Annotated in this window: 52 protein-coding genes (2 of these 52 running past the window's edge); 14 read left to right on the top strand and 38 right to left on the bottom strand. The window is 40.3% G+C overall.

Going from position 1 to position 57,671, the window contains the following annotated elements:
* A protein-coding gene (locus AUO94_RS14060; protein ID WP_058384815.1) for a Cof-type HAD-IIB family hydrolase crosses the window boundary here: on the bottom strand, nucleotides 1-728 show its 5' portion. It extends 43 nt beyond the left edge of the window; only the first 728 of its 771 coding nucleotides appear in the window; the start codon lies at nucleotides 726-728; the stop codon falls past the left edge of the window.
* Nucleotides 729-1,014: 286 nt separating this feature from the next.
* Between AUO94_RS14060 and AUO94_RS14055 the strand changes: the two genes are divergently transcribed.
* A complete protein-coding gene (locus tag AUO94_RS14055) occupies nucleotides 1,015-1,227 on the top strand; it encodes a DNA-dependent RNA polymerase subunit epsilon (RefSeq protein WP_058386868.1) in 213 nt (70 codons plus the stop codon).
* 2 nt (nucleotides 1,228-1,229) lie between these two features.
* Entirely contained in the window at nucleotides 1,230-2,897 is a 1,668-nt protein-coding gene (gene rnjA, locus AUO94_RS14050; RefSeq protein ID WP_058384814.1) for a ribonuclease J1, read from the top strand.
* Between the two features lie 110 nt (nucleotides 2,898-3,007).
* On the opposite strand, the gene AUO94_RS14045 is transcribed toward rnjA, so the two are convergent.
* Nucleotides 3,008-3,667 (bottom strand): potassium channel family protein, encoded by a 660-nt coding sequence (locus tag AUO94_RS14045; RefSeq protein WP_058384813.1) that lies wholly within the window; start codon nucleotides 3,665-3,667, stop codon nucleotides 3,008-3,010.
* A gap of 160 nt (nucleotides 3,668-3,827) precedes the next feature.
* Nucleotides 3,828-4,124, bottom strand: coding sequence for a hypothetical protein (locus tag AUO94_RS14040; RefSeq protein WP_058384812.1), 297 nt, complete (start codon nucleotides 4,122-4,124; stop codon nucleotides 3,828-3,830).
* Nucleotides 4,125-4,526: 402 nt separating this feature from the next.
* Here AUO94_RS14040 and AUO94_RS14035 point away from each other — a divergent pair, with 402 nt between their 5' ends.
* The 6 genes from AUO94_RS14035 (at nucleotide 4,527) to AUO94_RS14010 (ending at nucleotide 10,162) form a co-directional block, all read left to right on the top strand.
* Nucleotides 4,527-5,066, top strand: a complete 540-nt coding sequence (locus AUO94_RS14035; protein ID WP_058384811.1) for a helix-turn-helix domain-containing protein — start codon at nucleotides 4,527-4,529, stop codon at nucleotides 5,064-5,066.
* Nucleotides 5,067-5,081: 15 nt separating this feature from the next.
* On the top strand, nucleotides 5,082-6,188 hold the full coding sequence (locus tag AUO94_RS14030; RefSeq protein ID WP_058384810.1) for an ABC transporter ATP-binding protein: 1,107 nt from the start codon (nucleotides 5,082-5,084) through the stop codon (nucleotides 6,186-6,188).
* On the top strand, nucleotides 6,178-7,002 hold the full coding sequence (locus tag AUO94_RS14025) for an ABC transporter permease (RefSeq protein ID WP_058384809.1): 825 nt from the start codon (nucleotides 6,178-6,180) through the stop codon (nucleotides 7,000-7,002). Before AUO94_RS14030 ends, AUO94_RS14025 begins: the two co-directional genes overlap by 11 nt.
* Nucleotides 6,986-7,792: an ABC transporter permease gene (locus AUO94_RS14020; RefSeq protein ID WP_058384808.1), complete on the top strand. Its 807-nt coding sequence runs from the start codon at nucleotides 6,986-6,988 to the stop codon at nucleotides 7,790-7,792. The genes AUO94_RS14025 and AUO94_RS14020 overlap by 17 nt, the downstream gene beginning before the upstream one ends.
* Nucleotides 7,789-8,865 carry an ABC transporter substrate-binding protein gene (locus AUO94_RS14015; protein WP_058384807.1) on the top strand — a complete coding sequence of 359 codons (1,077 nt, stop codon included), beginning with the start codon at nucleotides 7,789-7,791 and terminating at the stop codon, nucleotides 8,863-8,865. Before AUO94_RS14020 ends, AUO94_RS14015 begins: the two co-directional genes overlap by 4 nt.
* Nucleotides 8,866-8,971: 106 nt before the next feature.
* Nucleotides 8,972-10,162, top strand: a complete 1,191-nt coding sequence (locus AUO94_RS14010) for an MFS transporter (RefSeq protein WP_058384806.1) — start codon at nucleotides 8,972-8,974, stop codon at nucleotides 10,160-10,162.
* Nucleotides 10,163-10,225: 63 nt separating this feature from the next.
* On the opposite strand, the gene AUO94_RS14005 is transcribed toward AUO94_RS14010, so the two are convergent.
* The 14 genes from AUO94_RS14005 to fadH all read right to left on the bottom strand — a co-directional run bounded on the left by AUO94_RS14005 (nucleotide 10,226) and on the right by fadH (nucleotide 28,060).
* Entirely contained in the window at nucleotides 10,226-12,799 is a 2,574-nt protein-coding gene (locus tag AUO94_RS14005; protein WP_058384805.1) for a VWA domain-containing protein, read from the bottom strand.
* Entirely contained in the window at nucleotides 12,780-14,513 is a 1,734-nt protein-coding gene (locus AUO94_RS14000) for a vWA domain-containing protein (RefSeq protein ID WP_058384804.1), read from the bottom strand. Before AUO94_RS14000 ends, AUO94_RS14005 begins: the two co-directional genes overlap by 20 nt.
* Before the next feature lie 11 nt (nucleotides 14,514-14,524).
* Entirely contained in the window at nucleotides 14,525-15,385 is an 861-nt protein-coding gene (locus AUO94_RS13995) for a DUF58 domain-containing protein (protein ID WP_058384803.1), read from the bottom strand.
* Nucleotides 15,382-16,374, bottom strand: a complete 993-nt coding sequence (locus tag AUO94_RS13990) for an AAA family ATPase (protein WP_058384802.1) — start codon at nucleotides 16,372-16,374, stop codon at nucleotides 15,382-15,384. The genes AUO94_RS13995 and AUO94_RS13990 overlap by 4 nt, the downstream gene beginning before the upstream one ends.
* 15 nt (nucleotides 16,375-16,389) lie before the next feature.
* Nucleotides 16,390-17,814: a hypothetical protein gene (locus tag AUO94_RS13985; protein ID WP_058384801.1), complete on the bottom strand. Its 1,425-nt coding sequence runs from the start codon at nucleotides 17,812-17,814 to the stop codon at nucleotides 16,390-16,392.
* 12 nt (nucleotides 17,815-17,826) lie between these two features.
* Complete coding sequence (locus tag AUO94_RS13980; protein WP_058384800.1) at nucleotides 17,827-18,669, bottom strand: ABC transporter permease; 843 nt, start codon at nucleotides 18,667-18,669, stop codon at nucleotides 17,827-17,829.
* A complete protein-coding gene (locus AUO94_RS13975) occupies nucleotides 18,666-19,601 on the bottom strand; it encodes an ABC transporter ATP-binding protein (protein ID WP_058384799.1) in 936 nt (311 codons plus the stop codon). The genes AUO94_RS13980 and AUO94_RS13975 overlap by 4 nt, the downstream gene beginning before the upstream one ends.
* A complete protein-coding gene (locus tag AUO94_RS13970; RefSeq protein ID WP_058384798.1) occupies nucleotides 19,598-21,955 on the bottom strand; it encodes a hypothetical protein in 2,358 nt (785 codons plus the stop codon). Before AUO94_RS13970 ends, AUO94_RS13975 begins: the two co-directional genes overlap by 4 nt.
* Nucleotides 21,956-22,340: 385 nt before the next feature.
* Entirely contained in the window at nucleotides 22,341-23,456 is a 1,116-nt protein-coding gene (locus tag AUO94_RS13965) for an N-acetyldiaminopimelate deacetylase (protein ID WP_058384797.1), read from the bottom strand.
* 12 nt (nucleotides 23,457-23,468) lie between these two features.
* Nucleotides 23,469-24,182, bottom strand: coding sequence for a 2,3,4,5-tetrahydropyridine-2,6-dicarboxylate N-acetyltransferase (dapD, locus tag AUO94_RS13960; protein WP_058384796.1), 714 nt, complete (start codon nucleotides 24,180-24,182; stop codon nucleotides 23,469-23,471).
* Between the two features lie 67 nt (nucleotides 24,183-24,249).
* Nucleotides 24,250-25,077, bottom strand: a complete 828-nt coding sequence (locus tag AUO94_RS13955; protein ID WP_418055000.1) for a transcriptional regulator CcpC — start codon at nucleotides 25,075-25,077, stop codon at nucleotides 24,250-24,252.
* Between the two features lie 37 nt (nucleotides 25,078-25,114).
* Nucleotides 25,115-26,593 carry an MFS transporter gene (locus AUO94_RS13950; protein ID WP_058384794.1) on the bottom strand — a complete coding sequence of 493 codons (1,479 nt, stop codon included), beginning with the start codon at nucleotides 26,591-26,593 and terminating at the stop codon, nucleotides 25,115-25,117.
* A 153-nt stretch (nucleotides 26,594-26,746) separates the two neighbouring features.
* Nucleotides 26,747-27,190: a cyclic-di-AMP-binding protein CbpB gene (gene cbpB / locus AUO94_RS13945; RefSeq protein ID WP_058384793.1), complete on the bottom strand. Its 444-nt coding sequence runs from the start codon at nucleotides 27,188-27,190 to the stop codon at nucleotides 26,747-26,749.
* A gap of 102 nt (nucleotides 27,191-27,292) precedes the next feature.
* Nucleotides 27,293-28,060: a 2,4-dienoyl-CoA reductase gene (fadH, locus tag AUO94_RS13940; protein ID WP_058384792.1), complete on the bottom strand. Its 768-nt coding sequence runs from the start codon at nucleotides 28,058-28,060 to the stop codon at nucleotides 27,293-27,295.
* A gap of 225 nt (nucleotides 28,061-28,285) precedes the next feature.
* Here fadH and AUO94_RS13935 point away from each other — a divergent pair, with 225 nt between their 5' ends.
* A complete protein-coding gene (locus tag AUO94_RS13935; RefSeq protein WP_058384791.1) occupies nucleotides 28,286-28,747 on the top strand; it encodes a YkyB family protein in 462 nt (153 codons plus the stop codon).
* Between the two features lie 39 nt (nucleotides 28,748-28,786).
* Here the strand turns inward: AUO94_RS13935 and AUO94_RS13930 are convergent, their stop codons facing one another.
* The 5 genes from AUO94_RS13930 to AUO94_RS13910 all read right to left on the bottom strand — a co-directional run bounded on the left by AUO94_RS13930 (nucleotide 28,787) and on the right by AUO94_RS13910 (nucleotide 33,367).
* Complete coding sequence (locus AUO94_RS13930) at nucleotides 28,787-29,647, bottom strand: NAD(P)-dependent oxidoreductase (protein ID WP_058384790.1); 861 nt, start codon at nucleotides 29,645-29,647, stop codon at nucleotides 28,787-28,789.
* A gap of 193 nt (nucleotides 29,648-29,840) precedes the next feature.
* Nucleotides 29,841-31,061 carry a hypothetical protein gene (locus AUO94_RS13925; RefSeq protein ID WP_058384789.1) on the bottom strand — a complete coding sequence of 407 codons (1,221 nt, stop codon included), beginning with the start codon at nucleotides 31,059-31,061 and terminating at the stop codon, nucleotides 29,841-29,843.
* Nucleotides 31,058-32,212 (bottom strand): DUF58 domain-containing protein, encoded by a 1,155-nt coding sequence (locus AUO94_RS13920; RefSeq protein ID WP_058384788.1) that lies wholly within the window; start codon nucleotides 32,210-32,212, stop codon nucleotides 31,058-31,060. The genes AUO94_RS13925 and AUO94_RS13920 overlap by 4 nt, the downstream gene beginning before the upstream one ends.
* Nucleotides 32,213-33,148 carry an AAA family ATPase gene (locus AUO94_RS13915; RefSeq protein WP_058384787.1) on the bottom strand — a complete coding sequence of 312 codons (936 nt, stop codon included), beginning with the start codon at nucleotides 33,146-33,148 and terminating at the stop codon, nucleotides 32,213-32,215.
* Nucleotides 33,149-33,178: 30 nt separating this feature from the next.
* Nucleotides 33,179-33,367 (bottom strand): hypothetical protein, encoded by a 189-nt coding sequence (locus AUO94_RS13910; protein ID WP_058384786.1) that lies wholly within the window; start codon nucleotides 33,365-33,367, stop codon nucleotides 33,179-33,181.
* A 218-nt stretch (nucleotides 33,368-33,585) separates the two neighbouring features.
* On the opposite strand from AUO94_RS13910, the gene AUO94_RS13905 reads away from it, so the two are divergent.
* Complete coding sequence (locus AUO94_RS13905; RefSeq protein WP_058384785.1) at nucleotides 33,586-34,200, top strand: CPBP family intramembrane glutamic endopeptidase; 615 nt, start codon at nucleotides 33,586-33,588, stop codon at nucleotides 34,198-34,200.
* Nucleotides 34,201-34,260: 60 nt separating this feature from the next.
* Nucleotides 34,261-34,971: a hypothetical protein gene (locus AUO94_RS13900; RefSeq protein WP_058384784.1), complete on the top strand. Its 711-nt coding sequence runs from the start codon at nucleotides 34,261-34,263 to the stop codon at nucleotides 34,969-34,971.
* A gap of 69 nt (nucleotides 34,972-35,040) precedes the next feature.
* Here the strand turns inward: AUO94_RS13900 and AUO94_RS13895 are convergent, their stop codons facing one another.
* The 10 genes from AUO94_RS13895 to AUO94_RS13850 all read right to left on the bottom strand — a co-directional run bounded on the left by AUO94_RS13895 (nucleotide 35,041) and on the right by AUO94_RS13850 (nucleotide 49,117).
* Complete coding sequence (locus tag AUO94_RS13895) at nucleotides 35,041-35,484, bottom strand: MarR family winged helix-turn-helix transcriptional regulator (RefSeq protein WP_058384783.1); 444 nt, start codon at nucleotides 35,482-35,484, stop codon at nucleotides 35,041-35,043.
* 78 nt (nucleotides 35,485-35,562) lie between these two features.
* Nucleotides 35,563-36,912, bottom strand: coding sequence for a TrkH family potassium uptake protein (locus AUO94_RS13890; protein WP_058384782.1), 1,350 nt, complete (start codon nucleotides 36,910-36,912; stop codon nucleotides 35,563-35,565).
* Between the two features lie 171 nt (nucleotides 36,913-37,083).
* Nucleotides 37,084-38,280 (bottom strand): anti-sigma-I factor RsgI family protein, encoded by a 1,197-nt coding sequence (locus AUO94_RS13885; protein WP_058384781.1) that lies wholly within the window; start codon nucleotides 38,278-38,280, stop codon nucleotides 37,084-37,086.
* A complete protein-coding gene (gene sigI, locus AUO94_RS13880) occupies nucleotides 38,280-39,026 on the bottom strand; it encodes an RNA polymerase sigma-I factor (RefSeq protein WP_058384780.1) in 747 nt (248 codons plus the stop codon). Before sigI ends, AUO94_RS13885 begins: the two co-directional genes overlap by 1 nt.
* Before the next feature lie 448 nt (nucleotides 39,027-39,474).
* Entirely contained in the window at nucleotides 39,475-40,272 is a 798-nt protein-coding gene (locus AUO94_RS13875) for a TerC family protein (RefSeq protein WP_058384779.1), read from the bottom strand.
* Between the two features lie 221 nt (nucleotides 40,273-40,493).
* Nucleotides 40,494-41,573, bottom strand: coding sequence for an SDR family oxidoreductase (locus AUO94_RS13870; RefSeq protein WP_058384778.1), 1,080 nt, complete (start codon nucleotides 41,571-41,573; stop codon nucleotides 40,494-40,496).
* Between the two features lie 143 nt (nucleotides 41,574-41,716).
* Nucleotides 41,717-44,776 carry an efflux RND transporter permease subunit gene (locus tag AUO94_RS13865; RefSeq protein ID WP_058384777.1) on the bottom strand — a complete coding sequence of 1,020 codons (3,060 nt, stop codon included), beginning with the start codon at nucleotides 44,774-44,776 and terminating at the stop codon, nucleotides 41,717-41,719.
* 133 nt (nucleotides 44,777-44,909) lie between these two features.
* Nucleotides 44,910-46,478: a peptide chain release factor 3 gene (locus AUO94_RS13860; RefSeq protein ID WP_058384776.1), complete on the bottom strand. Its 1,569-nt coding sequence runs from the start codon at nucleotides 46,476-46,478 to the stop codon at nucleotides 44,910-44,912.
* Nucleotides 46,479-46,587: 109 nt separating this feature from the next.
* On the bottom strand, nucleotides 46,588-48,045 hold the full coding sequence (locus AUO94_RS13855) for a UDP-N-acetylmuramoyl-L-alanyl-D-glutamate--2,6-diaminopimelate ligase (protein WP_058384775.1): 1,458 nt from the start codon (nucleotides 48,043-48,045) through the stop codon (nucleotides 46,588-46,590).
* Between the two features lie 19 nt (nucleotides 48,046-48,064).
* Complete coding sequence (locus AUO94_RS13850) at nucleotides 48,065-49,117, bottom strand: M42 family metallopeptidase (protein ID WP_058384774.1); 1,053 nt, start codon at nucleotides 49,115-49,117, stop codon at nucleotides 48,065-48,067.
* 205 nt (nucleotides 49,118-49,322) lie between these two features.
* On the opposite strand from AUO94_RS13850, the gene AUO94_RS13845 reads away from it, so the two are divergent.
* Nucleotides 49,323-50,888, top strand: a complete 1,566-nt coding sequence (locus AUO94_RS13845; RefSeq protein WP_058384773.1) for an ATP-binding protein — start codon at nucleotides 49,323-49,325, stop codon at nucleotides 50,886-50,888.
* A 142-nt stretch (nucleotides 50,889-51,030) separates the two neighbouring features.
* Here the strand turns inward: AUO94_RS13845 and AUO94_RS13840 are convergent, their stop codons facing one another.
* The 6 genes from AUO94_RS13840 to AUO94_RS13815 all read right to left on the bottom strand — a co-directional run bounded on the left by AUO94_RS13840 (nucleotide 51,031) and on the right by AUO94_RS13815 (nucleotide 57,105).
* Entirely contained in the window at nucleotides 51,031-51,600 is a 570-nt protein-coding gene (locus tag AUO94_RS13840) for a PepSY domain-containing protein (RefSeq protein WP_058384772.1), read from the bottom strand.
* A gap of 109 nt (nucleotides 51,601-51,709) precedes the next feature.
* Nucleotides 51,710-52,402, bottom strand: coding sequence for a PepSY domain-containing protein (locus AUO94_RS13835; protein ID WP_058384771.1), 693 nt, complete (start codon nucleotides 52,400-52,402; stop codon nucleotides 51,710-51,712).
* Nucleotides 52,403-52,404: 2 nt separating this feature from the next.
* A complete protein-coding gene (locus AUO94_RS13830) occupies nucleotides 52,405-53,772 on the bottom strand; it encodes a HAMP domain-containing sensor histidine kinase (RefSeq protein WP_058384770.1) in 1,368 nt (455 codons plus the stop codon).
* Complete coding sequence (locus tag AUO94_RS13825) at nucleotides 53,756-54,454, bottom strand: response regulator transcription factor (protein WP_058384769.1); 699 nt, start codon at nucleotides 54,452-54,454, stop codon at nucleotides 53,756-53,758. The genes AUO94_RS13830 and AUO94_RS13825 overlap by 17 nt, the downstream gene beginning before the upstream one ends.
* A gap of 231 nt (nucleotides 54,455-54,685) precedes the next feature.
* Nucleotides 54,686-56,074 (bottom strand): aldehyde dehydrogenase, encoded by a 1,389-nt coding sequence (locus AUO94_RS13820; protein WP_058384768.1) that lies wholly within the window; start codon nucleotides 56,072-56,074, stop codon nucleotides 54,686-54,688.
* A gap of 107 nt (nucleotides 56,075-56,181) precedes the next feature.
* Nucleotides 56,182-57,105, bottom strand: a complete 924-nt coding sequence (locus AUO94_RS13815) for a Gfo/Idh/MocA family protein (RefSeq protein WP_058384767.1) — start codon at nucleotides 57,103-57,105, stop codon at nucleotides 56,182-56,184.
* A 115-nt stretch (nucleotides 57,106-57,220) separates the two neighbouring features.
* Here AUO94_RS13815 and AUO94_RS17470 point away from each other — a divergent pair, with 115 nt between their 5' ends.
* Complete coding sequence (locus AUO94_RS17470) at nucleotides 57,221-57,364, top strand: hypothetical protein (protein WP_169793183.1); 144 nt, start codon at nucleotides 57,221-57,223, stop codon at nucleotides 57,362-57,364.
* A gap of 188 nt (nucleotides 57,365-57,552) precedes the next feature.
* Nucleotides 57,553-57,671 carry the beginning of a thermonuclease family protein gene (locus tag AUO94_RS13810; protein ID WP_058384766.1) on the top strand. It continues 610 nt past the right edge of the window, so only the first 119 of its 729 coding nucleotides appear in the window; its start codon is at nucleotides 57,553-57,555; its stop codon lies off the right edge, out of view.

Raw genomic sequence — 57,671 nt, 5'->3', positions numbered from 1 at the left:
TTGTCTACGTGTTCCGTTACATAGGATGCGCGTTTTTTGGTTTCTTCGTGACCATTTGCCATTGCGACACTATATCCGGCGACATCCATCATGTCTAAATCGTTCAAACCATCACCAAATGCGATTGTGTCTTCAATAGAGTGACCTGTTGCGCGGATCAACTTTTTAATTCCGCTTGCCTTAGTACCACCTTTTGGTGAAATATCACAAGAGACGCGGTGCCAGCGGACAAAGTCTACTTCTTTAAATGCATCGTGGTATTGCTGTTCTTCTTCTTTTTCACAGAACACCAGTGCTTGGTAGACTTCGTGATTCAAATGAAAATCTTTCTCTGTTTCAGGATGCGGTATTTTCAGCGTCTGTATACTTTCTTCAATATCCGGATGGAAATCGATAGAAGATACCATTTTCTCTTCGTTCATAAAGACAATGGGATGATTGCGTTGCTCTGCATACGCAAGAATTTCATTTAGCATTTTAGCTTCGATTGCTTGCTTATGAACCACTTTGTTGTTATGTGAGATGTACTGTCCGTTGAACGTAATGTACGTATCGATTTTTAGTTCTTCTAGAATAGAAGTAATCATAAATGGTCCGCGTCCAGTGGCAATGGCTAAGTCATGTCCATTCAATCGTGCTTGTTGCAGTGCTTCTTTTGCAGAAGCCGGTAGTTTTTTGTGTGAATCCAACAAAGTTCCATCGATATCTAGCAATAATAATTTCGGCATTTTAGAATCTCCATTCTTAATATAATTAGGGTTGAATACACAGGTTCAGCTTCTTTACAATTGTCAGAAAACGCAGTATAATCGCGTTAAGGAGTGGTTAGCCATGCTGAAACGGTTGAAAAGAAAACTTCTCAGACAGCTCAATGGCATCATGAATAAAAAGAAAATCGCATAAACGTTTTAGCCCTTCTTTATAAATAAGGAGGGCTATTCTTTATTTTAGTCTAATGTCATGATAATATAAAGGAAGTGCATCTATTTGAGCGTGGAAAAAGGAGAGCAAACAATGATTTTTAAAGTATACTACCAAGAAAACCGTTTTGAAGTACCTGTTCGTGAAAATACACAAAGCCTTTATGTGGAAGCAGCATCCGAGCGCGAAGTCCGACACCATTTAAAAGATCGTGACTACAATATTGAACTTGTTCAACTACTTGAAGGCAATCACCTTGAGTATGAACAAGCTAGTCAAAATTACGAAGTTGAGAGCATCGAATAACGATGAAATTCGTTAAAAATGATCAAACAGCTGTTTTTGCACTCGGCGGACTGGGTGAAATCGGCAAAAATACGTATGGTGTTCAATTTCAGGATGAAATTATCCTAATTGATGCCGGCATTAAATTTCCGGAAGACGATTTGCTCGGAATCGATTACGTTATTCCGGATTACACGTACTTAGTAAAAAACGTCGATAAGATCAAAGGTCTTTTCATTACACACGGCCATGAAGATCATATCGGCGGTATTCCTTACTTACTTAAAAAGATAAATATTCCTGTATATGGCGGAAAACTAGCATTAGGCTTATTACGTAAAAAGCTAGAAGAACACGGTTTATTGCGTCAAACAAAAATGACTGAAATCGAAGAAGAAGATGTCATCAAGTTCCGGAAGACGGCCGTTAGCTTTTTCCGTACAACTCACAGTATTCCTGATGCATTTGGTGTAGTTGTAAAAACACCGCCCGGCAATATTGTCCATACAGGTGATTTTAAATTTGATTTCACGCCTGTAGGAGAGCCTGCCAATTTATTGAAAATGGCTCAAATCGGTAGCGAAGGTGTTCTTTGTCTTCTATCCGATAGTACCAACGCTGAAGTTCCTGACTTCACGATGTCTGAACGAAAAGTCGGCGAAACGATTAAAGACATTATGAGAAAAGTCGATGGTCGTTTGATTTTTGCTACTTTCGCTTCAAACATTTATCGTCTGCAACAAGTGACAGATGAAGCCGTGGCACAAGGACGCAAAATAGCTGTTTTCGGCCGTAGTATGGATAACGCTATGACGATTGGTCGCGAGCTTGGTTATATTAACGCGCCTGAAGATGCGTTTGTGGATACACAAACCTTGAACCGTCTACCTGCTAACGAAGTACTTATTTTATGTACCGGTTCACAAGGCGAACCAATGGCTGCTCTTTCAAGAATTGCCAACGGGACTCACCGTCAAATCCAAATTCAACCAAATGATACGGTTGTCTTCTCATCTTCGCCAATTCCGGGCAATACGAGTAGCGTCAACCGAACAATCAATTTATTGTTCCGTGCCGGCGCAGACGTTATTCACGGATCGCTTAACAACATCCATACGTCTGGTCACGGTTCAGAGCCTGAAAACAAATTAATGCTTCGTTTGATTAAACCAAAATACTTTATGCCAATTCATGGTGAATACCGTATGTTAAAAACACATGCCGGTTTAGCTGTTGAATGTGATGTTCCATTAGAAAACACATTCATTATGGAAAATGGTGAAGTTCTTGCTTTAGGTCAAGATGAAGCTTCTATTGCGGGGCGCGTTCCTTCCGGTGATGTTTATATCGACGGTAGTGGAATCGGCGACATTGGCAACATTGTGTTACGTGATCGTCGTGTTCTTTCTGAAGAAGGTTTAGTTATCGTTGTTGTAAGTGTGGATATGCAAAAGAACAAAATGGTTTCGGGTCCTGATATTATTTCACGTGGATTTGTTTACATGCGTGAGTCAGGTACAATGATTTACGAAGCTCAGCAAATGCTTAATCGTCACTTAAACAAAAAAATTCATAGCAAAAATACGGACTGGGCAGAATTGAAAAATGATATTTCTGATGTTCTTGGACCGTATTTGTATGAAAAAACAAAACGTCGTCCAATGATTTTGCCAGTAATTATGGAAGTTTAATAAGATGGCATTTAAAAGGTGTGTGGGAGTAACTTCCCACACACCTTTTTTATTCTTCCTAAACGCATGAAGACCCGTAAAAGAATCACTTTCTTTTACGGGTCTTTCTACTAATTCATCATTTTTTTCTCGAACCGATTAATATCTGCATCAGAACCGATGATGATTAAGATATCTTCTTGTTCAATTTCCATGTCTGCTTGCGGAGAAACGATAATATCGTCTCCTCTTTTAATGGCCACAATATTAATGCCATAACGCGCCCGAATATCGAGACCGATCAAGGTGTAGCCTGCAAGTTTATGATTTGCTTTGATCTCCATAATAGAATGTTCATCCGATAGCTCCAAGTAATCCAATACGTTGTTAGAAAGAATATTATGCGCAATCCGAATGCCCATGTCACGTTCGGGATGAACCACTTTATCCGCACCGATTTTATTCAATACTTTCGCGTGATAGTCATTTTGCGCCTTTACCGTAATTTTCTTTACACCAATTTCTTTTAACATCAATGTTGTTAAAATACTCGCCTGGATGTTTTCACCGATGGCCACAATAACATGTTCAAAATTCCGGATACCTAGCGATTTTAACACTGCCTCGTCTGTTGTGTCGGCCACAACAGCTTGCGTTGCGATCGAAGCGTATTCATCGACTCGCTCTGAGTCTTTATCAATTGCCATTACATCTGCGTCTTGTTCAATCAATTCTCTTACAATACTACCGCCAAAACGGCCAAGTCCAATGACTACAAATTCTTTTTTCATATCCATCCTCCAACTGTTCAAGTGGCTTTATTTTAACATAGATCATCCTAGCTACATCAATGCTTGTTAAATTTTTGCAAACTAATCGAAAAAGTTATCGCATTCGCTAGTACCGTGTACGTGAGTTGATAAACTTATTTCAATAAATAAAAAAACCCGCTTATCGGCGGGGATCTAATGGACGTTTTGGACGGTTTTCACAATACTCGCAACTAATATCTGTACATGGTTCTTCTCGCCATTCGTTGCAACTCGCGCAATAACTTGCATCAAATTCGTCATCAAAAGTCAAAGCTGCCAAACACGTATGACAATACGTATGGACATCCATCCAGTTGATAAATCGCTTGTCGGCTACAAGATACAATCCTTGCTGGTCTTGTTTGTAGTTCATAATTGAAGATTTTTGAATGACCCGGTTTTTAGGGTCAAGAAAGAAATTCATTTTTCCGTTCACATTGATCACTCCTAGAGTTTGGGTCGAACTGTTTGTATATTTTTATATGCATTCACTTGAAAATTCCACTTATAAATGTTTGCTTTAAGTTAATTGGCTTAGCGATTTCGTAACCATGCAGGAGCACCATGTATGTTAAAATTGGTTGCCAATAAAATCAGCTATCTCCCTACTATCTATCATATCATTATTATCTCGTTTATTTATTATTTCACACTTTCTCTATGATAGTAAAAGTTGCTAGTAAATTGCAATAGATAACAATCCTTTATTGAAAATAATTTTCGGCTTGAAAAAATAGTGTCATTCCGTATAATGAATATATGCTATTAGTAAACTAAAAGTATATTTTAACTAAACTTTCTGCAAATATTCATATACAAAGAATCGAGGAGAACTCTGGTGGATATCGGCACAAAAATCAAACGCCTTCGATTAAAAAACGGATTAACTCAAGAAGAGCTTGGAAAAAGGACTGATTTGAGTAAAGGTTTTATCTCCCAATTAGAACGGGACATGAATTCCCCTTCTATCGAAACGTTTTTTAGTTTACTCGAAGTGTTAGGAACCACGCCAAAAGAATTTTTTACGGAGGATCACGAAGTTAAAATCGTCTATTCGACCGCAGATCATATCGCACATGTTGATGAAGATGCGGGCTATGAAGTGGAATGGCTCATTCCTACATCCAACGAAAAAGAAATAGAACCTGTCTTTTTAACGCTTCAGGCAAACGGTCATTTTAAAGAGTTTGAGCCATCTTCAGCAGAAACCTTTATCTATGTTCTTGAAGGACAGGTGCTGCTTCAGATTGGCGATCATCAGTACGCTGCAGCTGCTGGAGATTCAATTTACTATGAAGCTTCTAATCATCATCAGCTTATCAATGATTGCGATGGTGTTTCAGAAATGATCATTGTCACAACACAATCTTATTTATAATTCAGGAGGGATCTTATGGCGGAAATACCCATCATTCGCTTTGAAAATGTGACGCAAACTTACGAAGGAGCCGGCAATGTTTTAAATAATGTTAGCTTCGAACTCGAAAAAGGAAAATTTTATACATTGCTTGGACCTTCTGGTTGTGGAAAAACAACCATCTTACGTTTAATTGCAGGATTTGCAACACCTACTAGCGGCAATATTTATATTGAAGACAAAAAAATGAACACGGTACCTGCTAATCAGCGTCAAGTGAATACGGTATTTCAAGACTACGCACTGTTTCCTCACTTGAATGTTTTTGAAAATATTGCGTTTGGCTTGCGGATTAAGAAAGTAAAAGGTCCTGAAGTTGAAAGACGTGTACGAGAAGCACTCGCTTTTGTTAACTTACAAGGCTATGAAAAAAGAGAAATTTCAGAGATGTCTGGTGGTCAGCGTCAACGTGTGGCAATTGCACGAGCTATCGTCAATGACCCCGAAGTTATTTTGCTAGATGAGCCACTGTCTGCTTTGGATTTGAAATTACGCACTGAGATGCAGTATGAATTGCGGGAACTGCAGCAGCGTTTAGGCAAAACCTTTGTCTTTGTCACACATGACCAAGAAGAAGCGCTCGCCATGTCGGATGAAATTTTCGTTATGAATGCAGGGAAAATTCAGCAAAGTGGCACCCCTATGGACATATACGATGAACCTATCAATCGTTTTGTTGCGGACTTTATTGGAGAATCGAATATCGTCAGTGGAGAAATGATTGCGGATTACCAAGTTCGATTTGCCAATAAAAATTTTGAATGTGTCGATGCTGGACTCAATCCGAATGAGCAAGTGGAAATCGTCATCCGTCCAGAAGATTTGGAAATCACGCCAAGTGGAAAAGGCAAAATGATGGTTACGGTTGATACGCAACTATTTAGAGGGGTTCATTTTGAAATTTCAACCATCGATGAAGTTGGCAATGAATGGCTTGTGCATTCTACGAAAAAAGTAGAAGTCGGTTCTCAAATCGGCTTAGATTTTTCACCAGAAGCTATTCACGTGATGCGTCTAAACGAATCGGAAGAAGCGTTTGATGCACGTCTGGAGTCCTACGGAGCGTCAGTCAATGAAAGATAACCCCTCACGTCCGCTTTACCTTATCCCTTATTATTTATGGATTGCCTTATTCGTCATAGCGCCAATTGCGTTAATCTTCTATTTTTCGTTTTTGGATTTGACTGGCGCTTTTACTTTGGAAAATTATCAGAATTTCTTTTCTTCTGTTTATCTGCGGATGACGCTGAGTTCTTTCTGGTATGCGTTTTTGATTACGTTAATCACTATTGTGATTGCTTATCCAACGGCTTACTGGCTAACAAAAACAAAGCACAAACAACTCTGGCTACTACTCATCATTATTCCTTCGTGGATTAATTTATTGCTAAAAGCTTATGCTTTTATCGGTATTTTCGGATTGTATGGACCTGCTAACAAGCTTCTTCAAACGCTCGGGGCAGGTCCTTGGCAAATCTTATTTACTGATTTCAGTTTTATCTTTGTTTCCGTTTATATTTTTATTCCGTTTATGGTGCTGCCAATTTTCAACTCGCTAGATAAAATAAACCCTGCATTGATTGATGCTTCCCGAGACTTAGGTGCTTCAGCTTTCACAACATTTAGACGTGTTATTTTTCCATTAGCCATCAACGGTGTAAAGTCAGGCATACAAGCCGTATTTATCCCCGCTCTGTCGCTTTTTGTTATTACTCGTCTTATTGCAGGAAACAAGGTCATTACGCTCGGAACAGCAATTGAACAGCAATTCCTCGTTACTCAAAACTGGGGAATGGGTTCAACTATTGCAGTGTTTTTAATCTTGTTTATGATCATCATTATGATGCTGACAGGTCAGAAAGAAAAAGGAGGCTCGTATAATGGCAAAACTAAGTAAAACAGCAAAAGTCTATTTGGTGCTGGTCTTTGCCATTCTCTATGCGCCTATTTTCTACTTGATCTTTTATTCTTTTAATAGTGGTGGCACAATGTCGAGTTTTGAAGGGTTTACTTGGGAGCATTATGGTGCGGTCTTTAATGACACAAGATTACTCATTATTTTGATGAATACGGTAATTATTGCCTTATTGTCTTCACTTATTTCAACAGCAATCGGTGTTTTAGGTGCTATTGGTATCGTATTTTTACGAAATCGCAAAACGCGCAAAGCTGTTTTGTCCTTAAACACCATTTTGATTGTTAGTCCAGACGTCATTATTGGCGCATCGTTTCTAATCTTGTTCACGTTGGTTGGTGTCAAACTCGGTTTTGCATCTGTCTTAATTTCACACATTGCTTTTAGTATTCCAATTGTGGTGATTATGGTTTTGCCAAAACTTCAGGAAATGAGCCGGTCATTGATCGATGCTGCAACAGATCTTGGCGCATCGAAACGTGATATTTTGACGCGCGTAATTATCCCTTATATTAAGCCGGGTATTTTCGCTGGATTTTTCCTAGCATTAACTTATTCGTTAGACGATTTTGCGGTAACTTTTTTCGTCACAGGAAACGGTTTCTCGACTTTATCCATCGAAATTTATTCAATGGCACGAGCGGGAATCACGTTAACCATCAATGCGCTTTCCGCATTAATATTTGTTGTAACACTTGGCTTGGTTCTCGGCTATTACTTCTTTAATCAACGTGCGGGACAATCTCCTGGGACTGGAGGCGCCAAACTATGAAAGAACTTGTGAGAGTTGCAATCGCGATTGTTGTCATTTCGACCATACTGTTGTATACCGTCAATGTATTGGAAAAAAGTTCAGCAACTTCAGGCGGTGGTACCATTTCTGTCTACAACTGGGGCGAATATATTGATCCTGAACTAATCAGGCAATTCGAAGAAGAAACCAATATCTCTGTAGTTTATGAAACATTCGATTCAAACGAATCAATGATGACAAAAATTGAGCAAGGCGGAACCACTTATGATGTCGCGATGCCTTCTGAATATGCGATTGAAAAAATGAAGGAAAACAAATTACTACAACCGATTGACCATGCGCTGATTCCAAACTTGAAAAATATTGATCCTTATTTTCTTGATTTGCCTTTTGATCCAGGCAATGAATATTCTATTCCTTATTTTTGGGGGACTGTCGGTATAGCCTTTAATCCTACCTTACTAGACGGACAGACGTTTGAAAGCTGGAACGACTTGTGGGATCCGTCACTTGAACAAGAAGTCATCCTAGTTGATAGCGCCCGTGAAGTGATTGGTTTGGGGTTAAACAGCCTCGGCTATTCGTTAAATTCAACCGATATGGATGAATTGCGAGCAGCGACAGACAAGTTGAAAACAATGGGTCCCAACGTTAAAGCCATTATTGGCGATGAAATTGTTGAAATGATGCGACGCGAGGAAGCAGCGGTAGCTGTTATTTGGTCTGGCCAAGCTGCAGACGTCATGTGGGTTAACGAAGACATTGATTACGTTGTTCCAGAAGAAGGCTCGAATTTATGGTTTGATAATATGATTATTCCTAAAACTGCGGATAACGTAGAAGGTGCTCATGCTTTTATCAACTTTATGTTAGATCCTGAAGTAGCTGCTCAAAACGCAGATTATGTCGGGTACTCTACACCGAACGAGCAAGCAATTGCTTTGATGGATCCCGAGGTTACAGAGGATAAACGGTTTTATCCTCCTGAAGAACTGCGAGAACGACTAGAAGTTTATGAGAATTTGGGTCTTGAAATGCTGGGAACTTATAACGAGTTGTTTTTGGAATTTAAAATGGATATGGAAAACTAACAGGCAGAACGTTTGCCTGTTTTTTTTTGACGTTTTGGGGTATAGTATGTAGATTCTACAGACTGAAATTTAGTAATACGAAATAATAACGAAAGAAGGTCTCTCTATGGCCGTACAATCAAATAAATCAGCGCTTTATGTGCTGATGTTCAATATGTTCATTGCGATGAGCGGTATTGGATTAATCATTCCGATTATGCCTGCCTATTTAGATACGTTTGGCGTCGCTGGTCAAGCACTCGGTACATTAATCGCCACTTTTGCTTTAGCGCAATTCTTATTTTCTCCTCTTTCCGGTCAACTTTCTGATAAATATGGTCGCAAAAAACTAATTATCTTTGGATTGATTGTTTTCGGGTTGTCTCAACTAGCATTCGGTATGTCTACCGAATTATGGATGCTTTATGTTGCCCGTTTCTTTAGTGGACTGGGAGCGGCATTCCTGATTCCTCCGATGATGGCATTTGTTGCAGATATCACGACATACGAAGAACGAGGTAAAGGCATGGGTCTGCTTGGTGCTTCTATGTCACTCGGCTTTATGATTGGTCCCGGTATTGGTGGTTTTTTGGCCGAAGTTAGTATTCAATTTCCGTTTTATATCGCTACTGCAGTTGCCTTAATTGCGGCGTTGATCTCCTTCGCTGTGCTACCCAATGTGGTTCCTACGATTCAAGCAACGGATAAAAAATCCGAAAACTTGCTGCAACAGATGAAGCGTTCTACTTATACGCCTTACTTCGTCATGTTATTGGTGATGTTCATCTTCGCTTTTGGTTTATCTAACTTTCAATCGACCATTGCATTATATGCCGATAAAAAATTTGGTTTCACACCGAAAGAAATTGCTGTGTTAATCACAGTTGGTGGGTTTGTCGGCGTTATTGTTCAGACATTTGTAATCGACAAACTCTTTAAGCGTTTCGGTGAGATGAAAGTTATTTTGGTTAACCTTCTCATATCTGCAGCTGGGATGATTGGTATTCTGTTCGTTAGTTCTTTCTGGGCTATTCTTTTAGTATCAGCGGTATTTTTCACTGCAGCATCTCTACTTCGACCTGCGATCAATACGTTGATTTCAAAATTAGCGGGTGATGAACAAGGCTTTGCCGCCGGTATGAACAATGCCTACATGAGTCTTGGCAATATGATTGGTCCGGCACTTGCAGGTATTCTTTTTGATATCGATATGAGCTATCCTTATATTTTAGGAACTGCCATTTTAATCACCTGTTTCTTTATCGCCAACACCTGGTCGATGCGAAAACAACAACTTTTGGCTACAAGCCGGAGTTAAACAACAGTAGCTCAGACCTTTTAGGTCTGAGCTACTGTTGTTTAATGGGAAAATACAAAAGTGTTATTTTTTACTTTTCGCTTTTATTAATTGATCAATTGCCATAGGCGAGGAATCTTTTTCTTTTGTAGCTTTTTTCTTAACTAGAGGTGCCGGTAGTCCGAAACGACGAAGCGTGATATCCGCAAAAAACAAGACCATTGCGATAAACAGGACAATCAGCTGAATCGACCGAATACTACCACTCTTGTACGACATATCTCGAAAAGCTACATCTAATGTCTCTAAAACCTGTCCACCTGTCCGTTTGGCCAATGTTGTTAGTAAAGACATGTTTGCCTCTGCCGGGTGGTATTCATCTCCATAAGGGATCGTCAGGCCTGTTTTATAGGCAGCTCCTGTTTCGTTACTCACGCTCAAAAATACTAATCCGGGTTCAGCATCGATTTTCACGTCTACTTTTCCAGGTGCTACCGGTTCCGTCTGCAGCGGAATCTCGTTGCCTTGCTCATCTACTGCCGCAATCGTTAAAATTGCCGAGCTATGAGTAGGATCCTCGACTGTGTAAACGCCTTGTTCTTTTCGTACCACTGAAAAAGGAATTTCTTCAAAACTAGGCTGTAATTCAGCTACAGTTTTATTCCAAAACTCTGGCCACTTCGACCAGCTCTGAAAATCACCGCTCCAGGCCCCGCTTCCGGATGTAAAAGCAACTGTTTTTCCAAGGCCATAATTCCAACTCGCGAGTACCGGATCTTGTTCTTCACTTTCGAGTGCCACCGTTGCTGTATTTTTCGCTGTCGTTGCAATATAGGTATTCAATTGCGGGACACCTTCTGCAAACAAATTATTCCATTTGCTGTCGTATACCACGGGATAAAATGGCTTATCCACAATGTATGTTCGTGACATCATGATCGTCTCACGGGATAAAATAGCGGGAATTGTCGTGGCATCCGTAACGTCGTAAAATCGCCCGCTACCTGTATTAGCTAGTTGCTCTAGTAAGTTTCGATCTGCATCTTGTCCAATGGAGACGGTCGATAAGGTAATATTATTGTCTTTTCCATTTTCGATTAACGCGTCATAATCATTGGATGTTGCCGATTGTCCATCTGTTAACAGGATAATGTGTTTACGCTGCAGTTTTAAATCTTCTAGTTCCATATAGGCTTGCTGCAACGAACGATAAATTTCAGTTCCGCCACCAGGTGTAATACTTAAAATTTTATCTACTGCATTTTCCGGATCTGCTACTTTAGCTGTCGGTAAGATTTCCCACGGTTTGTCATCAAATGCGATAACTCCTAATGTATCATCAGGACGCAACAATTCAACCGAACGAGCAGCTGCTTCTTTCGCTAGTTCCATTTTCATGCCCATCATACTTCCCGAACGGTCCATAACAATCATCAATCCCAGTGAAGGCAATTCATGCTTGCCTTTGACTTCCATTTCGACTGGCAATAACTGTTCAATTGGCGTTTTAAAATAGCCACCTAAGCCAAAGCTTTGATCGCCACCAACCATCATAAATCCAACACCAAATTGACGAACCGCTTGTTCAATAATCGTCATTTGTTGTTCTCCTACAGACGTTCCAGAGACATTATCAAAAATAATCGAATCGTAACGAAGGATGGCAGACAAACTACTCGGCAATTGATCCGCAGTTAGTTCCGTTACGCTTAAATTATTTGTATCCAATAAACGTGGAATTGGGCTTGGAACACCGCCATTGACGACTAACACTTCTGGGTTTCCAGAAACTTCTGTCATGCTAAACAATGAATTGTTTTCAAGGTACGCATCTTTCGCCGTTTCTAAACGGACTTCATACTTTTGAAGCCCTTCCGAATTGGCAGGATACGAATAGCTATAGACATTTTGACCTTCAACAACTTTGATTTCTTTCTTATCCAACTCTTTATCATTAGCAGAAAAAATAAGTTTAGCTGTTGATTCGGTACTTGAGTCAATGGCTACAGTAAACGTTTGCGATTCACCTAAAAATGCACGTGGAGGTGTTTCAAAGCGACTAATCGCCAGATCATTTTTAGCGATTTGTTCGACCGGCCAGATATCCACTTGAAGGCGCTCAGACTGAAGTCGATTTAAACTTTCAATAGCAGACGATTGTGTTTCATTGCCATCCGTTAAAATAACAAGTCGCGTCGCTAAGTTGGTATCTCCACTATTTGAAGCAAGTTCTAACGCTCGCGCGATATTGGTGTGGCTACTGTTTCCAACGGTTAGTTCTGCCGGTAAAGGTTGCGGATCGTTAGTCATTGGCAACAAGCTTTGGAAATCCTCTGCAAATGTATAGACCGCGATAGATTGATAATCTTTTTTGGCCTCTACTGCTTCTTCAATTGCCACGGTCATTGCTGTTTGCATTCCTTCAAGAGACGCAGAACGGTCCATAAGAAAAATAACTTGTTCTTCTTTTACAGGACTGAATAACGAAGGAGTTGCCAAAGCAACTATCAACAAGGTGACAGCCACGGTTCTTAAAACAAACACAGCCTTTATCACTTTAGAGCTAGCTGAAAAATGCTTGAGTGCAAACCAGCCAAAATAAAACAGTACCGGAATGAGTAACAACAGCCAGATGGGTTTATCGAGTTGTAATTCCACGACGATACACCTCCCATTCCAGAAGCACTAACAGTAAGACAATTCCTATAATAAATGGCACAAACGAAAAGCGGACGGTATCTTGTGCTGCTTTCGCCTGCCCCATTGCATAAGACGCCCCAGCAGAAAGCTCTTTTTCTTGAGAAGTTAACTGTACAATCATAGTCATGTCTTTTTCGTCACCCACCACTTGGTAAACACCCGGTTCATTAGGTGCCGCAAAAGGACCGTTCCCTTCAATATAGGAATGGCGATAAGCACCGTCTCGAAAAATTCCCCATTCTCCGGTTGGTGAAGCTAACGATACAGATCGGTGTTCGTTCGGTTGGAAAAAACCAAGAAATTCCGCATCGCCTGATAAACTTTCCATGGCGCTCCATAAAAACAAAGGGAAAGAAGGAGAAAGAGGCCAGTCGGTCAATTGAATATCTGTCAGCACGACAATATCTCCTTTTGGAGAAATTTGAATAAACGGATGGTCATCTATGGTGGCGATGGTTTCATAGTTTTCAAAAGATGGGTACAGTTGTGAAACATAAACTTCATCCAATGAGGCATATGTGAAAAGCGGATGCGGCTTTGTCTCAATTTGTCCGGTCACTTCAAACGGATTTTCATCATTTCGCCCAAACATTAAAATGGGTGTTGTTGCTTCTAGTAAGTCACGTTGATTCGTAACTATGGGTAATCCAGCGTCAGGCTGCAATTGAGTGGCTTCGGCTAAACTAACATCTAAAGCGAGTGAACGAAAACCACTTGCGATTAATTCATGCAAAGCCGAGTCAATGACAATTGCGTTAACTGGTGGGGCTAGATATGTTGCCATTGTGTTATCCGCCGCATAATCATCCGATACCTCTAGTTCTGCTTGCCATAGCTTATGATTTGGCAACGCTTCAAACGGAACGAGCAATTCTTCCGCCGCTTCGAGTTTTACTTCTACTGCTTTCTCGAAACTGCCAGACGATAAACGGACAGTAGCATTCATCGTTTTTTCGCTATTATTAACTACTTGAACTATACCTCTTATCCCATTGTCCGTTTCTGAAAGACCCAATTGGCGAATGGCTACATTAGTCAGTTTTTCTGAAAATCCATGAACTTGATAACTTTGTCCGGTTTTATTGGCAAGGATGGCACGGTCCAAGTAATCGGTAAAAATATGAATAATCGTTGAGTCATTAGTCGCGAGCGTATCCGCAAATAAAATCGTTTGCTCCATTTCGGCATTTTCGTAACTTACCGCTAATTCGTCAATTGCTTTTTCGACTCGCTCAACATTTTGCTCATTGCGAATGACCACTTCCGGGCTAACACCCGTCGTAACAATTGTCACAGGCTTACCTCCTGCTTGTGACGCCAATTTCTTCATTTGGACCTGCTGCTTTTCAAAATGCGTTGGAGAACCAGCTAGCATCGTTGCTGACGTATCGACAATAAATATAAAATCATTACCAGCTAATGTTTCCGATTCGCTGAAAGGCTCGATTAACGCCACTACACAAAAAATAAGAGCTACTAATTGAAGATAAAACAATAAATGATGCTGCAATTTTTTTAAATAAGGCGATGCTTGCAGCTCTTTCATTCGTTCTTGCCAAAATAACGTTGAAGAAACGCGCTGGTCTTTGTACTTTTTTCTAAAGAAATAATAGAGAATGACGGCTAGCGGCATAATTGCCGTCCAAATCATTCCCCAATTTGCTACTCCCATACCGCTTCACCTCACCCAATCCAATTTTTTCGTATCATTTGATGAAATAACACTTGCTCGATTCCGTCTTCTACGTGTACCGGCAAATAAGCAATACCATATGTGCGACAAAGAGATTCCAAGCCTTGACTGTGCAAGTCACTTTGCTTTTGGTAGGCACGAAGTGCTTCTTCTGTCACCGTCACACTCGTTACCTGCTGCGTCTCATCGTCGATAAAACGCAAATCACCTTTGTAAGACGGCAGCCGTTCATCTTGTGTAGTCAAATGAATAAATCGAATATCGTGCGCAAAAGCCGGAGCCTGTCTGAAAAACACCTGCCAATCCGTAAGTGGTTCTAGTCCATCGGATACAATGAATAATACCGTAGAATCTTTAGCAGCGTGAAAACTTGCCTGACTCGCAAATGACACGTTTTCAGGATTGGGCATAGTAGATACGAAATGTTCAAACAGCTTTTTTGCCGATTTCCCTTTTTTACGAAAAGGAATCAGTTGTTTTTGTCCAGCAGACACCGTCAAGCGGTCATCTCTTCCTAACACCATTAAACCGAGTGAAAACGCTAATTGCTTCGCAAACAGCCATTTATTGTCCATTGATTTTGAACTATCAAGTAAGATATGGATACGCATTTCTTGTTCATCTAGAAAACGTTTAATATAGATACGTTCAGTTCTTGCGTAAACGTTCCAGTCAATATGGCGTACATCATCTCCTGGATGGTATTCGCGAAAATCGGAAAAATCCAATGAACTACCAAAACGCATTGACCGGTGAGAACCTTTATGGTGTCCCTTGATTTTTGCTTTTGCTCCAATAGCATAGCGACTAAGACGTGAGCCCCAATCAGCTGGTAAATTTAATAACGTCATTTCAATACGCCTTTTCCTGCTGTACTTAGCACACTATCAATCAGTTCATCTACATTTTTACCCATTGCTTCTGCTTCATAATTTAATAACAAGCGGTGCCTCAGTACTGGTTTTGCCACATGTTTTAAATCGCCAATTGATACATGATACCGTCCTTCCATTAAAGCACGTGCTTTTGCTAAACGGATCAAACTTTGCAGACCACGAGGACCGCTACCGTATTGAACAAATTGCTGGATTTCTTGATGTTCTGAATGCTCTGGATGCGTATTTTGAATGATATCGACAGCCACCATTAAAATGTCTTCTGCTATCAACACTTCTTTCACCATATCTTGTGCATCAATTAAGCTGGCTGTATTCATTTTTTTACTAAGAAGAATTAGTTGAGATCCCGTTGTTCTGCGGCTAATTTCCGCAAGCTCCTCGCGACTTGGGTAAGCAACCAGAATTTTACAAAGAAAACGGTCCATTTGTGCTTCAGGTAACGGATACGTCCCTTCCATTTCAATAGGATTTTGTGTTGCCAAAACGAAAAACGGTCGCGCCATTTTTTTCGTATCACCAAGTATGGTCACTGTCTTTTCACCCATTGCCTCTAGCAGCGCACTTTGTGTTTTCGGTGTAGCACGGTTAATTTCATCTGCAAGTACCATTTGGTGAAAAATCGGACCTTCTCGAAAAGTAAATTGTTGGCGTCCTTCTGCATCTCGTTCAATAAGACTCGTCCCAGTAATATCCGAAGGCATCAAATCGGGTGTAAACTGAATTCTGGAAAACGACAAATCGAGCACATCTGAAATGGTCCGAATCAACATTGTTTTACCAAGACCGGGCAAGCCTTCTAGTAAGGCATGACCATCCGCTAGAATAGCGTACAAAGAAAACTCAACCGCGCTTTCTTGTCCGACGATAAACCGTCCAATTTCGGATTTGACTTGTTGAAGCAATTGGCTCATTTCTGTAAATTGATCGGTCGTGTATGTCATAAAAAGCCCTCTTTTCTATTTGTCGGATTCAATATCTGTAAAGTATTGTTCTACAATGGTTTGTAAATCAGCTGGCAGTTGGAGACGATCTGCACTTGAGAAATATGAAGTTGAATAATCTCCCACTACGTCCGCATAAGGCTGGACCGTTCCTTTAGTTGCAGGAACAGCACCATATTGTTCGCCGGCCGCTTGTCCTTCTCCCACTTTTCCGCTATCGACTGATGTGTCACTTTGACCTCCAATTCGAGAAGGTACAGTTAACAAATCTCGGCTTCCTTGACCTTTACCAGCTCCGCTGCCTTGCCCTTGTCCTTGCCCTTGTCCTTGTCCTTGTCCTTGCCCTTGTCCTTGTCCTTGTCCTTGTCCTTGTCCTTGTCCTTGTCCTTGTCCTTGTCCTTGCCCTTGTCCTTGTCCTTGCCCTTGTTCTTGTTCTTGGTTTTGTGATTGGCTACTTTCTGACTCTCCAGCTGTTTTAGTAGTTTCACTTTCTTCGTTTTCTGATGCTTGCCCACTAGAACTAGATTCACTAGATTTCCCTTCTGCGTCAGAAGATTTGCCTTCAGAAGAATCATTTTCTTTGCTACTAGTTGATTGTTCTCGCTTGGCTATAGTTTGTTGTAATGGAAATGCTACAGGTTTTCCCATATTACTCAAAGCTGTTTGTGTGTTTCCGGCCTTCTCAGCTAATTGCCCAGCAGCTTTTTCAATATCTTCGCTAATTTCTTTAGCATCCGGGTTTTTGCCTTTTGCCAGCTGGCGTTTTTTCAAATCTAATTCTTTTTGTTTTTTGACGATTTCTTTTAATATAGCTTCTGGATTTTCTTTATCTTTGATTGTTGCTTGTAATGCATCCAATTCTTTTTTAACCACTTTTGTTTCTGCTTGCTTTTTTATCTCATTAATTTCTTTCTTAATATCTTCTACCAATTCAAGTTCTTTTTCCACATCATTTGCCTGATTTTGCAAATTACTAGGAAACACTAAAAGCAAGACCATACACGTCGCACTAACGACCGCTCCGATTAACCACTTAGGACGTAGCCATACTTTGCGTTCTTTGCGGAATAGTCGGTAGCTATACGGAATGATTTTGGCTGTTTCACGAGATAATTCTTTAGTTAATGTGTTTTGTTCTGTTAGCTTCCACACGGTTAGCAACTGATTATGAGGTGTAAAACGGTCCAATTCTTGCACCGCTTGTTGCACGTTAGGTAAGCCTTTACTAGACAACACAATCAAACTTATCACGATAGCAACTCCTGCTACATATGCATAAAATTCATAATAAGGAAGCACGAACAACCGTGATACTAACAGCAATACTGTAGCTAAAGTCAGACCTACAAATAATGCAAACTGAAAAACACGGCTGATATGAAGCATTTTTAACAGCCGCTCAACTTTTTTAACATAGCTGCGTATATCACGATTGTTCATGAAAGTCCCTCCTTATTTGTATTTATTCATATTGACGCGCAGCTTTTTGACAGCCAATAAAAGACAGCCGGCTGATACCAAAACATAGAAAATGGCATAACCAATCCACAGAGGAATGGGGACCATCGTTAAGCTTTGCAATTGCTCTTCCATTGAGGGCTGCAGCAAAGTTAGCAACACTGCCGGCGGGTTAATGGTAGCCCAAAAATGAGCCATTGGTGAGATTGAAGACACCGCCGAACCCATTTGAGAAACTTGAACCGAAATCAGTAAGAAAAAGGCGGTAACACCAGCGATGAAAATCATGGCTCCGTATGTTGCGATAATGGCAACAATGGTTTTTCGAATCAAGGTCGATAGCATGACACCTATACTAGCAATTGCCAGTAAGGTCAGCATATAAAACAAGAAAATATAAAATAACTGACTGGGCGAAACGCCCCCGTATAAAAACACTAAACTGTATATTGGTAACCCCGACACAATCATCAACAACAAAAAGGCGATGGATGATGTCATTTTCCCAAAAATAATTTGGAAAGAAGTTTGCGAAGTTGTCAGTAAAATATTCAAGGTCTGTTTTTCACGTTCTGTACTAATGGTCCCAGCTGTTAATGCTGGCGTAATGAATAAAATCAATCCTAATTGAATATACGTCATGATGCTAAATAACATAAAACTTTCATCCGGACGAAAAAAACCATTACCTGTTAAGGATGTAGCTAGAAAGATGAAACCGAAAACAAAGACGCTCATCGCAATTAAATAAAACAAAATCCCGGTAAAGCTTTTTAAGTTACGAAAGCGCAATTTAAGTTCTTTCACTAGTACGGGATTGCCAAAAAGGGTTTTCATCCGATTTCCACTCCTTTTGTAATCGCCATAAAGACATCTTCCAAATCCGTCTCTTCTTCTGAGAACGATAAAATCGGCAGTTTTTGGTGGATAGCTCGTTGCAACAACTGCAGTTGATCTTCATCTGTTCCTCTGTAGAAAAATTGAATGCTATTTTTGTCTTGTTGTACTTCTATTTGAGAAACAAACGGATCCATTTCAAAAAATGCAATGACTGATTGCATATCGCCCACTAGTTTGACACGAAGTACTTTTTCACTTTGAAGTTGCGCTTGAATGTCAGCTACAGAACCTTGTGCAATCAATTTTCCGTTATCAATGACGCCAATGCTATCGCACATTTCAGCAAGTTCTGGAAGAATATGAGAAGAAATTAAGATCGTTTTGCCCATAGCTTTTAACTCTCGTAAGATATCTCTCATTTCTACACGTGCACGTGGATCTAGTCCTGAAGCAGGTTCGTCTAATATTAAGATGTTCGGATCATGAATCAGCGCCCGCGCTAAACAAAGCCGCTGTTTCATGCCGCGAGACAATAAGTCGACGTAGTCATAACGCTTATGTTCTAAATTAACCAGTTCCAAAAGCTTCGGGATTAACACAGCGCGTTCTTTTGGCTTGATCCCATAACTAGCACCGTAAAAATCTAAATATTCATCTGTTTTTAGTTGGTCATAAACACCAAAGAAATCGGGCATATAACCAATTTGATTGCGCACTTCTTGAGGGTTTTTCGTCACACTTATTCCATTAATAAAGGCATCACCAGCTGTTGGTTGAAGAAGCGTAGCCAAAATTGAAAAGGTGGTTGATTTACCCGCCCCGTTTGCACCTACAAAGCCGAAAACTGTACTGTCTTCTACTACTAAATTTAAATCTTGTAAGGCATAAAAAGACCCATATTTTTTTGTTAATCCAATTGTTTCAATCACGGAGCAATCACTCCTTTCAATTTGACTTTCGGCACAACCACTTCAGGGTTGCTCGAACTTTCGGTAACTTTCAACTTTAGTTTGATGGCGCCTTCTGGACCGATATATTGTTTTGCTTTTTCAGCAAACTTTGGGTTAGTCTCTGTAATTTCTTCGTAACTTCCGCTGTCCACATTGAATAGGCTGACAGTAACGTTTTGTCCTGTTTTAGTAAGTGCTAATTCAGTCCATGTTGATTTTTTTAACTCAATTTCTTCTGGTAAAGTATAGGTCAGGTCAAATTCACCAGGTTCAAAATAATAGAGATACGGATCATTTGAGACATTTTCAAAAAAACCTGTATTATTGGCTGCCACAAGATCTAACGTCAAGGCATCTACATTTAATGTGATATCGCCTTCCAATGTTAATTGCGGTTTAAAACTTTGTGCAATCAGGTGGACAGATTCTACAGATGCTCGTTGATTTTCAAGTGTGATTGGCACAATCGCATCTTTCGTATAAGCGATTACGTAAGGCGATTTACCGTTTTTAGATAATTGTTCGAAAGATGTGGATAGTAAAGTTTGACGACGCGCTTTTTCCAACTCTTTTACATTTGCTACTGGCTGATAGGCATAGGATTGTCCGACAGGCGCAGCCGGTGACAAGATCGCTGATTGAACGGTTTCATTAACTTTCAAGGTTTCACCAGGATTGAGCTTACCGACATCCATAAGACGTGTACCTGTCCAAATTGAAATCTCTTCAACCGTAAACGGAAAGTTATTCTGAATAGTTCCCGTAATTTTTTCGTCAGCTACAGTTAAATCGATAGCGAAGTCACCACTATCTTCTATATAGGATTGTCCCATAATCGATTGTACAGACCAGTAACGCATATCTCGCAAAGTCATTTGACTATTGGTTGCACCTCTTTCCAACATTGCCGAAAGATAAGGCTCTGTTGAAGAAAATTCATTAGCTATGCGACTAGTCATTGTAGTAGAAGCAGGCGCTGTAAACTGGTAGTTGCCACCGCGGTTTGACAATAATGAATTAACGTAATAACCTTTTAATCCACTATCCGCGTCTACTTCAAAAAAGCCAGTTTGTTGAATTTGTGGATTACCAATTCGGTCTTTTGCACCAAAAGCGAATAATCCAATAGAAGTTAATACAGCAACTGCTGGAATGATAACCCAGGCATATTCTCGTTTGTCTTTTTTCTTCAGTACAATATAGAGTACTGGGACAATCAATAAAATATAGAGCAATACAATCGCCAATATAAATGGTTTTGACACTTCAAAGCTTTCAAACAACTCGTTAACACTTCCTACTTCATAGGTCATATAATCGAGTATGGATTGTCCACCCATTGAGTTAGAGTTTGTAGCAACTGCTGGAAAAAAACTCGACATCATTTGGCTGTAGCCTTTTTGTGTGGAAACCGTTTCGTCTCCAAGCGAAAAACTCATTTGTGTCAAACTACCCGAGCCAACTGATTGTGTGGCAGCAAAAACTTGACCGTCTTTTTGCAGCTTAGCTGTCGCCCCTTCTTTGACTGTTGCTTGAAAAACAGGAACTGCTGTTTCTAATCCTGGAACTTTCACATCGGTCACATCGGCTAATTCCAAAGGCAGGTATTCGCTCAAATTGCCAAGTTCTGCTTGTAGGTTAGTTGTGGATCCTGTAACAACGTGTCCACCTTGTTGAATCCATTGTAAAACTGCTTTTTGGGTAGATGCCGGTAAATCACTATAAGCAAACTCATCAATGACCAAATAATCGATCATGTCCCATGCCTGCACTTCAGTCGGTAATGTAAATTCTTTTAGTTGATTGAGGTGAAACACTTCGATTCCTTCACTTGTTGGAACGTTCAATTGCTTTAAAGGGGATAAACGATCTGGATTATCTGTTAACGTCGCTACAAATAATGACATTGGTGTATAGTAAGATGGCTGTATCGTTTTCTTGCCTTTAAACTTAATGGACTTTCCTTTTTCCCAACCACCTTCAAACAAGAAGATACTTTGGTCGCTCGGTGCCCCGGAGTAATACATATCAGATAATCCGGATGAAGCGATTTGCAGCGTTTTGCTTTCGCCTTCTGCAAGATCTATTGGCAAGGCCATACCAGCTCCGAGGTTATACGTCTCTGAAAAACTGAGTACCAAATCTCCAGAAAATGCTGATCCTTCATTGGTTACTGTGAACTGAAGAGGCAACCCTTTTTCATACTTTACTTTATTTTGAAAACCAGCACTCGAATCAATAGTGATTTGTGGCGCTGCTAAAGAAGGTTGTGGCATAGTAAACAAACTCATGAATAATGCGAAAACAAAAAATGCCAGCAAGCGTTTATGCATGATAATCCCCCTTTTACTCGTCTCCTTATTAGTACGCTAGTAAATTAAATTAGTTCCATCTTCTCACAATTAATTCTAAATAATTTGAATCAAAAATTCTTGCTGATGATATCCTAGTAAACAAGCTTCTCGTTGAATAAGAAAGTGTTGTCTATATCTCTATTGTTAACTAGAAGATATTGAGCAAAGCAATGGAGACTCCTGCTAGCTCTTTTCAACTGGTGCGACGTCCTGTAGCCCCAGTTGTATGACTCACACCCTATGAACCCAAAAGCACAGCTGTTTTGCGGAATATCGTCAAGTGGCAATCATTAGTTCAATCTATATCGTTCTATTTATTTAATTTTCCTGATACAAAAAAGCAGACAGCCTGAGCTGTCTGCTTTTAACTTTTTAAAAAGAAGCCATGTAGAAAATCTGGCATCAACTCAAGAACTTGTTCATCAGGATTCAATTTTGAGTGATGCAGTCCATACGCTGACGAAACACCTGCCCAAAACATAACCCCTGGAATTTGTTCGGTAAAGTAACCAAAATCTTCACCAGTCATCGCGGCATCGCTCTGCATTGCTTGGATGCCTTTAACCTGGCTGGCGTAGCGCAAGAAATTTTCTGCTAAAGTCTCATCATTTTTAACTTCAAGGTAACTCGAACCGTAATCAATGTGGACTTGGCAATTATTTGCTTGTTCAACCGCTCGGCAAATTGCTTCAATACGCTGTTTAACTTGGCTCATCGATTCACTAGTAAGTGTGCGAATTGTACCTTCTAGCCGTGCATGTTCCGCAATAATGTTCTGTACCGTTCCAGCGCTTAACTTGCCAATGGTGAGCACGGCCGAATCCATCGGGTTCACATTGCGACTGACCACGGTTTGGAGCTGCATCAGCATAGAAGCGGCTGCAATCGCCATGTCTTCTGTCAAATGAGGAAAAGCCGCATGTCCGCCTTTACCATGAAGATCGATAAACAGTTCTGATGTATTGGCAAACAATAATCCAGATCGTGTACCAACAGTACCAACCGGCAGCTCTGGTGCAATGTGCAAAGCATAAATACAATCAGGTAGAAAATCCGGCTTGTCGGTTTTCAGCCATTCCCGAAAAGGCAAGGCGCCTCCAGGTCCTTCTTCAGCTGGTTGAAACAAAATGACAACATCGTCTTGAATGGGTTCATCAATTAGCTTGTGCAACAACCCGATTGCAATGGTCATATGAATATCATGACCACATGCATGCATAAATCCTGGATGCTGGGATTGGAATTCCAATTCGGTTTCTTCCATAATCGCCAAAGCATCCATGTCTGTTCGCCAACCAATCAGTTTTGTCGGGTTATCACCACGTACTTTAACTGCAAGACCTGTCCGCCATTTTACAAGTTCAATACGTTCTTGAGGAAACTGAGAAATGATGTCCATTAAATAAGCTTGTGTTTTTACTTCTTGAAAACCAATTTCCGGAATCTGATGCAATGCTCTCCTAATTCTCACTAATTCCATTGGGTTCACCGATTATAGCTGTCTTAGTTCGTGTTTGATTTCTGTTTTTGAACGAGTCTTTTCGTCCATTAATTTCAATACGCGCGCTGGTGTGCCGCCCACTACGGAGTTTTCAGGCACATCTTCGATGACGATTGCGCCCGCTGCGACAACTGCACCTTTACCAATCCGAACGCCTTCGAGAACCACTGCGTTGGCGCCGATCATAACATCGTCTTCGACGATAACAGGAGTTGCTGATGCCGGTTCGATAACGCCGGCTAGTACTGCTCCAGCACCGATGTGGCAGTTTTTGCCAACTGTCGCCCGACCGCCCATAATTACGCCCATATCGATCATTGTACCATCGCCAATAACAGCACCAATATTAATTACAGCACCCATCATAATGATACAATTGTTTCCGATTTCTACATTTTCACGGATAAATGCACCGGGTTCAATGCGGCTATTGATGTTTTTCATATCTAATAGTGGTATCGCTGAATTTCTACGATCGTTTTCCACTACAGAATCTTCGATGAGCGCAGCATTTGCTTCTAGTGCCGTTTGAATATCTGCCCATTCGCCGAATACAGTTACTGAATTGCCTTGTCCGAAAACTTTGGACTCTGTGCCATAATCCAAATCAGCAACGCCTTGACCTTTTATGTACGCTTTTACGGGTGTCGCTTTTTTTGCATTTTGTATGTACGAGATTATTTCAGTTGCATCCATCTGTTTCATCAATAAAACCTCTTTCTATTAAGTGATGTTGTTATTATATCTGATTTAGCATAAAAATTCATCCACTTCATCTTAATAAAGCGGCATGTTTTTCAACGATATCAACAAATGCTTCTACTTGGCGCAACTGAAAAGCAGATTCGTATCCAATAAGCCATGTATCTCGTGTTAACTCTAACTCTTCTTCATTGTTAGTCAATGGCATCATATGAACTTCCTCAGTTCCTGTCAGCGTAATTGATGGCAAGATCGCATAGCCAATTCCGTTAACGGCCATTTGCTTACATGTTTCAATCTGATCAACCGTAATTTGTCGTTTCGGATTTGAAGCAAAATGTTTTTGCCACCATTGTTGAATTTCTTCATAGTAAGTAGAATCACTTTTAAACTGGATAAACGGCCGATCGGTTTGAAGAAGTTCCTCAAGTGAGCGAATTTCTTTGTCTACCAGATACAAAGTATCTTTGAACAAATGCAACTTCGGTCCTTTCCAATCTGTATGGCCGCGAACAATCCCAATATGAGCTTCGCCGTCGTATAACGCACGAACTATTTCTGAACTCCATCCTGTAATCAACTGAATTTTCGCTTCTGGATAAAGTGTCACAAAGTCCTTTAATACTTTTGGCAACCAATTTTGTCCAATAATCGTAGCACAGGCAATTTTTAACGTGCCGTGTACTTTGGAAGTTAACGTATGCAGGACTTCGAACACTTCTTCTTTTCGCTGTATGGTTTCATTGGCATATTGAATGACCAGTTCTCCGGCAGGTGTAGGCGATAATCCTTTTTGCGAACGAATAAATAATTGTTGGCCCCAGTCTTTTTCAATAGACTGCAACCGCTGCGATAAGGCTGGCTGTGATAAAAACAGACGCTCTGCAGCTTTTCTCATATTGCCTTCTTCTGCCAATATCTTAATGATTAACTCTTCATTTGACACGACTTTTCACTCCTTTTTTCCCACGAAGCCCAAAGATCAAAATAAAACTAAGCAATGCGAAAAATGCAGTGACTAAATAGACATGTTGAAGCGATTCAGCTAATGCTTGTTGTAAAAATCTCAATGACTCTACTTGAATTCCTGCGCGAGCATCTGCACTAAGCAAATCATTGATAGCGCTTAAAGAATAGTTTTGACCACTGTCAGCGAAATAACGCAGTAATGAACTGTTGAGAATACTACCTAGCAATGCGACACCAATTGTACTACCCAAGTTCCGCATGAACATGTTTGAAGCAGTGGCAGAACCACGCTGTTCATAAGATACGGCAGCCTGAATTGCAACGATAAACACGGTACTAGTTAAGCCCATGCCAAGACCAATGGAAAAACTCGACATGGCCGCCCATAAAGGACCGAATCCAGGTTGCATCAAAACAAACAACAAAGATCCTATTAGTAAAAAAGCACCACCAGCAATAGATGTTTTAAAATACCCGATTTTCAGCAAGAGTCTTCCCGAGAAAAAAGCAGCTAATGGCCACCCGACTGACATAGCTGTTAACGTGAAGCCTGCAATCGCGGCAGGTTGTTCCATGACACCCGTTACATATGTTGGCAAGTAACTAGAAATTGCTATTAAAATAACACCATTTGTCAAAGAAACCAAGTTGGCATAAAAAATAGTTTTATTGCGCCAAATCTCAAAAGGCATCATCGGATCGACGGCTTTTCGCTCTGCCCATATGAATAACACAAAAAACAAGATACTGGCAGTTAGTAAAATCAGCGATTTCGTAGAAAACCAATCAAATGATACGCCGCCTTCAACTAACAGATACAACATAGTCGATAAAGCAGCTGTCAATAAAGCAGCCCCTTTATAGTCAATTACCGGTTTCTTCGTATTGACTGGCTCTTTTAAAAACAACAGAACACCGAGCAACGAAATAATCCCAAGAGGCAAATTGATCCAGAAGACGTATTCCCAACCAATCGTGACGACGAGAATCCCTCCAATTGCAGGACCCGTAACTGCCGAAATTCCCCAGACACTTGATAGGTAACCTTGGATTTTAGCCCGTTCTTCTCTAGAGTAGATGTCTCCGACAATCGTCGTGGCGATTGGCATAACGGCACCTGCACCCATTCCTTGGATAAATCGGTAAAAAATAAGTTCATCTATTGAATTGGCCAACCCACATAATAAAGAACCGAGTAAAAACAAAAGCATGCCGACAGCAAATATACGTTTACGTCCGAATATGTCGGATAGTTTACCGTAGAGTAACACGGTTACAGTACTCATCAACAAATAGGCTGAGAACACCCAACTATATTTTGAAAACCCACCTAGTTCAGCTGAGATGCTTGGCATGGCTGTCGAGACGATCGTCGCTTCGACAGCACTGACGAACATCGCGAGCATGACAGACGCTAAAACGAGTGGTTTTTTTGTTCCTTCCATTCAACAAACCTCTTTTCGATTAGCTATTAAAAAAGCGAAAGCGCCCGTTACGTCTACACGGGCGCTAAAGTTTTACAGCTAATATGAAACGCTAAAATTTAGCTTCCATCGTAAAAAAGGCCTCTATGACGAGACCTTTTCCAGTTACTGTGCTCATCTTTTCAATTGATAAATTTGTTTTTTTAGCTGCTTTAATACAACACGCCGCGTCAAAATCCCCATAAACATTTCTTCGTCGTCTACTACACATAGAAAGTTCTGGTTAATGACCATATCAAGCGCTTTTTGAAAACGTTCATTGACGTGGATCAAAGGCAAATCTTTTTCCATGATATCTTCCACGCGGATATCAGAAAGCCGCTCGTATTCTATATGATCCATTCCAAGAATTGCGTCAGTTATCCGTTGTGCATTGATTAAACCGCAAAAGCGGTATTTCGAATCCAATACCGGTATGGCTGAATAGCCTGTCTTCGTTAAGACGAGCAGTGCATGTTCGGCACTGTTCCCCATTTGAACATGCGCTACTTTCTCGGAAGAGATGATATAGTCTTCGATTGGTGTATCAAGAAAATCTTTGCTTGGCAATGAAATCATGTACTCTACTCCTTTTAAATCTCCTGTATTAGACGCTGTCTAGTTAGACTCATCATAACACATCAAGATTTCGGAAACTAATTAATTGTTGCGTGAACTTACTTAAAAAGGAAACTTATTCAGCCACTGCCCACCATCTAAGGTGACGATTTCCCCATTCATATAAGAAGCCTTATCTGACATGATAAAGGCGGCCAGTTCAGCCACTTCCTCGGGTTTTCCAAGTCTGCCAAGAGGAATTGACTCTAATGTCCGTTTAGCGGCTTTCTCAGATTCCCAAAGCTTGTCAGCTCCACCCGTTCGTTCAATCGGTCCAGGCGCAATACCGTTTACGCGAATACCGAACTGTGTACCCCATTCAACAGCAAGCGTCCGTGTCAACGACATCACGCCTGCTTTAGCTGCAGCTGAATGGGCAACTCCTGCTCCAGCATTCCAAGCATACGTTGCCAGCATATTTACAATGTTGCCTTTTGTACCGTTCTCAATCCAATAGTTTCCGACTGCATGCGAACAGAAAAAAGTTCCGTTCAAGACAATATCAATTACTGATTTCCAGCCATTTGGCGATAACTTTTCTGCATGAACAATAAAGTTTCCAGCAGCATTATTCACCAATCCGTCCACTCTGCCAAATTTTTCATGAGCGAATTTTACCATTGCTTTAGCATGTTCAGGTTCCCGTACATCCATTTGAAAAACTTCGACAGAACCGCGGTCTCCTGCAATCGCTTTCACAGCCTCGTTGAGTTTTTCCATATCGCGTCCTGTGATGACGACATTAGCTCCTTCTGAGGCAAATTTCTTAGCCATGTGCAGTCCCATACCACTTGAGCCACCTGTAACAATAATCGTTTGATCCGTAAACATGTAAACATCCCCTTTTGATTAAATTACAACGCATAAATCAGTGCTCTTTGTTTGCCCGCATTTCGTTAGCTAAACTGCAGACAGTTTCGATCACCTTAACTAAAGCATTCTACAAAGTCATTGATTTCCCCTTTTATTGCACATGGAGCTTTTGTATACAGTGCTTAATAATTTTGATATGATAAAGTCGAACTACTCACTATTTTGTAAGAAAGGAATGAGTTCATGCCAGTTACTAAATCAGATTCAGATATCGCGCAAGCCATTTTCACTGTTAACCGCCATGCAAAAACTGCTCCTGATAATCATTATTTGTATGCACTGAAGAAAGAAGCGTTAAATTTAATGATTGTACAACAACGTGCATTAAAAATTGGTTTACACTTCAGTAAAAACCCTCAGAAAAGTCAACAGCAATCTTCAGTCCTCGTAAAATGCGGCAATTATTATTTTCACATGCTTCCGAAAAAAGAAGACTTCTCGTCGCTCGAACATTTAGGCCACTTGGACGATACGTACCGCAATCCTCCTAGCCGAATGAACTTGAAAGTAGCGAAAGAAATTTTACGGATGCTGACTGGATTAGAACCGCAAAAAAAAGAAATGGTACGTTCTAACTTCACTAAATCCTATCAGCCAAGACAAGTTGACCGATTTTATTCACCTAAAAAATCCTATTTTGATTGATTTTTAAAAACTGGAAACCTGTAGAGGTTTCCAGTTTTTTTATGATCGATAATATTCTACTAAAGCTTGCGTACCTTGTTCTTCGTGACCTTGTGCTGCTACTTTTTCATACATGCTTAGAGATAAGCGAAGACCCGGTAAATCCAATCCCCAGTTTTCTGCTTCTTCTGCTGCAATTTTCATATCTTTTATAAAATGCTTGATGTAAAAACCGGGGCGGAAATCTTCATTAATCATTTTAGGTGCTAAGTTTGACAGTGACCAGGAACCGGCTGCGCCTGAAGAAATAGAACGCAGTACACGTTCAGGATCTAATCCCGCCTTCTCTGCATAAATAAGCGATTCACACACCCCAATCATTGTGCTGGCAATGTTAATTTGGTTGCACATTTTGGTATGTTGCCCTGAACCAGCAGGACCTTGAAATACGATATTTTCACCGAATAAGTTGAAAACTGGAGAAATCTGCTTGAAAATTTCTTTTTCTCCACCTACCATAATCGATAATACGCCATTTTTAGCACCGATATCGCCACCAGAAACGGGTGCATCCAGCGCATGGAGACCTTTTAGCGTAGCTGCTTCAAAAATTCTTTGGGCCAACTGTGGCTGAGAAGTGGTTAGGTCCACAAGTATCGTTCCTTTTTTAGTATTCCCCAACAGGCCTCGCTCACCAAAATAAACTTCTTCAACATCAGCTGGATAGCCCACCATAGTGAAAATGAGTTCACAGTTATTCGCTACTTGCTGAGGTGAATCAACAAGGAATGCACCGGCTTTTACTAAGCTTTCCGCTTTTTTAGCAGTTCGTGTAAAGATTGAAACCTCGTGCTCATGGTCGAGCAAATGCTTAACCAAACTACTGCCCATCACGCCAGTTCCGATAAATCCAATCTTCATATGTAGTTCCTCCTTTTGTATATAGCTTCAGTTTAGCAAACATCTTTAGGATATTCACTTATGTAGATACAAGAACTACGCTCTCGCTTATTAAGCGCAAAAAAGAAGCCGATCCGTAAACGGACCGACCACAAAAGGGGGAAATGAGAATGTTGCTGTTGTTCAAGTATACTATGCCCGACTTGAAAACAAATTAAACATTTTTATTCAAATAGTGATTTTTTATTTTTTCAATTTCAGCGATAAAGTTTGAAGCTTGTGATTCCGGCAACTGTTTATCGCCATATCGGACGCGGTCGTAGGTTTTGTAAAAAGAAGCTGATACGTCCCAATCCATTCGTGCTATCCACTCTCGGACTGTCTCGTGACTTTGCCGTTCTAGTTTTTGCTCTTTGGCCATTAGTTCAAGACTGCGAAAAACTTCTCTAATTTGATGCAAGTCCCTGCTAGCTGGCGATTCCTTAGCAGTCGATACGAACAGTTCTGTAGATAAATGATCATGCCTTTTCATACGGATTGTGCTTTTGGGTACAGGCGTTTCTGAATCCGGCTTAATTTTTCTTAGCCATATTATCAGTACTACTGCACTTATGACCATCACGATTCCTAAAAGAATTTCAATTGGAAAATCTGACGGCATTGTTTCACTTACCATAGTTTCACGTTGCCCTGTTTCCTCATCGGGACCAAGTACCTCTAAGGTTTCTTGCATTTCTTCTTCTGTTGATAAGCCTGCTAAAAATTCATTTACCTGCTCAAGCAATAACGCAAGTAACCAAAATACAACCCGTATCATTCCTCCCACTGCCCATCCGGCTAATCTCCGAACATCATCAGCTATATAAAAGATGCTGATTGCTACCACGGAAGGAATGCTGACGAGAAGTCCAAACACACTCGCTACTTGGCTAAATTTTGCACCGGTTTGTCTCGTATGAAGATAGCTATAGAGCAATTGCGCACCCACATAAAATAAGATGGCAACAGGTACGATGGAAAACAGGAGGCGACTTGTTTGCTGGTTTGGATTTAGCAGTACCAATGTCCAGCAGATGCTAAAAACTACGGTGAATTTCATTAAAAAATAGTGACCGTAATTGAATTCTTTGTAACGTACTGAATACCGTGCATGAAGCAAGTAAACAGACAGCATCCCTAAAATAGTCGCCAACCATAACGACATACCCATTGCCCACATACTTACTGTCGCAACAGTGGAAAGACCGATCCCTCCTACTAATTGATACGAATACCTTGAAAAAAGGAGGTACGAACTAACGGAGACTAGCCATGCGAGCAACAGCCAAATCCAAGCTACAGACAAGGCTCCTTGTGTATCAGCAAAAACCAGAACCAACGCAATGATAAAAGCATCTAGCATAAAGTGAATGGCAGATGGCAAGCGTGATGTCATGCCAAATCACGTTCCTTTCTGCTTGGCAGTACGGTCAATTCTGTTTGACCACTCCATTTCGTAATAAAGCGTAAAGCGTCACTTGGTGTATCAGTTAATAGATAAGTCGTATAAGGCAGTTCTATATGCATATCCAAATGTCCCAGCATTGTGCGATAAGGCAGTGTAGCATTATTTTTGGAAATAATCGATAGCAGTTCTAACGCCTGTTGTCGTTGCTTTTGTCCGAGTCCTGTAGACAAATATAAATAAGGCATTTTACCGGCTGAACGAATATTAACTGCTACTGCATAAGGCACACCGGCGCTAAAGCAATTCTCAATATAACTAGCCAATTCTTCAATTCTATCTTCTAAATCATGGATGGTGCCATAAAAGGCTGACACGTTAAGCGCAAAGAGCATTGATTCATTAGCTACTGTCGAAAAAATTTTTGTCTGGTATTGCTGCATTCTAACACTGGCTTTCCAATGGATTTGATTGAATTGGTCTGTTGATACGTAATCCCTCGTACCAATTGGCTGAAAGGCATCATCAAACAAAGTATGTTGCAAATTGAATTGACCCGGTTTTTGACGGGACGGCGTATACCGAAAAGGGTATTTTTGGAGTTTTGGAAAGACCAGCTGCTCATGTAAAATCGCCGGCTGATACTCCAGAGTTATGCTGCCTTCTCCAAAAGGATGAGCAATGAGTAGCTCCATTTTCTGAATACGCGACAGTCCTCTTCTTTTACCTGTAATTGGCACATCAATTTCAATTGTCTGCTTACTGCCAATGGTAAAAGGAAGATCAACTTCTACTAAATCTCCATAGCTCACTGCACTGTCACCTTTCGGCTCTACAGCATCATGAAACCAAATTTTCAATTGACCGTTCCAAATAGGCAAGCCTTCATTTTTAAAAACAAGTTCCCAAGAAGAATCTCCTCCATAAAGAAGACGCTTACGTATGCGGTTGTTTTGAAAAACCAATTTCTTGCCGGCTCGGTCTAAATAGAGAATTTGCAACCCCACTACTGTTGCTGCAAAACCGATGACAGCTGCAGCTAAAAACTGTAAAAATATCATTGCCATAAAGAATAAGGCAATTAATAAGCCCAATACCCATTTCATATTTTTCGTATCGTCAGCATGACGCATCCACACCATCTAAAACGCCTCTACCGGTGAAGCAACAGAAGTGGAAATTTCACGTAAAATAGCTGTGGGCTCCTGAATGAGCATACCTTCAGCTGTCAGCATTAACCGATGGACCGCGACGGGTTCGAGTATATACTTTACATCATCTGGCGTTACGAAATTTCGACCTTCGATAAATGCTCTTCCTTGAGCTGCATGAACAAGTGCCAGAGCCGCCCTAGAACTCAAGCCAAGTTCAATTGATGGATGTTCACGTGTTGCGCGGACAAGTGAAACAATATACATCTCAATGTCTTCGTGAACTGCTACTTTACTCGCTTCAATGCGCCATTTCCGAACATCTTCAACTGATGCCACTGGTAGAATTTCTTTTTTATGGGAAACGTTATCTCGAAAATTCCGAATGATAGACAACTCTTCTTGTTGATTTGGATACCCAATTTCTAGGCGAAACAAAAAGCGATCCAGTTGTGCCGCAGGAAGTGGAAATGTTCCTTGTTGCGATTCCACGGGATTTTGTGTAGCAATGACGATAAACGGATCTGGCAATTGTATAGTCTCTCCATCAATGGTCGCCTGTTTTTCTTCCATCGATTCCAACAGGCTTGACTGCGTTCTAGGTGTCGCCCGGTTAATTTCATCCGCTAGTAGTAAATTAGTTTGAACTGGGCCAGCCCGTAATTCAAATTCCTGCGTCTTCGGATTGAAAAAACGAATGCCTGTCACGTCTGACGGCAAAACGTCTGGTGTAAATTGAATTCGCTGAAATTGACCAGCAAATGACCCCGCAAATGCTTTAGCCATCCACGTCTTACCTGAACCGGGTACACTTTCAAGCAGTACATGTCCCCCTTGAATCAACGCGATTAACATAAAATCAATCTCTTTTTCTCTACCTACTACTAATTGATTTAATTGTGTTCTAGCCTGTGTTAATTTCTCCACATTGTCCCCTCCGCTTCTAATTACGCTTTCTTATTTCGACGGTTCTTCGGTGTAGATATAACTGGTCGTTCCGTGATGATAGGCTGTGCCTTTAAAATGCTTAAAATCCTCACGTTCAATCAAAACCTTGCGGAATTCTAGAAAATCTTCTTTTTCAATTGTAATAGATTCGATTTCACCATTTTTTAACGCTTCGAGTTGCTCGTTATAGTCAGTCATGAATTGTTCTCCTTTTGTCTTAGTTTTACTAATTCCTTCTGGTATAATACTAAACGGACGCTACTATTCTATTTAGCACATACTGTACGAGACTGTCTTAAGACATGTCAAAAAACACCTGTACTAGAATTAGTATACAGCAAGAAAACAAGTCGAACACCTTTGTCTTTACTGAGTCATTAAAATGGAATACGGCTTTAATTTTTAGGAGGATTTACATGATTAACTTTTTAAAACAGCATCCGTTGATTTTGATGCTGCCGCTAGCTTTCTTTTTATACAATTTAGCTTTTGAAAATACTGCTATTTTTTGGTATATGTACACATTTGCGATGCTGATATTAATGTCTCTCGCTATTATATTCGTTAAAATTTTTGATGAGCTTGTTACGTGGAAATCTTTGGTTTACGGATTAGTCTTTGGAACACTTCTTTACGGGCTCGTTGCTGCCGGATTTCAGCTATTACTATTAACACCTTTCAATATAGCTGGATCTGTCAAAAGTTTTCTAGCAAATTTTGCACCTGTTACGATTTGGCACTACCTACTATTAATGTTTATCATCGTACCGGGTGAGGAAATTTTTTGGAGAGGACTTGTTCAGCAGAAGTTTAAACACTATTGCTCGACGCCACTGGCAGTTTTAGCGAGCTCTGTTTTGTTTGGTCTGGCGCTGGCATTAGGTGGATTTTGGCCAGGAGCTTGGACTGGAATCATCACAGGATTGATTCTTGGTTTGCTTTATGAATGGAAAAGAAGTTTACCTGTTATCATCGTTTCTCATTTGGTTATGATCGTCTTGTTATTTTTGATTTTCCCACTAGCGATTTAAAGTGAAACATTCCTCTTTCTGGGACGTCTACTAGACAAACCGATAGGAGGAATTTTTTTTATGAAGAAGAACTTATTTTTATTCTCATCCGCTCTAATGATCGCTATGCTATTGGCAGCTTGTGGAACTGCAGCTACTGTCGAAGAAGACACTGAGCCAGTAGAAGCACCAGCTGAAGACACCAATGCAAGCGATGACGAATCAGTTGAAGAAAGTACTGAAGACACCACTACAAGCGATGACGAATCAGTTGAAGAAAGTACTGAAGACACCACTGCAAGCGATGACGAATCAGTTGAAGAAAGTACTGAAGACACCACTACAAGCGATGACGAATCAGTTGAAGAAGCTGCAGGTACCTTAATTCAAAGCGATGAACAAAACTACGAACTGCATGTCTTAGATGGTTACGAACTAACAGCAGAAGAGCCAAACAAAGATTCACTGTATGTTTCGGATAATTCAGCCGTTTTTATGAGAATTGAGACGTTTTCTTCTGAGGACATCGATTTTGCTTCTGCAACAGAAAGCATGAAACAAACCTTAAAAGCTGTTAATCCAGATACAGAAGCAGTTGAAGCCAGTAATTTCGATGGTGCTAACTTTAAACAATCCGCGGCCTTCGAAGTGCCAAGTACTGAAGGCAGTGTAACCGGGATTGTTTACGAAAACGATAAACTGATCGTGCGTCTAACTATTTTTGATGACAACACGGTTAACGCAACAGAAGATTTTATTTCTATGGGGAAAACGATTCAATCAGTTGAATAATGAGTACTCCAATAGAGACATCCATCAATTCAAAAAAGGCCATCCAAAATTTGGATGGCCTTTTTTGAATTAGTATGATAAATCTTTGATCGACAAACCTAGTTTTTTCATCAATTCAATGGCTTGCTCTTTTTCTTCATTCGATAACGCTTCCGTCAATTCATGCAATTTTTTTTCATGTTCCGGAAAAATCTGTGCCATGAATTCTTTACCTTGCGCTGATATTTCTGCATAAGTGATACGGCGATCACTCGGACAATTAACACGCGTAATATAGCCTCTTTTTTCGAGTTTATCAATAACGTAAGTAATAGAACCACTTGCTAGTAATATTTTGCCACCTATTTTTTGAAGTGGTTGTTTCCCTTTATGGTACAAAAGCTCTAAAACTGCAAATTCAGTTGGATTTACGCCACTCGCCTGGAAAAATTGATTGGTCTGTTCAGTAATTGCTTTATGTGCACGCGACAGCACAATAAATAATTTCAGAGATTGTTTGATTTCTTCGTTCATCCTATTCACTCTTTCCGCTGTTTAAGCTGCATTGCACTAATTATAGTCTTTTTCTTCTCAAATGACACCTTCCTGGGTCTACCCGATAATTACGCGTTCTTTCGGATAGTGGAATTTAGTTGGATCTGTTTTACCGCCAATTGTGAAGAGGAAAGAAATCAGTCCAACACGCCCAACAAACATTAAAGCCATGATGATAAACTTCCCGATTTCTGACAAATCACTTGTAATGCCTAAAGACATTCCACATGTTCCAAAAGCAGAGGTGATTTCAAATATGATTTCCACAACCGTAGCAGTGGGCTCCGTAATAAGAAGTGCAAGGGTCGCCGCAAAGACGATAAAAAATGCCAAGAAAATAACTGCGAACGCCCGAAAGACATCAATTAGCTCAATTTCGCGCTTGAAAATTTGAATGGTATTTTTTCCTCGTGCAAAATTAATCAAAAACAAAATCGCGATTGCAAAAGTAGTTGTGCGAATACCGCCACCAGCTGAACTTGGAGATGCACCTATAAACATTAAGGCACTCATAAAAACATTTGTGGCGTCACTGAATTGCGTGATGTCGACTGTAACCAAACCGCCTGATCGAGAGGAAACCGAATGAAAAATCGACGCAAATATCGATTCATGCCAGCTCATCGATTTAAACGCTTTTACTGATTCTAATAAGAAAATACCGATAGCTCCAACTGCTAGTAACACTGCAAATATACTCGTTGTGATTTTTGTGAAAAGAGAAAAACGAAAATATTTTTGCTTATTCGAAATAAATTCCTTTAGTTCAATTAATACCGGAAAACCAATAGCACCTAAAATAATGAGAATCATGTTAATAATTTGGACAAAATAATCATTAAAATACGGCATTAACGATTCGCCTGTAATATCGAATCCTCCATTAGTGGTGGCTGTAATTGAACCAAATACACCATGTAATAACGCTTCTTGGAATGTTGGAAAATACTGCGTAAAATAAATTGTCAGGATAATTGCACCGACCGCTTCTATTAGCAACATAATTTTCACAATTTCGCGAATCAGTTTAACAACGCCCGCCATACTCGATTGATTGTGATCAACCATGATTAATTGGCGTTCACGTAACCCAATACGTTTACCCACAAGAAGCCAGAAAAATGTTCCGATGGACATAATTCCAATGCCCCCAAGTTGCAAGATAAACATTAAAACAACGATACCAAATACTGTATATGTTTCCACAACATTAATTACGGATAAGCCCGTTACACTTATAGCACTTACTGCAGTAAACAAGCTATCAATTAAGGGGATGGTCATCCCTGGTTTATGGACATTTGGTAACCTCAATAATAAGAAGGAAACAGCAATTGCCACAAAATAATACGAAACAATAACCTGTGCAGGTGTTAGATTTCGTACTTTTTGAAATGAATTATTCATAAGACATTGATTCCCTTCGGCGTTTTACTCTCTTCTCATTCTATGAAAAGATGAGACAAAAAGAAAGAGAAATCGATAATCTATTTTAGTTGGTCCAATGAACAAGCTTTTAGCAATTCAAAAACAATACCTTACGTCCTCTAGAACAGCTGTCAGTGCAAAGAAAAAAATTTACTCTTTGTCTTTTGGTTTATGTTCTGCATTCGGAGATACATCTTTATTCTTTTGTTTATAAAGCTGGTCTTTATTGCTTTGTTCAGGATTTTTTTCATTGTTCTTTTGGTCGTTTGGTATTGACTGAGACTTATTTTTAATAGTAGTTGATGAATTCTTTTTCTGTTCTACAGCTCTGTTGTTTTGCTGCTGTTTCTGTGTCTCTTTCTGTTGGTTTTTTCCCGTAGATTTTTCTTTTTGAACTGGCTTTACCGGATCTATTTTTTGCTGTTTTTCTATAGGAGCGCGAGTTTCAACTTTATTGAGAGACTTTGATGGATGGATGTTTTGTGTTGCTGTTTTTTGTTGTTGATTTGCTCGGATAGACTGATTTTCATTTTTCTTTTGAACTGCGGGCGAATTCGGTTTCGGACCTACTACTGGCTTATTTTCCTTCTCTTTTTTGTTTATGTCTTTGGTGTTATTCTGTTTTTTGTGTTCATTCTCTGCTTTATTTTCTTTTGTAGGCATTTCTTCTTTTTCCTGATTTGAATCGTTTACTTTAGGCGATTGCTGAATTTCCAAAGTTTCAACTTTATGAATCAATTGTCCGACAGGCATTTGGTTTTCTTTTGAATGACGCCATTGTTCTTTTGTGGCTCGCTTTAGTTGAATTGCCAGTTGTTCATTTTTCACATCTGAAGAAACCGCCATAACAACTTTCTTTATAGACTCGTCGGTTTTGTTGTCATTTTCTTCGACTGCAGTAATGGTGATTTGCTTTGTTCGTTCTGTGACTGCCAGCTCAAAGACCCGATCCAATACAACATGAAGAGAATCATTTTCCCAACCGCCGAGTTGTTCAATCAGCTGTTGCCCATCGCTATTTAGTTCACGGATAGATACAACCTCATAGTCATCATTTATCCCTAGTTCTATGCCTGGATTGATTTGAACTTGGACATAGCCAAATGCTTCTTCAGCGGGAAACACCAAAACAGAAACGAACAACGCAACAGCAGCTAGAGCGGCTGTTAGAGGAGCCATAACGGGCTGCCGATAGATTGCTCTTTTCTTATCAGCTAGATCAAACAAAACTTCTTCTCCTAGTACAGGTTTACCCACAGGCAGTCCTTTAACGATTCGACCATCTTTCAATAGAAAAACAGAGCGATTGTCATTCAATTCAATGCATATTCCCAATTGTCTCCGCATTAGTTTAATCGCCCCTTCAAATATTCTTTTAAAAAATGCAAATCGCTCATCTGCAGTAAAGCCATTGCAATTATGTATTTTCGATGGCGCTCTATCGTTTTGCGCGACACCTTTACGAGCGTTTCAATGTCTTTGATTGGCAACTTTTTCTTGTCCATCAAGTATTGTTTATACTCATCAGTTTCGGCTACTAACTGGGCAATTTGAATAGAAGTAAGACGTGTATCTTGATGAACTGGAGACACTTTTACCAGTATTTGAAAAGATAAGCCGAATTGTTGAAGCATTTTTTCATACAGAAATATTTCTTCACTTCTTTTCTGATTTTGCTGTTCGATCGAATAAGCCATAGCTGCAGCATGATCAGCAAGGCCATTATGTGCTTCTGGCTCTTCTGCTGTCATGAAGTCGTGGCTAAATTCATCTCTTCGGCTTTCTTTACGTATAAAATCAATTAGCCGTCTGCGAATAACGAGGTGAGCAAATGTTAGAAACGAAGCATTATTGGTCTGATCGAATTTTTCAATTGCTTCGTTGAATGCAGAAAGTGCAATGCTGTATTCATCATCATGGTCATCGATAAATCGCTTGCATACTTGAGAAGCTGTCTTTTTCATAAAAGGTGAATAGGAAAAAAGCAACTCATGCAATACTTGTTCATCGCCACCTTGTGCTTGCAAAACCATTATTTCAGCATCAGACTTTTTGTTGCGTCCGAACCTTCCACCTAATAAAGCTAAAAGCACACTATTCACCTCTTCTCTAAGTCACTGCCTATAGTTAATTGTAACTTTGGAATGCGTGTTTGAAAAGAGGTGGACTTTACTGTTCTTACCATTATTCGCTTTTATAGTTATTTTTTTGTCGGTCTCTACACATGTTGTATGAATGATGATTTTTTGTGAAACAATCGCGGGGTATCCATATAAATACTTCCCTTTTTATTCACCTTATTTATTGTCTTGCTGCAATTTGTCAGTAAAATGCCGACAGAACGGACTGAGGTCTACTTTGACGGACACTTTAGCGGACACAGCCAGGTTGCACCGTCTTCATTATCATCAACGATGCTATTTTTTTCATTCTCTGCGGCACTACAAAAAAACAGACAGAGAAAAAGAGTTCCTTTTTCTCCGTCTGTTTTATGGTAGAGGCTGATGTGACAGCCCCAGCTTTTATTCTTTAAAACCGTCTTTATTTTACTTCTTGTTCTTTAGCTTGCTCTCTGTTCTGCTTGACTCCAAGGATTCCCCCTACCACGACAATGCCGAGTAATACTGACCAGAATACCAATGTCCAGCCTGTAGAGTGTGGGAAGTCAGTAGGCAAGATACCGACGTTTTCGTGAGATAAAGTCATCACTAGCAACTTTACTCCAACCCATCCAACAATAACAAACGCTGCTGTTTCAAGTTGCGGGTATTTCTCAAGCAATTGTACGAATTTATGTGCCGCAAATCGCATAATGATTACACCGATCAATCCACCGGCAAGCATAACCATAAACTGACCTGAGTTAATGCCACCAATGTCATTAACGCCAAAAACATTTAAATGTGGCAATGTAACTGCTAAAGCTACTGCTGCTAACATTGAGTCGATAGCAAAAGCAATATCGGCTAATTCCACTTTCAATACCGTCATCCAGAAACCTGAACCTTTTTTCTCAGGTTTACCATCAACGCCTTCAAGGATTTCATCTGTATCTCCCTTGCGTTGATCGTAGAGACTCTTAATTGAAATGAACAATAAGTAAGCTGCTCCAAGTGCTTGGATCTGCCAGATATTTACGAGCAACGTGATCATGAATAAGGCTGCAAAACGGAACACGAATGCTCCTACCAATCCATAAAACAACGCTTTTTTCTGTTGTGCTTTCGGTAAATGCTTAACCATTACCGCCATAACTACTGCATTATCTGCAGCTAATAATCCTTCAAGTCCTACTAAAACGAGTAGTACCCAAGCATATTCTAATAAAACTGCTTCCATTCTGCTTTCTCCTCCTGTTTTTTGCCAACAAAAAAGACCCTTGCCTAAATAAAGGCAAAGGTCTCGCTAAGCAAATTTCGTTTGCTATCACAACCGATGGCTACTAACCATGTATTGACGACTGTGAAATAGGTTTCCCTATAGCTACTCCCCCTTGACTGAAAGTCAAAGTGTATTGAGTTGTAATGTTAGTATAGCATCATTTCAAATCCAAAGAAAGTTTAACGGATAGCAATTTGAAATTTTTTGTCATTTTTATGTACGTTGTAAAATTCAACCATTGCAGGCATAGTCGCTATAAAATCTGCACAGTAAATACCGCTTCCTGCCAATAAATTTTCCGCTTTTTGTGTATCAAAATCAGCTGACCACGTTAAATAATCTAGGGTTTCAATTTCGACACCCAATCCTCTTCTTACGAAACCAATAGACAAAGACATCTTCGCTAAGCTATGAGGCACTCGTCCTTTGGGATTTTTCCCTGTCATCAAATGGACCATACCACGATATATTTCTTCCACAGGATGGGGATTGGGATCCGTTAAATGAACAGTTTGTCCGGCAGCGGCTGCCAATTCACTAAGATACATCGATGCTTCCAAAATATAATCGATCGGCACGACATTTAGATACGATTTGGAACGTCCAACGAATGGAATAATTGGCAGAAATTTTACTCGATCAATTAAATTCAAGAAAAAGTATGGACCATCAAATTTAATGGTTTCCCCTGTAATCGAATGTCCACGGACAATGCCTGGTCGAATAATTGTGACAGGTACTTGTTTCTTCATCTCATTTACTAGTAGTTCTGCTTCGAACTTCGTTTCTTCGTAAAAGTTTTTAAACGCTTCTGGTCGTTGCAATTGGACTTCATAAATAGTTCCTTGTCGATTTCCAGCTACATAGGCTGTACTGAAGTAAACATAGCGTTCTACATTTGGCAATTCTGAAACGAATTCATTCACATGACGAGTTCCTTCCACATTGACTTTCCATGCCAAATCTCTTGGAACTGCCAAGTCATAAATAGCCGCAAGATGCCAGAATGTCACCTCTTTCTCCTGTAAATACTCTTTATCAGCCTTTTTAAGATTTAATCCACTAATAGTGATATCTCCTTCAATCAGCTGGATCGTTCGACAATTTGTTTCTTTTTCGATTCGCTTGGCTTCTTTTTCTGCCTTTGTTCGTTCCGACGATAGGATAATGGCAGAAATCGCTTTATTTTGCTGTGCATGTTTGTACATCAATTGACTCGCAATAAATCCAGGAAAACCAGTAAACACAACTTCTTTCATAACTTCAACCCCTTTTTTAAATCATACTAAATTTTCCATCAATATGTTTGATAAGTAAGAAAATAATTCACTGAGCTCCCTCTATTACGAAAAGTTTCTTTGACATTCACCTTATAAAGTAAAAAAAAAGTAAACCCGAAGGCTTACTTTTTATTCATTCTTCTTGTTTGTCGATCAAATAGACTGTAGACAATTGGCACGATATAAAGTGACAGTAAAGTTGAACTGATAAGCCCACCAATAACGGTAATACCCATCGGCTGATTAATTTCAGTACCTTCGCCGATACCAATTGCTAGAGGCAATAAGCCCAAAATAGTTGTTAATGCTGTCATCAGAATCGGACGGCGGCGATCATGAACCGAGGTAATAATGGCATCATAGGAATCCATGCCATCCTCTTTTCGTTGATTGATATAATCAACCAGCACAATTCCATTATTGACGACAATACCCACCAGAACAAGCAATCCAATGACAGCAGTAATGCTAACCGGCGTCTGTGTAACGAACAGTGCGATTGCTACGCCGATTGCCATCAATGGCACCGTGAACATAATAACTAGTGGATACTTGAACGATTCAAATTGTGCAGCCATTACAATATAGACAAGCACCACTGCAAGCATGACGGCAAGTAACATATCATTGATCGAGTTATCCAGTAATTCCCGGTCCCCGCCAAACGAAATCAGTGTGTTATCATCCAACTCTAACTCTTCAATTGCGACGTCGACTTTATCAGACATGTCACCTAGTGTAATACTCGATTGATGTTGCAACGTGAAAGAAACGCTATCTGCCTGATCTACACGTTGAATACTCACAGGACCTTGAGCAACTTCAATTTCAGCTAACTCCTGGAGTTCCACAAATTCGCCTGCAGGTGTCCGAAGAGATAAAGTGCGTAGTTTTTCAAGACTGTTTCTTTCCCCTTCTTCATAGGCCACATAGACACTGAGAACTTCATCATTTTCAGCCAATACCTGAGTAGCTAAAACACCTCGTGTAATGTTATTGACAGATTGAGCTATTTGGACCGGTGGCAAGCCATATTCAGTAGCCGCCTCACGGTCAATAGTCATCTGGATTTCATCAATAGTTTCTTGACGATCATTCGTCAACTCTGTTACTTCAGGAAGTTCGGTTAATGCCGCTTCAATATCGACGACCGCTTTGTCCAGTCTTGAACGGTCTGTATCCGTTACAGTAAAGGATAACGTATTTGGCGAAGAACCGGCTGCTGTCTGCAAGTTAAAGCTGACTAACGCACGCTCTCCTACCGTTTTCAGAACTCGAGGCTGTACGTCATCTACAAAATCAAAAACCGAACGATCCCGATCTGCTAAATCTACCAATTTCACGTAAATTTCAGCAACATTTGTTTCCGCAGATCCTTGCGCTTGTCCCTGTTGAGTCGAGCCAATTAGGCTAACGTACACATCGACATCTTCTTCAAGTTTCAATTCTTCTTCTATCAGATTGACTACTTCATCTGTCGCTGCTCTTGAAGAACCATTTTCCAGTTCTACAGAAACACTGACAAACCCTTCGTCTGTTGCCGGAATAAATTCTGTGCCGACTTGCATGATGCCAAAAGCACCTACCACTAGTAATACCAGTGCTGTAAACAACACGATCATTCTATGGCGCAAAGCCCAAACGACCGATCCTTCGAATGCTTTGACACTTCTAGAAGTATCTCTCTGGACTTTCGGTTTTGTACCAGGCTTACCCAACATCCTTGATGCCATCATCGGTATAACGGTCAAAGCGACTGCCAACGATGCAAAAAGGCTAAAGGATATTGTCAAAGCAAATTCAAAGAAAATTTCTCCAATCAATCCTGAGATGAAAATAACCGGTATGAAAACCGCTACAGTCGTAAGTGTTGAAGCAATAATTGCACCTGCTACTTCTTTTGAACCTTCAGAAGCAGCCTTTTTGGCGTTTTTGCCCATCGCCAAATGACGTTCAATATTTTCGATAACGACAATGGCGTTATCCACTAGCATTCCAATTCCCAACGCTAGTGCCCCTAGAGTTAAAATATTCAAAGCAAAATCGGCAAAAAACATAAGAACAAAAGTAACGATAACAGAATAAGGAATCGCTACACCGATAATGATTGGACTTTTAATGCCACGTAGGAAAAAGAAAAGAACTAACATGGCAAAAATTCCGCCTAGAATCAATGTCTGTCCGATATTACCGATAGCCAGTTTGACATAGTCTCCTTGGTCAAATAGAATATCTGCCTCCACGCCTTCAAAGCGCTCTTCACTGAGCAGTTCATCTAGCCTTTCTTGGAATGCGTCTGAAACTTCAGCTGTATTTGCTTGAGATTCCTGAAGAGCAGACAGTAGGACAGCTGGCTCTTCATTTGTTCTCGTTTCACTGCTACTTTCACGTTCACTAATGCCAACCTTTGCTACATCTCCGATTGTGACATTATTGCCATCTATCGGATCGATAGTCAAAACCAGATCCTGTATTTCTTCCACATTAGTCAGGGTACTAATAATGCGGGTTGTTAGGTTTCGACCATTTTCGGTCTCAATCGGTTCCCCAGGCAAAGAAATATTGTTTGCTTGAATCAGCTGAACAACGTCCGATTGCTGCAAGCCTTTTTCTTCAAGTGCTGCCTGATCTAATTCAATTTGAATTTCCTCTATTAAAGAACCTGAAACATTGACACTTGCTACCCCGTCTGTTTGACGAAGTTCTGTCTCTAATTCTTCGGCAATCACTCGCACGTCTGCATCCGGATCACTTGAACGCAAAGACAACTGCAAGATGGGGAATTGAGAAGGATCGAACTTTAAAAAGCGCGGATCATTCGAATCGTCAGGAATCGGCGTTTGGTCAATTCTTTGTGCGATATCTGATTGGACATCATCTATATCTGTTGACCAATCAAATTCCAGCAAGATAAAATTCGAGCCTTCTTGGCTATTCGATTGAATCGATTTAATACCCGGCAATGTCGCCAAATTTGCTTCTAAAGGCTTTGTTACTTTTTCACTTACTTCTGTCGGACTAGCACCTGGATAATTAGTTACCACAACGCCAATCGGCGGGTTAAGTTCAGGGATCAACGTAATCGGAATTCGTGTAAATGATACCGCCCCAAGAATAATGATCAAAAACATAATGACCAATGTAAAGACGGGCCTTTTTATCGAAAAATCACTTATTTTCATCTTTTCAAACCCTCTCTTTACTGTGTTCTTCTATCATAAGAAAAATCCTTTATAACCGCAAATTTAACAGAGCTTGTTCACTTATCTGCCACTTTTTTACTCAAAAAAAAAAAACCTGCTAGCAGCAGGTTTTTTATAACAAACTATATAGTCGAATATTAGGATTTTTATCTTGGAACCAACGTGTCGCAAACTCATTCTCGAATAAAAAGACGTATCGATCGAAACGGTCACGCACAAGCATTGAACGCCCACTTGACATCGATTCTTTCACATCTTCCTCATTTTCAATCCAACGTGCAATTTTGTTACCAACCGGTTCCATACGCACATCTACGTTATACTCATTTTTCATACGGTGTTCGAATACTTCAAACTGAAGTTGTCCGACAGCCCCTAAAATAACTTCTTCTAGATGAAGCGTTTTGTAGTACTGAATCGCGCCTTCTTGAACTAATTGAAGAATCCCTTTATGGAAATGTTTTTGTTTCATAACGTTTTTAGCCGTTACTTTCACAAAAAGCTCTGGGGTAAACTGCGGCAAACTTTCAAACTCGAATTTCTTGCCACTTGTAATTGTATCACCAATTTGGTAATTTCCTACATCGTGTAACCCGATAATATCGCCAGCTACGGCTTCATTAACCATTTCGCGGTCATCTGCTAAAAACTGTGTAGTTTGTGATAGTTTAATCGTTTTTCCGGTACGCGCTAAAGTAACAGTCATTCCTCGTTCAAATTTACCAGACACGATCCGTACAAAAGCAATTCGGTCGCGGTGAGCAGGATTCATATTGGCTTGGATTTTAAAGATAAATCCTGAAAACGGCATGTCCACTGGATCAACTATTTCCTCTTGTTGCGTAATACGCGGCTGCGGAGAAGGAGCAAATTGCAAATAGGTTTCCAAAAACGTTTGCACACCAAAGTTAGCCAATGCACTACCGAAGAATACTGGCGTCAATTCACCTTTTTTTACACGATCAATCGAAAAGTCATTACCGGCTTCATCCAGTAACTCAATATCGTCCATTGCCTGTGTATAATAAGAAGTTTTTTTCATTTCATGTTCTTCGATCATTTTGCCGTTTTCATCAAGTTCAAGAAAACGATCTCCTGCTGAACGAAACGGTTCAATGCGTTTGTTAAAACGGTCATAAATTCCAAGAAATTCTTTCCCCATACCGATTGGCCAATTCATGGCATAAGATTGAATGCCAAGTACTTCTTCAAGTTCTTCCATTAATTCTAGTGGCTCTTTCCCTTGACGATCCATTTTGTTGATAAAGGTGAAAATTGGAATGCCACGCATTTTGCAGACTTTAAAAAGCTTAACAGTTTGCGCTTCAATTCCTTTGGCAACATCAATAATCATGACTGCACTATCAACAGCCATCAATGTACGGTACGTATCTTCACTGAAATCTTGGTGTCCTGGTGTGTCAAGAATATTGACACGATGTCCGGCATAATCAAATTGCATAACGGAAGAAGTTACAGAAATGCCACGTTGCTTTTCAATTTCCATCCAATCGGATGTTGCGAACTTGCCGCTTTTCTTTCCTTTAACTGTTCCCGCATCACGAATAGCTCCACCGAATAATAACAGTTTTTCGGTTAAGGTCGTTTTACCGGCATCCGGGTGGGAAATGATAGCGAAAGTTCTTCTATTTTGAATTTCATTCGTTAATTGGTCTGACATGTTTATACGCTCCTTTAATCTACTCTCTTCATCTTAGAGAACGAACCTGAAAAAAACAAGGAATTTTAACGTCTACAGAAAAAAGAAGCCGTTAGAGGCTCCTTTTCCACTAAAACTTCTTCAATGCTTCTTGTATCGCGATTTCTTTATCACTGTGTGGGTATTTGGTGTTGCCGATAATTTGATAATCTTCATGCCCTTTTCCAGCAAGAATGATAATGTCGCCACTCTCTGCTTGCTGAACAGCATGCTTAACTGCTTCTGCACGGTCACCGATACAAGCAAACTGCTCATGTGTCATGCCACTTTTCAGGTCTTCTAAAATACTGTCATACGTTTCATCGCGTGGGTCATCTGTTGTCAAGACCACATAATCAGCAACCGATGCTTTTTCAGCCATAATCGGACGTTTAGTCTTGTCACGATTCCCACCCGTTCCAACAAGAAAAATAATGCGATTCTTTTTAAAATCTTGAACGGCTTCAATTGCTTTTTCAATCGCATCAGGTGTATGCGCATAATCAATAAAAATCGATACAGGTGCTTCAACTTCCACTTTTTGCATGCGACCTTCTACCGGCGCAATTGCCGCAATTGCTTGTAAGATTTCATCTAACTTATAGCCTTCTGCGTATAAAGCGGCAATCGCAGCTAACGCATTAGAAACATTAAATTCACCGAGCAGTTTCATCGCTACCGGAAACTGGCCTGCAGGACAATGCAAGGTGAACGTAGTCCCTGTATGCGCCAATTGAATATCTTTTGCTCGGAATTGTGCATCATTTTGAATGCCATATGTGTACACCGGATGAGGCGTCATTTTTGCTATTTCACTAGACCACGGATCGTCCGCATTTAAGATGGCTTGCTTTTGATTGGCTACATCCTGGCCAAGCTGTGAAAATAATAACGCTTTGGCATGACCGTATTCTTCCATGGTTCCGTGAAAATCTAAATGATCGTGTGTCAAATTAGTAAAGATAGCCGTATCAAACTCTACACCAGCTAAACGACCCAAAATTAAACCGTGCGACGAAACTTCCATCGTCATGTGCGAACAATCTTCATCACGCGCACGCGCAATCATCTGTTGTGTCGTCAATGCATCATTTGTCGTATTAGCTGATGGATGCAATTGGCCATTCAAGTTAAAGCCGATCGTCCCCGTCATTGCCGATTTCTCGCCTAATTCCATTAGCATCGAATGCAGAATACCAGCCACACTCGTTTTGCCATTGGTTCCGGTAACTCCAATCATGTGAAGAAGCTTAGAAGGATAATCGTAAAATTTAGCAGCTAGAAGTCCCAATGTTCGTGACGTACTTTCGACAAGGATCACTGTTGCATTATCAATTGTTAAAGGTTTTTCTGCTACAATGACTGCTGCTCCTTGGTCTGCCGCTTGTTGGGCAAAATCATGGCCATCTACTGTATAGCCAGTGATGCAAACAAAAATTGAATCTTTTTTAATATCACGTGAATCTATAGTTAAATGCTCAATGCGATCAGGCAAGGCACCTTTAATCTGCTTATACGGAATGGCTGTAAGTAACTCTTTGCTGTTCATGAAAACACTCTCCTAACTCTTAAGAAACCATTGAAGACAGCACGTATGCATAAAGCAATTCTGCTGCCGCTTGTAATGAATCTGTATGCGTACGTTCATATGAATGGGAAGCTTCAATTCCAGGACCAAACAAAGCATGCTTCACATCATGTCCTGCACTAATGGCAGCTGACGCGTCTGATCCATAATAAGGATAAATATCCACTTTATAATCGATTGCATTGGTTTGCGCCAAAGAAATTAAATGGCGTGTCAGTCCATAATGGTAAGGACCACTTGAGTCTTTTGCACAAATGGAAACCGTGTACTCATCCGACTCTTGGCCGTCTCCAATAGCTCCCATATCAACAGCGATATATTCCTGTGTTTCTTTCGGAATGCTGGAGTTTCCACCGTAACCGATTTCTTCATTGTTTGAAATATAAAAATGCGTTGTATAGGGCAGCTGCTCTCCCGTTTCACTAAAATGTTTTACCAATTGAAGCAGTAGCGCGGTGCTTGCCTTGTCATCTAAATGACGAGATTTAATATAACCTGACGCTGTCGCTTCAAATCTTGGTTGAAAAGAAACAAAATCTCCTACTTCAATTCCTAAGTTCTTCACTTGTTCTTTCGAAAAGGCTTTTTCATCTAGACGCACTTCCATATTGTCTGCACTACGTTCTGCTGTACCGGCATCTTTATAAACATGCACAGTCGTTTGATGTAAAAGGATTGTTCCAGAAACTGTTGAACCGTCCGCTTTATGTACGAGGCAATTTTCACCTTCAATTGCATTGAATTTAAAACCGCCAACTAACGATAGCTTTAAACGACCGCTCGACTTGATTTCTTTCACCATAGCTCCAAGCGTATCGACATGCGCTGTCAGCAAACGGTGCTGCTGTTGATTCTTTCCTGGGATCGTCGCAATGACTGCTCCCTTATGAGTCGTCTCATACTCCACATTCCACTGTGTCAATGCAGTACGAATTTTTGACATAACATCCATGGTGTATCCAGATGGACTTGGAATTTCCACTAATTCTTTTAACAAATCGATTGTTTCGTTTTGGTTCCATTGATAAGTCATCTCTACCACTCCTCGGTTCTTTAATCATATCAAAATCAATGATGTTCGCACAGTCCCGTCTTATAGTATTATAGTATTAGTTAGCTACAAAAATTAGCTAGACGCGTCATTTTAGTCACAATATACCCAATTAGGACTGTACTCACTATTCATAACTTTCTAAGTAGGACTGATATCATTTTAAAGCAAAACGCTGAGGTGACTTATGGAAAGCAAGATTATCAATCGCAAAAGAAGCCAATTGTTCATTCATGTACTCGGATTTTTAAGTATTTTCCATTTTTTGCTCAATCAATTAATAGAAACAAATACAGCAGTGGTTTCTCCGCTTTTCGGAATTTCCAGTTATTTTTTGTTTCTTTTGGCTATGGCTAAAATGAAAGAACGCACCTTGCAGTATGCCATTCTTTTTGCTATGAATCTGTACATCTTCATTTTGAACGTTGAATCTTTGTCTCCTATTACACTTATTTATTTTGTCGTACCAATTATTATTTCTGCTTTGTACAATGATACCAAACTTATTCTTATCCTCGGCTTAGCAACTGCCATTGAATTCACACTCCTATCAACACTGTTTGACCGCTTTGATACTGGAAATCCTTTTTCTTACACACAATTATCCATCGTTATTTTTATACTATCGATATTATCGATTACCTTGCTTCATAGTATTTACTTTAGTCGCTATTGGAAGCAGCTAGAGCTAACTAATGCATCGATGGAAAAAGCTTTGTTATCCAAAGAAGGTTACTTACAGTTATTTTTTGAGACAGCCAAAGATGCTATCGCTGTTTTCGATCCAAACAATAAAATCATCGCAGTCAATCCTGCTTTTGAAAAATTGTACGGTTGGACCTCTGAAGAATGCATAGGAAACACCTTGCCACTTTATCCACAGGACATGAAAGAAGACGTCGAGAGACGCACATTGGATGTTCAGCAAGGAAAAAGTTACTCTCTCTTAGAAACAGTAGATCTTCGAAAAGATGGCAGCCGCTTTCACGCGTTAATCACCTTGTCACCTATTTTTGACCATTCCCAAAAAGTAGTAGCGACATCCATCATTTCTCGCGACATCAGCTACCAAAAAGAATCCGACAAACTGATTTTACAATCTGAAAAACTCAAGCTTGCAGGCGAAATTGCAGCTGGTGTCGCTCATGAAATTAGAAATCCCATGACCGTCATCTCTGGCTTTATCCAAATGATGCATCGCGATCCGAAGCATCTTTTTCCGGAATATACCGAACTGATTCAATCCGAATTAGACCGGATCAACTTGATCATTAGTGAGTTTTTAGTGCTTGCCAAACCACAAGCCGTCACACAAAAAAAATTTAGTATCCAGCAAGCATTGGAAGATATTCTTACCTTGTTCGATTCTGAACTTAATCTGAACGGCATTGAATTAAAAAAAGAATGGCAAGAAGACTTCCAAGTCAACGGCGAAGAACATCATTTAAAACAAGTTTTTATTAATTTATTGAAAAACGCAGTCGAGTCAATGGAACAGCCAGGAAAAATACGAATAACAATCACTTCTGAAAAACATAATAAGTTTTCCATCAGCTTCGAAGATTCAGGTATCGGAATTTCCGAAAAAGATTTAGACGGTATTTTCGAACCTTTTTATACGACCAAAGCTAGCGGTACGGGACTAGGGTTATTGGTTTCTCAAAAGATTATACGAGAACATAACGGCACTCTCACCATATCGAGTACGGCCGGACTAGGGACAGTCGCCAAAATCATTTTGCCCGCTTATTAAAGAAAGTGGCACTCGTTAAATTTCCCTCAGTCTTATTGCATGCCAAATAATAGGATTTCTTTTAAAGACATAATTTAAAAGACGAAGGGGCGAAATCAACTGATTTCGCCCCTTCGTCTTTTGTGTTTTTATTTAGTTTTGATTAATCGCGGTCGTCGTCATCATCCTCTTCATCTGAAGCAAGGTTTAGAATAGAGCCGTCTTTAGCATTAACATCAACTTCATGTTCTATGCGTCCATCTTGAACTTCAACCTCGTAGTAAGCAGGATTTTCTTCTGCTTTTAGCTCAAACCCTTCGAAAGTTCCATTCACTGTAGCTAACGCCGCTTTAATCGCTTCGTCAGAACTGATAAATTCTCCCGCTGTAGCTGTCTGAGATTTTTCAGCGTTGTCTTTTTCTCGCTTCTGCTCAAGTACTTCACCCGTATAAGCATCAAATTCAATGTCGTATTCGTAGCCATCAAAATCAATTTCTACTTCGTAATTGGCTCTTTTATCGTCTGTATCCAATTCAATATCCATAATGCGACCATTTGCCAGTTCAAGCGCTTTCGCTGAAATTTCTTCTGTGCTCATCATTTTTTCAGTTGCGATTTCTTGTACGTCATCAGTCACTTTGCCATTAACAGCTGCTGTTTCCGAATTGGCTAATACAACGCCTCCAAAAGCTAAAACCCCGACTGCTACTGGAATATACACTAATTTCTTCATGTAATTTCTCCTCCTCATTTGTTGTTACTCTTACAATAACCTCTTCTTCTGAGTAGAAGATTAAGGCAAGATGAGAAACTGATGAGAAATGAATGCAGATTCGTTCAAGTCAATTGTCCCATTCGACTGTCATTGTATCGCCACGAACTGCATGAATTTGAATTGTCGCTTCTTGATCCGTTTTGTCATTCTCAATTTCAATCAAGTAATAGCCACCATCTTCGGTCTCCACGAATTCATCGTCTTGAACTTCTCCTGACAATGTTTTTTTAGCCAGTCTAATCGCTTCGTTGCGTGTAATAATCCGCTCGAGATCTGGTTCTTCTGACGGAACTACTTGAACCGGCTCTTCACTGATTGTTAATACTTCCCCTGTTGCAGCAGATAGCACCAAAGTCGAGACTTGCGTTTCTTCCTCGACTTTAACGGTGTACTCGTTTCGATCTTTGTTGTAGGTGTTACTCCCAATTATTCCTTCAACTTTCTCTAAAGCAATCTTTTCTGCCTGTTGTTCGGTTAATTTTTTAGCTTTTTCCGTTTTTTTTAGTAGGTTCATGCTTTCTACTTGGCCGTTTTGTCGGTTTACTAGAGCAAGATAGCGTCCATCTGTCCGTTGGAATTCGACTTGGTAATCTTCTCCAGAGGCTGTAGTTTGTTCAATACTTCCTCCGTACAAGCTAATTACCGTTTCCTCGGCCTGCTCTTCTGAAATTTCAGGAGAAGTGCGTGGAAACAGCAGAAAGGCTATTACTGACCCACCAAGTAAAATCGTCGCTAAGGTCATCAAAATCCACTTTCGCATCATCATCCCTCCTGTTTCAAGTGTACATCAGCAACATTAGAATTCTCTGAGAAAGTAATGGTTACTGTCGTACCCAACTGCTCGATGCTCTCTAGACTAATTTCAATCTTCAATGAATCAGCCAGTTGTTTTGCCAATGATAGACCTAACCCAAATCCCCCAGTTTCTCGGTTCCTTGCTTTATCTACACGATAAAATCGTTCAAAGACAAAAGGCACTGCATCTTTTGGAATGCCGATTCCTGTATCACGAATCTGAATAACGGTGTCTCCATTTTTTTGAGCGATTACCTCAATTTTATTAGCGCTATACTTTCTGGCATTGTCCAGCAAAATATAGAGAAGCTGCTTGAACTTCGAGACATCGGTAACGACCGGTAGTGACTGTTCAGCTGTAATCAACTCGAACTCACGATCATAAGATGTGTTCATGGCCGTAACGGTTTGCGCCAGTATATCGACAACGTTTACAGTGATCCATTCCATTTGTGATTCGCTTCGGCGGGCAATATGCAGCAATTGCTCGATCAACACCTTCATCCGGTCGGTCTCTGCACGTATGGCTATCAAACTTTCCTCCGCAATTTTTTCATCGTGCATGCCTTGTCGCTGGAGCAATTTGGCATAGCTACCGATTACCGTTAGCGGTGTCTTTAGTTCGTGGGAAGCATTCGAAACAAATTCTTCTTGCTTGGAATAGTTTTCTTCTAACAAGTCCATCATTTCATTGAAGGTATTGCCCATTTCAGTCAATTCATCGTGTGAATTGCTTGCTACCGGTAGTTTTTCAAAATTGCCGTTACGCTGTATGCGTGTCATGGTAGTCGTCAAATTGGTAATCGGTCGTGTAACAATTCTTCCTAGAACGACACTCGAAATAATCACGGGAATCATAGCTAGCAAAGTGACAGCAACTAAAACCAGCCGCAGCGTCTCCAAGTTTTTTGTCGTTTCCTGCATCGACTGTGCAACTGTAACTTCTGCCACTTGACCATCCGTCCAAATAATCGGTGCTTTAACATAAGCAAAGCGCTCGCCTTCCACGTTGATTGTGCCCGACAGCTCTTCTAGTTTATCGGGGAGCTTGACAGTTACCGTTGGAGATTGGATAGGTGCTAGTTGTTGACCATCAGCTGTCGTAACTTTCACAAGCCCATTAACAGGGACATAGGCACGCAGCACCGTACTTGGATCTTCCGTTTCCGTATTATTAAACTTCGCCACCAGTGCGTTCGTTTCCGTCTGAAGCTGTTCAACTTCTGTCGAATACGTCAATCGGCTAAATGAAAAATAAATAACGAAAGCCAAGATTAACAAAATCACCAGCATCAACAACGTGGAGGAAATATGAATTTTATTTTTTAGTTTCATGGCTTTGCTCCTTCAACACATAGCCCACTCCACGAACAGTTTGGATATACGTAGAACGTTCACCCAAATCTACTTTCTTCCGCAAATAGCGGATATAAACGTCGATTACATTGGTGTCTCCGTAATAATCATAGCCCCACACCGCATTCAAGACTTGTTCACGGCTAAGCACTTGTTGTGAGTTTTTAATCAAATACAGCAATAAATCAAATTCCCGTGGCGTCAATTCAATCATCCGCCCGTTACGTTTGACGTCCCGCGTACTTTCGTTCATTTCCAGCTCATGAAAACGGTGAAGCGCTGAATTTCCATTACCATTTGATAGGCGCAGACACGCACGAATTCGTGCCAGCACTTCTTCAATCTCAAACGGTTTCGTAATATAATCGTTGGCACCTAAATCCAAACCAGCCACTTTATCTTTTACATCGTCTTTAGCTGTTAGCAAAATAACCGGAATCGCCGCATCCGATATGCGGATACGCTTTAACACATCCAAGCCGTGGATTTCTGGCAACATCAAATCGAGCAACACCAAATCCCAGTTCTGCTCCCGGAACTGAATCAACCCTTCAGATCCTGTATGAGCAACGCCTGTTTCATATCCTTCAAACTTCAATTCCAATTCCAATACACGCGCAATGCTTTTTTCATCTTCAACAATTAAAATACGTTCTGCCATTGCCATCACCTCTTACTAAGTATCATATCAGATTCATGAAAAGCGCAGGCGTCCATGTAGATTCGACGGGCATAAGACAGACCAGCAGTGTGGCGCTCTTTGCCACGCAGCTGGGTTGGCTTATGACCCTAGAATCTGGGCGCCGGAGTCTGGACACTGAAAAGCGCAGGTGCCATGTAGATTCGACGGGCATAAGACAGACAGAGACGAAAAAAACGACCCGAAGGCCGCTTATTTCAGTACTGTCTTGATCCATTTTGCTTTATTTTTATAAGGAGGAAACAGTAAATTTGTCGATAGTTTAGTTGATTTCTTCAAGATGGATTTAGCGTGTGTAAAGGTTTCAAAGCTGGATTTACCATGATAGGAATTGATACCAGACGTTCCGATGCCACCAAACGGTAAATAAGAGCTACCCACATGAGAAACCGTATCGTTAATACAGCCGCCGCCAAATGGTAATTGATCTAAGAAAAATCGTGTCGCACGTTCATTTTCTGAAAACAAATACGCCGACAATGGTTTCGGCAAGTTACGGATTTGACGCAATAATAACGGCAAGTCCGTATAGCTAATAATTGGTAAAATCGGACCAAAAATCTCGTCTTCCATAGAGGGACTGTCCCAGCTAACATTATTTAGAAGGACCGGTTCGATATACAAGTCATTGCGATCCGTATTGCCGCCATAAATAATTTGTCCCGCTTCTTTGCGAATAATTTCAGTCAATCGATCAAAATGTTGAGTGTTGACGATCCGCCCAAAATCAGGACTCTGTTGTGCATCTTTGCCGTAAAAGCCTTTTATTGTTTTCGTTAAAATTTTCAGGAATTCTTCTTTAACCGATTCGTGTACACAAATATAATCAGGTGCCACACATGTCTGACCGGTATTCATCAGTTTCCCCCAAGCAATTCGTTTTGCAGCAAGTTCCAGGTTCGCTGTTTGGTCGACAATCGCCGGGCTTTTGCCTCCAAGTTCTAAGGTAATCGGCGTTAAGCGCTCCGATGCAGCTTTCATGATGACTTTTCCGACATTCACACTGCCGGTAAAGAAAATATAATCAAATGAGGCATGAATTAATGCGGTTACTTCTTCACGTTCGCCTTCGACTGCGCGAACATAGTAAGAAGGAAATGCTTCTTCAATAATAGTACCAATTACTTTTGCCACGTGAGGTGTTGCTTCTGAAGGCTTGACTATCGCACAATTCCCACCGACAATCGCTCCAATTAATGGCTCCATAACCAATTGGAATGGATAATTGAAAGGCCCAATGATTAACACAGAGCCGTATGGTTCACGGATAACAAAGCTTTTAGCCGGCTGAAGATGAATTGGTGTCTTGACGTGTTCAGGCTTCATCCAGTCTTCTACATTTTTTGCCATGCTGCCGATGCTATCGAGTACAAAACCGACTTCTGTTGCATAAGCTTCAAATTCACTTTTTCCTAAATCTTTTTTCAAAGCATCGATAATTTCTTTTTCATGAGATTGGATCACACTTTTTAAGCGGTACAATTGTTCGATTCGAAAATCCGCTGGTTTCGTGTCACCTGTATAAAAGTAAGCACGTTGTTCTTCTATCATGCGTTCCACATCAGTTGCTGTAAAATTCATTGTCCAACCTCCTCTAAGTTTCTTCAGTATAGCAATTTTGGCATTGCATAAGCGAAGTTAATGACCTTAAGTTCTTTACCCAAAAGGATTATAGAAAAAACAAAGAGTTATTCCATCAGTAAATGGTCGATATAGCGTTGAACAATTAATCCTTCTTCGAAATTAACCAATAAAGTAGACTGGTTATTCATTTCTTCAAACAGCGACGGGACTTCTTCAAATTCTTCAATCAATTGACGGTCTTCTCCGTACCTTGATTTATAAAGGGTTGTCCAATTTTCTAGAGTCAGCACGCCCTGTTCTCCATACACTTTAAACTGCAATAATTCTTTTTGACCAATATTGCTAATACCTGTTAGTAAAAAAGGAATTTTTGCTTCGGTAAGTCCGTGTGCAATGAGTCCAGTTTCGCATTTATCCGCTTGTTCTGGATAGGTAATATGATGAGATGTAAACGACAATGCTCCAAAGAGACGATGCATTAATTGAAAATAATGAGGGAACACTTCACGAACAAATCCACCTTGGCTCCTTGAACCAATCCACGGATTTTGTTGCCATAACCTCGGCCAGTCTGGGAAAAAAGTTTGAAGTTCGATTCGGACAATTTTTCCGATATCGCCTTCCTTAATGCGTTTGGCCATTTCACGAATTGCAGGTTTATACATTAAGGGGAAATGCATGGCAGTTTGCACTCGGTTATTTTGTACAGTTTTTACCATCGCTTTGCCACCTTCAACATTGTGGGCCAATGGTTTTTCGCACAGGATATTAATCCCTGCACTAGCTGCACGTTCAGCGATTTCTTCGTGAAAAGCGGGAGGCGTCGCAATATAAACCCAATTGATGTCTGAATGCAGCACTTCCTCCACTGATTTCGCCATAGGGATTCCGTAAGTTTCACTGATTTGCGTAAGACGCTCTGTTTGTGGATCAAAAACTATTTTTATGTCCACATGATGTTCTTGTTCCAGTTGCTTGATAATTCGTTCGCCAACAATTCCTGTTCCAATGATGCCAATTGAAATCATGCCAAATCTCTCCTTTTAATGCTTTTCAGCTTTTTTACCTTATTTGTTTATTAGTGTAACCTTTAAGGGTATAGAATAGTCAAACAATACAATTAAAACCAGAGGGGGAAATAAAATGAATGAACAGACCTATTGGTGGGAAACTATTTTTACGGGTGAATTAGAAGTTGGGGTTAATAAGGAAAAATTAGAAGGTCTCACGGAAGAATCGCTTTTGTATTACGCTGAAACAGCATCACCCGCGGAGACAACACTTTAATTGCGGAAACGGATTAGACTCTATCACTCCCGTACATAAAGGCGCCTTTTCAATTTTGATTGAAAGAGGCGTTTTATTATGCCGTTTTTTAGCGTTAACGACGGGAACGATCGACTTAGAGCCGTTATCCAATTGCCAGGTAACATAATTATTTATATACTTATGAAGAACTGAAAGTGGGGATTGTGATGAAACTAAAATTGATGCTAGTTGCTGTATTATTCCTATCGGGCTGCGGAATGTTAGAATCGACCGACACTTCTGGCACCACGGACCAAATTGATGTGGAAGTAACACAAGTTATTGA

It is taken from the genome of Planococcus kocurii (assembly GCF_001465835.2).
Lineage (GTDB): Bacteria > Bacillota > Bacilli > Bacillales_A > Planococcaceae > Planococcus > Planococcus kocurii.
Note: the sequence above shows the minus strand (reverse complement) of the source record. Positions and strands in the feature narration are given on the sequence as shown.

Excerpts from the sequence above, each read along its gene's own strand:
- AUO94_RS14000 (WP_058384804.1), bottom strand. The coding sequence starts at position 14,513 with ATGGGAGTAGCAAATTGGGGAATGATTTGGACGGCAATTATGCCGCTA.
- AUO94_RS13820 (WP_058384768.1), bottom strand. The coding sequence starts at position 56,074 with ATGAATTTTACAGCAACTGATGTGGAACGCATGATAGAAGAACAACGT.
- AUO94_RS13930 (WP_058384790.1), bottom strand. The coding sequence starts at position 29,647 with ATGAAGATTGGATTTATCGGAACTGGCGTGATGGGCAGTAGTTTGGTT.
- AUO94_RS14025 (WP_058384809.1), top strand. The coding sequence starts at position 6,178 with ATGAAAGATAACCCCTCACGTCCGCTTTACCTTATCCCTTATTATTTA.
- AUO94_RS13935 (WP_058384791.1), top strand. The coding sequence starts at position 28,286 with ATGCCAGTTACTAAATCAGATTCAGATATCGCGCAAGCCATTTTCACT.
- AUO94_RS13920 (WP_058384788.1), bottom strand. The coding sequence starts at position 32,212 with ATGGTGTGGATGCGTCATGCTGACGATACGAAAAATATGAAATGGGTA.
- AUO94_RS13890 (WP_058384782.1), bottom strand. The coding sequence starts at position 36,912 with ATGAATAATTCATTTCAAAAAGTACGAAATCTAACACCTGCACAGGTT.
- AUO94_RS13875 (WP_058384779.1), bottom strand. The coding sequence starts at position 40,272 with ATGGAAGCAGTTTTATTAGAATATGCTTGGGTACTACTCGTTTTAGTA.
- AUO94_RS13905 (WP_058384785.1), top strand. The coding sequence starts at position 33,586 with ATGATTAACTTTTTAAAACAGCATCCGTTGATTTTGATGCTGCCGCTA.
- AUO94_RS13835 (WP_058384771.1), bottom strand. The coding sequence starts at position 52,402 with ATGCGAAAGTGGATTTTGATGACCTTAGCGACGATTTTACTTGGTGGG.
- AUO94_RS13995 (WP_058384803.1), bottom strand. The coding sequence starts at position 15,385 with ATGACGTTATTAAATTTACCAGCTGATTGGGGCTCACGTCTTAGTCGC.
- AUO94_RS13895 (WP_058384783.1), bottom strand. The coding sequence starts at position 35,484 with ATGAACGAAGAAATCAAACAATCTCTGAAATTATTTATTGTGCTGTCG.
- AUO94_RS13965 (WP_058384797.1), bottom strand. The coding sequence starts at position 23,456 with ATGGAATTAGTGAGAATTAGGAGAGCATTGCATCAGATTCCGGAAATT.
- AUO94_RS14030 (WP_058384810.1), top strand. The coding sequence starts at position 5,082 with ATGGCGGAAATACCCATCATTCGCTTTGAAAATGTGACGCAAACTTAC.
- AUO94_RS13845 (WP_058384773.1), top strand. The coding sequence starts at position 49,323 with ATGGAAAGCAAGATTATCAATCGCAAAAGAAGCCAATTGTTCATTCAT.
- AUO94_RS13865 (WP_058384777.1), bottom strand. The coding sequence starts at position 44,776 with ATGAAAATAAGTGATTTTTCGATAAAAAGGCCCGTCTTTACATTGGTC.
- cbpB (WP_058384793.1), bottom strand. The coding sequence starts at position 27,190 with ATGATTTCATTGCCAAGCAAAGATTTTCTTGATACACCAATCGAAGAC.
- AUO94_RS13925 (WP_058384789.1), bottom strand. The coding sequence starts at position 31,061 with ATGACATCACGCTTGCCATCTGCCATTCACTTTATGCTAGATGCTTTT.
- AUO94_RS13955 (WP_418055000.1), bottom strand. The coding sequence starts at position 25,077 with ATGAGAAAAGCTGCAGAGCGTCTGTTTTTATCACAGCCAGCCTTATCG.
- rnjA (WP_058384814.1), top strand. The coding sequence starts at position 1,230 with ATGAAATTCGTTAAAAATGATCAAACAGCTGTTTTTGCACTCGGCGGA.
- AUO94_RS13900 (WP_058384784.1), top strand. The coding sequence starts at position 34,261 with ATGAAGAAGAACTTATTTTTATTCTCATCCGCTCTAATGATCGCTATG.
- AUO94_RS13850 (WP_058384774.1), bottom strand. The coding sequence starts at position 49,117 with ATGACTTATCAATGGAACCAAAACGAAACAATCGATTTGTTAAAAGAA.
- AUO94_RS13970 (WP_058384798.1), bottom strand. The coding sequence starts at position 21,955 with ATGCATAAACGCTTGCTGGCATTTTTTGTTTTCGCATTATTCATGAGT.
- fadH (WP_058384792.1), bottom strand. The coding sequence starts at position 28,060 with ATGTTTACGGATCAAACGATTATTGTTACAGGTGGCTCAAGTGGTATG.
- AUO94_RS13840 (WP_058384772.1), bottom strand. The coding sequence starts at position 51,600 with ATGAAGAAATTAGTGTATATTCCAGTAGCAGTCGGGGTTTTAGCTTTT.
- AUO94_RS17470 (WP_169793183.1), top strand. The coding sequence starts at position 57,221 with ATGAATGAACAGACCTATTGGTGGGAAACTATTTTTACGGGTGAATTA.
- AUO94_RS13860 (WP_058384776.1), bottom strand. The coding sequence starts at position 46,478 with ATGTCAGACCAATTAACGAATGAAATTCAAAATAGAAGAACTTTCGCT.
- AUO94_RS13950 (WP_058384794.1), bottom strand. The coding sequence starts at position 26,593 with ATGGAAGGAACAAAAAAACCACTCGTTTTAGCGTCTGTCATGCTCGCG.
- AUO94_RS13885 (WP_058384781.1), bottom strand. The coding sequence starts at position 38,280 with ATGCGGAGACAATTGGGAATATGCATTGAATTGAATGACAATCGCTCT.
- AUO94_RS13870 (WP_058384778.1), bottom strand. The coding sequence starts at position 41,573 with ATGAAAGAAGTTGTGTTTACTGGTTTTCCTGGATTTATTGCGAGTCAA.
- AUO94_RS13815 (WP_058384767.1), bottom strand. The coding sequence starts at position 57,105 with ATGATTTCAATTGGCATCATTGGAACAGGAATTGTTGGCGAACGAATT.
- dapD (WP_058384796.1), bottom strand. The coding sequence starts at position 24,182 with ATGAAACAGATGGATGCAACTGAAATAATCTCGTACATACAAAATGCA.
- AUO94_RS13855 (WP_058384775.1), bottom strand. The coding sequence starts at position 48,045 with ATGAACAGCAAAGAGTTACTTACAGCCATTCCGTATAAGCAGATTAAA.
- AUO94_RS13910 (WP_058384786.1), bottom strand. The coding sequence starts at position 33,367 with ATGACTGACTATAACGAGCAACTCGAAGCGTTAAAAAATGGTGAAATC.
- AUO94_RS14045 (WP_058384813.1), bottom strand. The coding sequence starts at position 3,667 with ATGAAAAAAGAATTTGTAGTCATTGGACTTGGCCGTTTTGGCGGTAGT.
- AUO94_RS14020 (WP_058384808.1), top strand. The coding sequence starts at position 6,986 with ATGGCAAAACTAAGTAAAACAGCAAAAGTCTATTTGGTGCTGGTCTTT.
- AUO94_RS13990 (WP_058384802.1), bottom strand. The coding sequence starts at position 16,374 with ATGACATACACGACCGATCAATTTACAGAAATGAGCCAATTGCTTCAA.
- AUO94_RS13980 (WP_058384800.1), bottom strand. The coding sequence starts at position 18,669 with ATGAAAACCCTTTTTGGCAATCCCGTACTAGTGAAAGAACTTAAATTG.
- AUO94_RS14015 (WP_058384807.1), top strand. The coding sequence starts at position 7,789 with ATGAAAGAACTTGTGAGAGTTGCAATCGCGATTGTTGTCATTTCGACC.
- AUO94_RS14055 (WP_058386868.1), top strand. The coding sequence starts at position 1,015 with ATGATTTTTAAAGTATACTACCAAGAAAACCGTTTTGAAGTACCTGTT.
- AUO94_RS13985 (WP_058384801.1), bottom strand. The coding sequence starts at position 17,814 with ATGAACAATCGTGATATACGCAGCTATGTTAAAAAAGTTGAGCGGCTG.
- AUO94_RS13830 (WP_058384770.1), bottom strand. The coding sequence starts at position 53,772 with ATGAAACTAAAAAATAAAATTCATATTTCCTCCACGTTGTTGATGCTG.
- AUO94_RS13825 (WP_058384769.1), bottom strand. The coding sequence starts at position 54,454 with ATGGCAGAACGTATTTTAATTGTTGAAGATGAAAAAAGCATTGCGCGT.
- AUO94_RS14010 (WP_058384806.1), top strand. The coding sequence starts at position 8,972 with ATGGCCGTACAATCAAATAAATCAGCGCTTTATGTGCTGATGTTCAAT.